The sequence below is a fragment of the Paeniglutamicibacter sp. ZC-3 genome (assembly GCF_025847175.2).
Classification (GTDB): domain Bacteria; phylum Actinomycetota; class Actinomycetes; order Actinomycetales; family Micrococcaceae; genus Paeniglutamicibacter; species Paeniglutamicibacter sulfureus.
Genome location: NZ_JAOYTG010000002.1, coordinates 1 through 56264 on the forward strand (window position 1 = coordinate 1; position 56264 = coordinate 56264).

Sequence of the window (56264 nt, forward strand, 5' to 3'; positions counted from 1 at the left end):
CTGCTCGCGGAGATTGGAAGGCTTTTCGTGAAAACTTTAGTGGCTACAGTTTTCGGCCAAAAGAGGGGAATTGCCCCGGAACCATGCGGTTCCGAGGCAATTCCTTAACGTAACCTCAGCTTAGCTGGTGGTTCGGGTCAAGCAAGCCCGAATGCCTAGACGCCGATCTTGTTGGAGTCGAATTTCATGGCCTGGTTCCTTGCCGCCTTGCTGTGGCGGAGGTGCTGAATGCCGGTGATCACGAGGGTGATGGCCAGCAGTCCATACAGCACCATGGTGACCGGGCTGTCGATGAGGATCGACAGGTCGCCTTCCGAGACAGTCAGCGCGCGGCGCAGTTCCGTTTCGGCCAGGGGCCCGAGGATCACCGCGATCAGTACCGGGGCGAGCGGGAACTTGTAGCGGCGCATCAGGAAGCCCAACAGGCCGATGACCAGCAAGATCCACAGGTCGACGATCGAGGAACTGATCGCGTAGACGCCAAGTACCGAGAGCACCGTAATGCCCGCATAGAGGTAGTGCCGGGGGATGAGCAGAAGCTTGGCCCAGAGCACGGCGAACTGCATGTTCAGGATCAGCAGGACGACCAAGCCAATGAACAGCGACGCGAGCAGCGTCCAGACCATCGGACCGCTGCGTTCGAACAGCAACGGGCCCGGCTGCATTCCATACTGCTGGAAGGCGGCCAACATGATGGCAGCTGTTGCCGAGGTGGGAAGGCCGAGGGCGAGCAGGGCGCCCATGGCGGTGCCGGCCGTGGCATTCGCCGCGGCTTCCGGGGCAGCAACGCCACGGATCGACCCGGTGGTGCCAAAATCGGTGTCACCGTTGCGGGCAGCGAGCCTCTTTTCCAGGCCGTAGGCCATGAACGTGGGAACCTCGGAACCGCCGGCGGGAATAACGCCGAAGGGAACGCCGAATGCGGTGCCACGCAACCATGCAGGCATGGCCCTGCGGATGTCTTTCAGTTCCAGTCGCGGCCGGCCCTTGGATTCAACCCGGACGGCCGTCTCGTCGCGGTGGATACGTGAGGCGATATGCAAGACTTCACCCAGTGCCAGCAGCCCAACGGTGATCACGACGATGGACATGCCGTCGAAGAGCTGCGGCAAGCCCAGGGTGTAGCGGGCAGTTCCGGACGGGCCGTCCACGCCGACCAGGGCAAGGACGAGACCCAGTCCCAAGGACATCAGGCCCTTGACCACTGAATCGGAGACCACGGAGGAAATCGCAAGGAAGGCGAAGACCGCCAGGGCGAAGTATTCGGCGGGGCCGAATGCCGTTGCCATCTTCACCAGCACCGGGGCGAAGAATACGACTACCGTCGTCGCAATGAGGCCACCGATGAAAGCTCCCATGGCCGCAGTGGCCAGTGCCTTCGCGGCCCTGCCATCAAGTGCCATGCGGTGGCCCTCGAAGGTGGAGGCGATGGCAGATGAATTGCCTGGCGTGTTAAGCAGGATCCCGGAGGTTGAATCCCCGAAGAGACCACCAAAGTAGACCCCGGCGAACATGATGAATGCCGCGGTCGGATCAAGCGAAAAGGTAATGGGAAGCAACAACGCGACGGCCATAGCCGAACCGAGTCCGGGCAGCACGCCCACGGCGGTTCCGAGGACCGCGCCGATCAGCACCCACAAAAGATTCATGGGAGTCAGGGCCTGCGAGAAGCCCTCCATCAACAGGGATAAGGATTCCATGTCAGATCAGTCCTTCCAGGAAGCCGGAGGGCAGGTTGAGGCCGAGTCCGGCATTGAAGGCCAGCTGGATGACCGCGGAAAAAAGGATGGAGACGCTGAGGTCGAACAATGGACGTCGGCTTCCCAAAGCGCGGCACACGACCCAGAACAGGCCAGCAGCACTCAGTATCCAGCCCAGGACGGGCAGCGCCAGAATGAACGCAGCCACTGCTCCGATGACCATTCCGAGCGTCTTCCAATCCGAGTAGGCCTTGCGTTTACCTGTGGCCGAAGGCAGCGTGCTTGAGCCATAGATGGATGTGCGCTCGGTGTCGGCCAGATCGCCGAGCATGTCCGTGGAAAAGTCGGGGTTCTGCCCTTCGCTGTCCTCGTGCGGGAAACGCCGAGTGCGCAGGATCTGCACCGTGTGGATGGCGGCCACCGAGAACAGCAGCACACAGACGATGGTGGGGAAGAACTGCGGGCCCGGAACGCTGGTGCCCATCACCTGCATGGTCGCGGTCCCGTAGGAGAGGAAGCCGGCGAGGATGAATACCAATGCCGGGACGATCAGCTCGCTGCGTCCCGACCAGAAGCCGGTGATGCGTATCGGGTAGTCATCTGCCGTCCGCACGGTTGCGGAGGATTCGTCGATCGATTTCACAGTCCCAGTCCTTCCACGATGTCCTTGGTCACTGCGACCTCCGAGTCGATGAACTCCTCGAATTCGTCGCCCGTCATGAAGCTGTCCGTCCAGCTGTTGCGTTCCAACGCTCCCTGCCAGTGCTCGGTCTGGCGATATTCGGAAACGATGTCCACGAATTCCTGCTTTTGCTCCTCGGTGATGCCGGGGGCAGCAGCGACGCCGCGCCAGTTGGCCATCGAGGCGTCGACGCCCTGTTCCTTGAAGGTGGGGATATCGACTCCGGGGAGACGCTCTTCCGAGGAAATTGCCAAGGCGCGCAGGCTGCCGGATTCGATTTGATCGGCTACCTCGTTGTAACCAGACATTCCGCCGACGGTCGTTCCGGAAAGCATCGAGGTCAGCGCCTCGCCGCCGCCGGAGTAGGCGATGTAGTTGGTCTCGATCGGATCGATGCCGACCTTCTGTGCCACCAAGCCGGTCAGCAGGTGGTCGATGGAACCCAACGAACCGCCGGAGATCGAGGTCCCGCCGGGATTCTCCTTCCAGCGCTTGACGAAGTCATCCAGCGTCTTGAACTCCGACTTGGCCGGCACCACCAACACGGCGAAGTCATCTGCAAGCCGGGCAATGGGCACGATGTCGTCGAAGGTGGACTCGGAGTCGGAGAGCTCGATGGCGCCGACCATGACGCCGCCGGTGACCATCAACATGTCGTGGCGACCGTGCATCTGGACGAACTGGCTCAAGCCGATGGTTCCGCCGGCACCTGGCACATTGACGACCTGCGCGTTGTTCACCACGCCACCTGACTTCAGGGCCTGCTGTGACTCGCGGGCGAACCCGTCCCAGCCACCGCCGGGAGCCGCCGGGGCCATGAGGACGAGTTTCGAACGCGCGGTCGCCTCGCCTCCGCTTGCGGCCGCATTGACCAGTGCCAGACCCGCCACGACAGCGACGACGGTGCCGTACAGCGTCTTCTTGATTATGCTCTTGCTCATTTTCATCCGTAATCTCATGGGTGGTGGACCGGGTGTCATTGGCGGGTCCCTCGACCACAAAGGTGCCAGAGAAGTGATCTGAAGCACAGCGAAAATGTGCTTTAGTTCATAAGAACAGTAAAGAAAACAAAGTCAACGAAAAGTGAAAGAGGCCCGAAGCACAGTGCGATCCCTGTCTAGACACCGCCGCCGGGCACAGCTCTTGGCCATGCAGCTGGGAATCGTGCTGGGGTTGATGAGCGCCGTGTCCGTCGTGATCCTGGTCTTCGAGGACCACCGAACCCAGGAAGTCGCCTTTGACCGGGTCCACACCGTGGCTCTCCAGATGGCCGCCAACGAGTCGGTGCGGGAAAGCCTGGATGGCCCCAGGGCCACCGAGGTGATCGCGCCGATTGCCGAGCTCGCGACATCGGTTTCCGGGGTCCAATATGTGACAGTGGCGGATCTGGCGGGCATCCGGGTGGCGCACCCGGAACCGGAACTCATCGGGGAGCCGGTGTCCTCGGATCATGACGCGGTCCGGGAGGGGCAGTCCTTCCGGGGCACCGAGATGGGGCCGCAGGGCGTGACGCTTCGGGCGAAGGAGCCGGTGCGTTTCAACGGGAAAATTGTCGGAACCGTGTCGGTGGGCATCTTGCAGAGTGAGATTCGCGGGGAACTGCTGGAAATCGTGGCTGAGGTGGCTCCCTGGATCCTGGGCGCGGCGGCCTTGGGAACCGTTGCCTCGGCAGTGGTCGCACGGGTAGTCCGCAGGCGGATCTACGGCGTCGAGCCAGAAGCCGTGGCGGGCCTGCTGCAGTCCCAACAGGCATTGCTGTTCAGCGTGCATGACGGCGTCGTCGGCGTGGATTCCGCGGGGCGGCTGACCTTGGTCAACGACGAGGCGCGGCGCCTGCTCGGGCTGACGGGGGAGGTCGTGGGGAAATTGGCCTCCGAGGTGCTCGATCCCACTGTCAGCGCCCAGCTCGGCAGCGAAGACCCGGGGGCCGAGGAAACGCAATACGTCCTGTCGGGGGAGCGCATCCTGGTGGCAACCCGGCGCGAGGCGCTGGCCAACGGCAAGTCGCTGGGCCGGACGCTGACGCTGCAGGACCGCACCGAGCTGGAGGAAACGCTGCGCGAATTGCATGGGCAAAGAAGCCTCGCCGACGCCTTGAGCTCGCAGGCCCACGAGTTCGCGAACCGGCTGCATGTGCTCTCGGGCTACCTGTCCTTTGGCGAGCCGGGGGAGGCCGCCGAGTACCTGCAGCGGATCAGCGGCGCCGCCCTCGGGGCAGACGCCGGGATCCTGAAGGATCCGGCGCTCTCCGGGCTCGTCGGCGCCAATGCGGCAGGTGCGCGCGAAGCCGGGGTGAGGCTGCTGGTGGATCCGGAATCCCGCATCGAACCGGGCTGGCGTGCGGACGAGGACGTCCTGACGGTGGTCGGGAACTTGCTGGGCAACGCGATCGAGGCCGCCGGTGACGGGGGAACGGTGCGGCTGCTGGTGAAGGCCGGGCCCGGGCGCCTGGGCATATGGGTGGAGGACAGCGGACCGGGCATTGACCCGGGCGAGGTGGATCAGATCTTTCGCCGCGGGGTGAGCAGCAAGGCCGACACCGGGCGCGGCATCGGACTGGCCCTGGTGGACCGGGTGATCCGGCGCCGTGCCGGTTCGGTGTCGGTGGATACCGGGGAACTGGGAGGGGCCTTGTTCGCGGTCGAGTGGAATGGGGTGGCGCCGGGGACGGCGCCGGGAAGCCAAACGGAGGAACCGGCATGATCAGGACCTTGGTTGTCGACGACGATCCGGATATCGCACGCCTTCATTCCCGCTACGTGGCAGCGCTCGAAGGGTTCGAGGTGGCCGGCGTGCTGGAGCGCGGCGGACCTGTCCTGGCGTTTCTCGAGGCGGAGCACGTCGACCTGGTATTGCTGGATGTGAACCTGCCGGACATGGACGGCCTCCAGGTGCTGGAGGATCTGCGCGGCAGCGGGCACGACACCGGCGTCATCATGATCACCGCTGCCAGCGAGCGCGACACCGTGCGCTTCGCCGTTGGCCGCGGCATCGACGACTACCTGGTCAAGCCCTTCACCGTGACCGATTTCAACCGCCGGCTCGAGGCTTTCAGGGCTTCGCGGTCAGTGGAGGCGGCGCAGGCCGAACCGTCCCTGGCCCAGGAGGACATCGATTCGATGCTGCGGGCCGGGGTGCCGGAGCGGCGCGGCGACGGACAGGCCGTGCCGGCTGCTGCGGCACATGACGCGCCGCTGCCCAAGGGATTTTCCCGGCCAACCGTCGAGCTGGTGGGCCAGGCGCTGCGCGCTGCGACTGGCGCGGGCGGGACCGGCGACATGTCCGCCGCCGAGATCTCCGAGACCTGCGGAATTTCCCGGGTGAGTGCGCGGCGGTACCTGGAAATGATGGCCGGGCGCGGGCTGGCGGAATTGCGGCCCAAGTACGGCGCGCCCGGCCGCCCGGAACACCGCTACCGCTGGACCGGCCGGTAGCCGCGCCAAGCCCCGCTTCACCGACCAAGGAACGACACCCTCTGGCGCTCTGTGTATATTTGTGTATACACTCGTATCCAGAAGGTTCCGGACGGGGGCCGAAGACAGGGAGGCTCGATCATGGGCAGCATGGAAAACGAAGCAGGCAACGAACTCGCGGCAGACGTCATTGTCGTTGGCGGCGGCAACGCGGCCTTCACCGCGGCGCACGCCGCGAGGGAGCGCGGGCGCAAGGTGCTGCTGCTCGAGAAGGCACCGCGCGAGCTCTTTGGCGGCAACAGCTACTACACCGCCGGTGCCACCCGCATCGCCCACAACGGCATCGAGGACCTGAGTGACTTCATCGAAGCCGACGAACGCCACGCCGTCAGCGAGGTCCCGCCGTACTCCGCAGCCGATTATGCGGCCGATCTCAAGAAGGTCACCGAGGGACGCAACGACCCGGAGCTGACCGAGGTTTTGGTCAACGAGGCCGCACCGGGCTTGCGCTGGCTCCAGAGCCTGGGCCTGAAGTACCGCCTGATGTACGAGCGCCAGGCCTACGAGCGCGAGGACGGCAGCTACCTCTTCTGGGGCGGTCTGCATGTCGGAAACGTCGGCGGCGGAGAGGGCCTGATGCACGACCACGTCGCCGTCGCGGCCAAGCTCGGCACCGAGGTCCGCTACGGGCAGGACGTCTTCGACCTGATCATCGAGGACGGCGCCGTCAAGGGCGTCAAGGTCCGCGCCGAGGACGGCAGCGTGCAGGAGCTGCGCGCCGAATCGGTGGTCCTGGGTGCCGGCGGCTTCGAATCGAACCCTGAACTGCGACGCAAGCACCTGGGCGAAGGCTGGGAGAACGCCAGGATCCGCGGCACCGCCTTCAACCACGGCGAGATGATTACTGCCGGCCTGGCCGCCGGCGCGGCCAAGGGCGGGGACTGGGGAACCTGCCACTCCGTGCAGTGGGATGCAGACCCCGCCATCAACGAATCCAACCGCGAGCTGACCAACCGGCTGACCCGCCAGAGCTACCCGCTGGGCATCATCGTGAACAACCGCGGCGAGCGCTTCCTGGACGAGGGCGCCGACTTCCGCAACCTCACCTACGCCAAGTACGGACGGGTCATCTTGCAGCAGCCGGATTCCGTTGCCTACCAGGTCTTCGATGCCTCGCTGCGCCCAATGCTGCGGGCCGAGGAATACGAGATGCCCGGCATCTCCGAGGTCATCGCCGACACCATCGAGGAACTGGCCGACAAGCTGGGCGTGGACGCCGCGGCGCTGTCCAAGACCGTCAGCGAGTTCAACGACTCCATCGACACCTCGATCGCCTACGACCCGAACGTGCTCGATGGCCGCGCGGCCAAGGTGGCCCCGCCGAAGAGCAACTGGGCCATGCCCCTGGAGACCGGCCCGTTCTATGCCTACCCGGTCACCTGTGGCATCACCTTCACCTTCGGCGGCCTGAAGTCCGACACCCACGGACGGGTGCTGAACGAGGACGGCGAGCACATCGACGGACTGTATGTCTGCGGCGAAATGCTCGGCGGGCTCTTCTCCGCCAACTACCCGGGCGGTTCAGGGCTTGCGGCCGGCGTCGTGTTCGGTCGCCGTGCCGGTACGCTGGCCTAGGCAAGAAATTACGACGGAGCCCCTTTTACGCGGGGCGGAGGTGGGTTGAGATGGTGGCAAAGGTGGATTCGGAGACGATCCATGCCGAACTGCGTGCCGAAATACTGCACGGCTCCCACGCCCCGGGCACCGCGTTCAAGGAAGTTGCCCTGGCAGGCCGCTTCGGCGTCTCGCGCACCCCGGTGCGCGAGGCGCTGGGCCGGCTCCAGCAGGAGGGGTTGCTCGAACGCGGGGTCCGCGGGCTCCAGGTGCGCAACATCGACCCCGAGCAGCTCATGCAGGTCTACGACCTGAGGATCTTGCTGGAGGGGCAGGCCGCCCTGGAAGCAGCCGCCACGCGGACCGAGATGGACTTGATCCGCCTTGAGGGCCTGGTTGATCGGGACAGGGCATTGCCGGATCCGGATGACCAGACGCGTCTGCGCACCAACATCGAGTTCCACTCCGCACTCTGGACGGCGGCGCACAACCCGATCCTGAAGGACCTGCTGGACCGCCTGTCGACCCACCAGATCCACGCGCCCTCCTCGACCCTGTCGGTCGGCGCCAGGTGGGCGGATTCCCTGGACGAGCATGCCGAGATGGTGCGGCTCATCCGGAACCGCGATGGCGCCGAGGCGCAGGAGGCCATGCGCCGGCACATGGGCGAGGCGCGCAGGATCCGGCTCTCGCTCTTTGGGCAGATAGGCCTGCCCAACGGCTGAAACGCCGGCACCGCCCCGCCCGACACGGGCTTGACCGGGCCCCGCCGGTCCGCATGGAATGCCGATGGCCGTGAAGTTGTTGTGATCCACATGACAACCATCGGCATCATCGGTGCAGGAAACATTGGCTCCCAGATCGCACGCAAGGCCGTGCAATTGGGTTACGACGTGGTCATCAGCAACTCGCGAGGCCCCGAAACCCTCGCGGACCTGGTGGCCGAACTGGGACCCCGGGCGCGTGCCGCGACGGCCTCGGAAGCGGGGACCGCGGCGGACTTTGCCGTGCTCACCATCCCGTTGGGGAACTTGGACCGGATTTCGGCGGAATCGCTGGCCGGCAAGGTCGTGATCGACACCATCAACTACTACTGGGAGCGCGACGGCCACATCGAGGCCCTGGATCGCGGGGAGGCCGCGACCTCGGGCATGGTCCAGGAGCACCTGCGGGACTCGCGGGTGGCCAAGGGTTTCAACCATATTCTCGCAGCAGAAATCACCACGACCGGAACCCCGGAAGGGACCGAAAACCGCCGGGCGCTGGCCACTGCCAGCGACCAAGCAGACGCCTCGGCACTCGTGGCCGAGCTCTACGACGAGTTCGGCTTTGACACGGTGGATATCGGCCCGCTCTCCGAGAGCTGGCGGGTGGAGCGCGACCGCCCCGCCTACGTGGTGCGGCAGAATGCGGCAGAGCTGGAGACAAACCTGGCTCGTGCCCCACGGACCGTGTAGAACGCTGCGGCAAGCCGACCCGTGCGCCGTTTCCGGCAGCACACGGCGCACGACCACCGGGAGACGGTGAAAGCTAACGGGCCGACCAGCCGCCGTCCATGGTGTAGCTGGCGCCGGTGACCATCGATGCCTCGTCACCGGCCAGCCAGGCCACCAGCGATGCCACTTCCTCCGGTTCGACCAGGCGCTTGATGGCGCTCTCGGTCAGCATGATCTTGGCCAGCACCTCGGCCTCGGGGATGGAATGGACGCGGGCCTGGTCCGCCAGCTGCTTCTCCACCAGCGGGGTCCGCACGTAGCCGGGGTTGACGCAATTGCTGGTCACCCCGAACTCCCCGCCCTCCAGCGCGGTGACCTTGGACAGGCCCTCGAGCCCGTGCTTGGCCGTCACGTAGGCGGACTTGAACGGGGAGGCGCGCAACCCGTGCACGGAGGAGACGTTGATGATCCGTCCGAATCCCTGCTCGTACATCTTGGGCAGCGCCGCGCGGATCAACAGGAACGGGACCTCCACCATGAGGGTCATGATCCGGCGGAAGTCCGCCGGGTCGAAGTCCTGGATCGGGCTGACGTGCTGGATCCCGGCGTTGTTGACCAGGATGTCCACCCCGTCCAGCGCCTGCGCCAGTTTTTCGTCGGTGACGGCGGCCGGGTCGAGCAAATCCACCGCCCAGGCGGTGCCGCCGACTTCCGCGGCCACCGTCCTGGCTCCCGCCGCGTCCTTGTCAGCGACGACGACGTGGGCGCCGCGGGCGGCCAGCGTGCGCGCCGCGGCCAGGCCGATCCCGCTGGCGCCGCCGGTGACCAGCGCCCGCCTTCCCGAGAGCGGCTGCAGGGCGGACGTGGTCGTCCGTTCGGTTTCCTGGTTCGTCATGTGTTTTCCCTTGGGTAGAACGTGGTGGGTGCGGGGCGCGGGGGCGCTTAGCCGTTGACCCGGGCGGTGTTCAGCCCGTGCTTGCGGGCATCGGCGTCGTCGATGTCGTGGAGCGAGGCGCCACGGGTTTCCTTCAGGGTCACCACCGCGACGGCGGTGACGGCGCAGGCCGCCGCGACGTAGATGGCCACCGGCAGCCAGGAGCCGAAGTCCTTGAGCAAGGCGGTCGCGATGATCGGCGCCATCGAGCCGGCCACGATCGAGGTGACCTGGTAGCCCAGGGAAACCCCGGAGTAGCGCATGCGGGTCGGGAACATCTCGGCCATGATGGCCGGCTGCCCGGCGTACATCAGCGCGTGGAAGCACAGTCCGATGGTGACGGCCAGGATGATGACGACCGGGTTGCGGGTGTCGAACATCGGGAAGGCGAAGAACGCCCAGGTGGCCCCGAGCACCGCTCCGGCCAGGTAGACCGGCTTGCGCCCGAAGGCGTCGGAGAGCCGTCCGACCTGCGGGATCACCAGGAAGTGGATGACGTGGGCGACCAGCAGGGCCAGCAGCAGCTGGCTCGTGTCATAGGCGTGCACTGTCTTCAGGTACACGATGGTGAAGGAGACGATGATGTAGTAGAGGATGTTCTCGGCAAAGCGCAGGCCCATGGCCCCGAAGATGCCCTTGGGGTACTTCTTCACAACTTCAAGCACGCCGTAGCTGGCTGCCTTGTCGGCTTCCACCTGGGCGCGGGCCTCGAGGAAGATCGGCGCCTCGGACACGTGGGTGCGGATGTAGTAGCCGATGACGACGATGACCGCGGACAGCCAGAAGGCCACGCGCCAGCCCCAGGAAAGGAACTGGTCGGACGGAAGGATCCAGCTCATGCCCAGCAGCACCAGAGTGGCCAGCAGGTTGCCCACCGGAACGGCGGCCTGCGGCCAGCTGGACCAGAACGCACGCGACTTGTTCGGGCTGTGCTCGGCCACCAGCAGGACGGCACCGCCCCATTCGCCGCCCACGGCGAAGCCCTGGACGAAGCGCAGGATCACCAGCAGCGCCGGCGCCCAGTAGCCGATGGAGTTGAAGCCAGGCAGGCAGCCCATGAGGAAGGTGGCGACGCCGACCATGATGATGGTGACCTGCAACGTGTGCTTGCGCCCGAGCTTGTCGCCGATCTGGCCGAACACGATGCCGCCCAGCGGCCGGGCGATGAACCCCACCGCGTAGGTCAGGAATGCCGCAATGATGCCGTCCAGCTCGCTGTCGGCGTTGGGGAAGAAGAACTTGCCGAAGACAAGGGAGGCCGCGGTGGCGTAGAGGAAGAACTCGTACCACTCCACCACCGTGCCCACCATCGAGGCGGCGACGATCTTTCTCAGCCCCGAGTCCTCTTTCGTGCCTGCATCCGTTGGCTGGTTGACGCTCATCGGCGCACTCCTTTGTTCTGCCGGTGTCTACGTCGACCTCGGCGTTGCGGGTGGTCCTGTGACCCATCGCACAGGAAGACTCCACCCAGTATGGACACGAACCCGACTCTGCAACAATGACCACTTAGGCAGAGATCGGGTGCAGAATTGCAGATATGAATTCCCCGTCGACCGGCGGCACCGCCGCCAACCCCGATGACCTGCTGATCCTGCTCGCCGTGGCGCGCACCGGGCGCTTCACGACCGCGGCCGAAAGCCTGGGCCTGAACCACACCACCGTCTCGCGCCGGATCGCCGCCCTGGAAAAGGCCCTTGGGGGCCGAACGCTGGCGCGCACCGTGGGCGGGTGGGAGCTGACGGACCTGGGCCGAAGGGCAGTGCGGGCGGCGGAGGACGTGGAAACCGCGGTGGCCACCATCGTGGCGGGCGATGAAGACGCGGACAAGATCGCCGGCGTGGTGCGCATTTCCGCCACCGACGGATTCAGCGCGTTCATCATTGCCCCGGCCGTGGCCCAGCTGCGCCGAAAGCACCCGAAGCTCAGCGTGGAGATCGTCAACGTCACCCGCCGGGCGCTGCAGCACCGCTCCGGGCTGGACCTGGAGGTGGTGGTCGGCGAGCCGCAAGTGCACCGGGCGGAGGCGATCCGGCTCGGCGACTACACGCTGGGGATGTACGCTTCGCGCCGCTACCTGGATGAATTCGGCACGCCCTCCGGTGTGGCCGAACTGGGCGCACACGGGCTGGTGTACTTCGTCGACTCGATGCTGCAGGTCGATGACCTGGATGCCCCGCGCCGGCTGGTTCCCGGGATGTCGGATGCGCTCAGCTCCACCAACGTCTTCGTCCACGTCGAGGCCACGCGTGCCGGGGCCGGGATCGGCTTCCTGCCCTGCTACATGGCCGACCGCCACCCGGATCTGGTGCGGCTGTTGCCCGGGGACTTCGCCGAACGGCTGCCGTACTGGATGGTGCTGCGCCCGGACTCGCTGCGCCAGCCCGCGGTCGCCGCGGTGGCGCAGGCGCTGCGGAACCGCACGGCCGCCGTCCAGGAGGCCCTGCTGGGCGCCGAGGTGCTGGAGTCCTGAGGATTCCCGGGGCACCGCCCGGGCTCAGCCCAGCAGGTTGACCGGCGTCCCCGCCGCCCACGCGGCAATGTCCTTGACCGCGCCGGTGTAAAAGATCCTGAACTGGTCCTCGGTCACGTAGCCCAGGTGCGGGGTGGCGATCACCCCGGGGGTATGGGCCAGGCGGTGGTTGGCGGGCAGGGGCTCGATGTCGAATACGTCGATGGCGGCCAGCGCCGGGGCGCCGAATTCCAATGCAGCCACCAGGGCATCCTCGTCGATGATGGCGCTGCGCGAGGTGTTGACCAGGATCGAGCCGTGCTTCATCAGCGCCAGCTGCCGCGCTCCCACCACGCCGGTGGAACGCTCGGAGAGCTTGAGGTGGATGGTGAGCACGTCGCTGCGCGCAAAGAGCTCATCCTCGCCGACCAGCTCGACCCCGACCTCCGTGGCGCGTTCGGCGGTGAGGTTTTGGCTGTGGGCGATGACCCGCATTCCGAAAGCCTGGCCGATGCGGGCGACCTGGCTTCCCAGCTTGCCCAGGCCGTAGACCCCGAGGGTCTTTCCCGACAGCTCGGTGCCCAGGGTCTGCTGCCACGGTTGGTCGGGTGCCGCCGGGCGTGCGGCGGAGAACAACTCGACATCCAGGCGGCGGGCCGCCGCCATGATCAGCGCCCAGGTGTGTTCGGTAGCCGCCGCAGGGCTGCCGGCGGTGCCGCACACGGTGATGCCCAAGTCACTCGCCGCGTCCAGGTCGATCGAGGCATTGCGCATGCCCGTGGTGACCAGCAGCCGCAACGACGGGAGCCGGCGCAGCCGCTCCGCGGTGAAGGGGGTGCGTTCGCGCATGGCCACGATGACGTCGAAGTCCCGCAGCGCGGCGGCGACCGCGGAATCGTCGTGCCCCAGGAACGCGGTGAAGAAAACGACCTCGCCGGGAAGCGAATCCCAGTCGGCGAGGGAAGAGGCAACGTCTTGGTAGTCATCGAGGACGGCTATGCGCATGGCCCCAGTCTAGAAGCCCCGGGGCGGGTACGGTGCAGACACGGCCGCGGTGCACCGACGCGAACTCGGAAGATGCCGCCCCGGTCGCGCCGCCGAACGAACCGAAAGACGGACAAGTCCATGAACGGGCGGCAGGGCATTCCGTGGCGGATACCCCTGCCGGCCGCTCGCCGCGGACCACTGCCCCCCCCGGCGGTTAGGCCTGTTGGGTGGCCAATTCGCCGGCGGCGGAGCGAACGGCCTGGGCCAGCGTCGTTGCGGGCCTGCCGATCAGGGAGCTCAGGGCGTTGCCCTCGACGAGCAGCTCGCCGCGGGCGATGCCGCTGTCGCTGTCGGCCAGGATCCGCGCAAAGGACTCGGGCACCCCGGCGCCCACGAGCAAGCGCGAGAAATCCTCCTCCGGCAGGTCCTGGTAGGTCACTGTCTGGCCCGTGGCGGTGCTGACCTCGCGGGCCAGATCGTCAAGGGTGAAGGATTCTTCGCCGCCCAGCTCGTAGACCATGCCCGCCTGGTCGTCCGCGAGAAGCACCGCCGCGGCGGCCTGGGCCAGATCGGCCCGGCTGGCGCCGTTGAGCCGGCCTTCGCCCGCGCTGCCGAAGACCGAGCCATGCTGCAGGTATCCTTCCAGCTGGTCGGTGTAGTTTTCCAGGTACCAGCCGTTGCGCAACAGGACGTAGGGGATCCCGGAATCGCGCAGTGCCCGCTCGGTTGCCTGGTGGTCCTCGGCCAGGGCCATGGTGGTGGTGTCGGCGTTGGGGATGCTGGTGTAGGCCAGCAGCTGGACACCTGCCTCCTTGGCGGTCTCGATGACGTCGAGGTGCTGGGCCACGCGCGGACCCGGCTCACTGCCGGATACCAGCAGCAATTTCTCGACACCGGTGAATGCCTCGCGCAGCGATGCGGGGTCGGAGTAGTCCATGGCGCGGACCTGGACCCCGAGTTGGGCGAGGTCGGCGAGCCTCGAAAGGTTCCTGCCCCCTGCCACAATCTGTTCCGCGGGAACGCTTCGCTCCAGGAGCGCTTCAACAACGAGGCGGCCGAGCTTGCCGGTGGCGCCGGTGACGAGAATGGTCATGGGGGAGTCCCTTCAAGGAATAATGACTGTCCCCCATCACAACCGCGGATCCGGAACATTACTTCCCGAAAGTCGGAACGCACTTTAATGCAAGGTGTTTTCACCTCGGCAACCCGGCGCCTCCAACCATTGGATGTTGAGTGCCGCGGCGAGCCGGGATTTGAGTCCGCGCTTGCTGCAGGCGAACAGCACTATCGGTGTTTTGCCTGGTCCGCTCACGGCGTGGTCTCTTGGATCCGGGGTGTATTAGGCGGCGGCTGGAGCGAGGGACTCGATGAGGCCCTCGATTCGGGTCTTGATTTCGTCGCGGATCGGACGGACTGCGACGACGCCCTGGCCGGCGGGGTCCTCGAGGACCCAGTCCTCGTAGCGCTTGCCGGGGAAATACGGGCACTCGTCGCCGCAACCCATGGTGATGACGACGTCGGATTCCTTGACGGCTTCGGTCGTGAGGACCTTGGGGATCTCGGCGGACATGTCGATGCCGAGTTCGGCCATGGCCTCGACGGCAGCCGGGTTGACCGCGTCCGCGGGCTGCGAGCCCGCCGAACGGACCTCGATGGCGCCGCGGGAAAGCGTGGTGAGGAACGCGGCGGCCATCTGGGAGCGGCCCGCGTTGTGCACGCAGACGAAGAGGACGGATGGCTTCTTGGTGGTTTCAGTGCTCACGGGTGTCTCCTGTGTGGGGTCGTGTGGGTGTCGGAACGGATGGGGTTCACGCATTCGTCGGCTCGTCTACGCGGCGTGCAGCCGGGGTGCGAGGCCTTGGACGCGGCGGGCGATATCGAGGTAGGCGTCTTCGAAGGCGGCGCCGGTGTCCAGGCGCAGGGGATCGGGCACGGACCAATGGATGCCGTCCAGCTCGGTCAGTTCCTCGTGGGCGTTGTCGCACACCGTCACGATGAAGTCCCCGTCGCGGGCTACCTGCTCCAAGCTTCGGGGCGCGAGGCCCGTAAGCTCCAGGCCATGGCGAAGGGCAACCTCGGTGGCGCCTTGGGCAATGCGGTCCGCCGGATGCGTCCCGGCCGAAGTCGCCGGAATTTCGCTGACTTGCCGCCAAAGCGCGGTCGCAAGTTGCGAACGGGCGCTGTTGCGCGTGCAGACAAACAGGATGCGGTGGGCACCATGCTCGGTGCCCGGGACCAGCCCGTCCAGTGCGCCGGTGGCCAGCCGGAAATAGCTACGGCGCTTGTCGGCCTCGGAGCGTTGGCGCATGATGAGGCCGGCCCCTTCCAACGCGCGCAGGTGGTGGGAAAGCAGGTTCGAGGGCATTCCGAGCTCGGCCTGCAGCTCCTTGGGGGAAAGGTCGCCCAGGGTCAGCATGTCCACGATGCGCAGTCGCGCAGGATCCGCGAGGGCGGCATGCCTTGCGGCACGCTCCCTCAGGGAATCCGTTAGCTCAATATTCATTGGTTCAACTTTGACTGAGATAAATTATTCTGTCAAGCTGATTTCCATGACTTCACACCAGCCGCCATTGTGGCGCCGCGCCATCGCCGAAGTGCTTGGAACCGGCTTGCTTGTGGCCATCGTCGTCGGTTCGGGGATTGCCGCCCAGCAGCTTTCCCCGAACGACATCGGCCTGCAGCTGCTCCAGAACAGCACCGCAACCGTGCTGGGCCTGACGGTGTTGATCCTCGTGTTGGGACCGGTCAGCGGCGCACACTTTAATCCCGTGGTTTCCCTGGTCGACTCGATCCTGGGCAGGCGCAGCGGCACCGGGCTGAGCGTGCCCGAGCTTGGAACCTACGTGGTGGCGCAGACGGTGGGTGGCATCGGCGGCAGCGTCTTGGCGAACGCCATGTTCGAGGTGGGCACCTCAATTTCCACCAAGGACCGGGCCACCCCGGGGCATTTGCTGGCCGAGGTGGTTGCCACCGCCGGGCTCGTCCTGCTGATCTTCGCACTGGCCGCCACCAACAGGGGCGTGTTGGCCGCGCCGGCGGTTGGTGCCTACATCGGGGCGGCGTACTGGTTCACCTCCTCGACATCGTTCGCGAACCCGGCTGTGACCGTGGGACGTATCTTCAGCGACACGTTTGCCGGCATCGCCCCCGCATCGACCCCCGGCTTCATCGTGGCGCAGCTGATTGGTGCGGCGGTGGGCCTGGGCCTGCTCCTTGTCCTTTTTCCGTTCGCGGGACGCTCCGCGGACGACGTGGTGCTCCCGCACGGCGCCGAGAGCCCCAACCCCTAGCAGTTGTCACCGACGGCCTGCGGACGCCCGGACATGAACCACAAACGCCGGGCCCCTGACGATTCAGCTGAATCGTTAGGGGCCCGGCGTTTTGTGTGTGGCAGGAAGCCTATTTGGCGTCCTGCGCCTCATATTCGGCAAGGACTGCCTTGCCGATCTTGAAAGCGGTGTTGGCCGCAGGTACCGAGCAGTAGATGGCCGACTGCAGGAAGACTTCCTTGATCTCGTCCGGGGTCATGCCGTTGCGCAATGCGGCGTGCACGTGCATTTCCAGTTCTTCCCAGTAGCCGCCGGCGATCAGCGCGGTCAGCGTGATGGCGCTGCGTGTGGTGCGCGGAAGCCCGTCGCGGGTCCAGATGGTGCCCCAGGCGTAGCGGGTGATCATTTCCTGGAACTCGTCGGTGAAGTTGGTCGAGTTGGCCGTGGCGCGCTCGACGTGTTCGGTGCCCAGGACCTGCTTGCGGACCTCGAGCCCGGCGTCGTAGGTGTCGCCCGGCAGGCGGGAAGAATCGGTCATGCCTTGGTCTCCTGTGTGACGGAAGCAAAGAACTCGACCAACAGTGCGGCGGTCGCCTTCGGGTCCTCGGCCGGGGCCAGGTGCGCGACGGTGTCGATGGTGGCAGCCTGGGCGTTGGGTGCGTGCTCGGCGATGAACTGCGCGTCGGCCGGCGGGCAGACGACATCGTGGGCACCGGCGATGGCCAGGATCGGGTCCTGCATGGAGGGAAGCGCCTCGCGCAGGTCGAAGCCGGCCAGGGCGCCGCAGACGTGCGCGTAGGCGAAGCGGTCCGCATCCTGCAGGTTGTGCAAAAGGTCGGTGGACACCACCGGGTTGGCCTCGATGAAGCCGGGGGCGAACCAGCGCTCGGCCGAACCGGAGAGAACCACCGGGGTGCCGGCCTTGGCCACGAGCTCGGCGCGTTCCGTCCAGCCCTCCGGGGTGCCGATCTTGGCCGCGGAGCAGATGACCGAGAGCCCGGCGAAGGCACCGGGGAAGTCGTTGGCCAACTGCAGGGCAATGGCCCCGCCCACGGAAACGCCGGCGTAGTACAGCGGGGCCGACGCGGTGATGGCCTTGTCGGTCTCCAATGCCTCGATCATCTTGATGACACCGGCGGCCAGCTCGGCCATGGAGAATTCCTCGGTGGAGGGAGCGGATTCGCCGTGGCCGGGCAGATCCCAGGCCACCAGCTGGAAGTGCTCCTTGAGGAACGGCACGGCCGGTCCCCACAGGGCCAGCGAGCCGGTGCCCAGCGAGGGGCCCAGCACCAGGGTGGGGAGGTCGGCTGCCGAATGCAGCAGGGACGGGGTCAGGGCGGGAATGCTCATGAGTCCTTCCAATCTGTGAAGTCTTCGCGGATACGGGTAATGAAATCGGTGGCCGAACCCAGGTAGCCGGCCGGGTCCAGCAGGTCATCGAGGAACAACTGGTTGTCCATGTCCGAGGGCAGCGCCCCCTGCAACAGGGTACGCAACGGGGTGCCGGTGCGCAGGGAATCAAGGACCAGTTCCTGCACCGCGGCCTTGCCGCCCGCAACCAGGGGTGCTGCGACGGTGGCGATGCGTTCGGAAACCAGCAGGTCCCCGGACAGGGCCATGTTCCGCGACATGGCCTCGGGGTGCACGCCCAGCCCGGTGGCCAGGACTGCCGCATGGTGCGCGGCGCCCCCGGCCAGGCGGACTAGCTCGCGCACCGAAGCCCACTCGGCGTGCCAGCCGCCGTCGGGGCGTTCGTCCACCGCCGTGCCGGCGGCGGTGTAGAGCGCGGCAACGTGGGCGGGGGCGGAGAGTGCCGCGTTGCGCAGCAGCACCGAGTGCACGGGGTTCTGCTTTTGCGGCATGGCCGAGGACCCGCCCTTGCCCGCCTCGCGCGGTTCGGACAGCTCGCCGATTTCCGGGCGCGAGGCGGTGAGCACGTCGGCGCCGAAGGTGCCCGCGGCGGCGATGACGGATCCCAGCGCGGAGCCGAGCCCCAGCACGGGCTGGCGCACGGTGTGCCACGGGGCGATCGGTGCGACCAGGCCGAGTTCTGCCGCCAGCGCGGCGGTGAGCTCGTGGGCGCGTTCGGCCAGGCGCTTTTCGGACTTGTACGGCAGCGCGGAACCCAGGCGCTGGTGCAGCGAGGCCAGGGTGCCCACGGCACCGCCCCATTGCAGCGGCAGGGAGGCGGCGACGGCGTCCAGTTGGCGCCCGGCGGCGGTGAGGGATGAAAGCCAATTGGCGGCGCGCAGCCCGAAGACCGTGGGCAGTGCATGTTGGGTGAGCGAGCGCGCCACGCACAGCGTCGAGGCATGGGCCGCACTGATCTCGGACAGGGCGCCGGCTGCGGTGAGCAGGTCGGTGCGGATGGCCGCGATGGAGCGGGAGGCAACGAGCATCAGGGCGGAATCGATGATGTCCTGGCTGGTGGCCCCGCGGTGCAGGGCGGTCGCGGCGGTGGCCGGTGCCCCCGTGTCAGCGAGTTGCTTGCGCATCATGCCCAGCAGCGGGATCAGCGCGTTGGCGCCGTCCGGGCCCGCGGAGGCGAGTGCGGCCAGGTCGTAGAGTTCGACCTTGGCGATCTGCTCCACGGCCTGCGCATCCGCGGAGCTGCACAGCCCGGCTTCGGCCTGGACCTTGACCCAGGCGGCCTCGACATCGAGCATTCCCTGGGCGAAGGCGGCGTCCGAGGCGGTTTGCGCCACGGGCGTCGCCGCCCATGCCGGGGTCAACAATCCGTAATCGGCCGGGTACATGGGCGGTGCTTCTCCTGTGGGTCTGTGGTTCGGGGGGTGTTGCAGGCGGTGGGGGCGTGAACCCCACAAAACCCCCGCAGCGCGGGAACCCGCCTTTTCCATCATCCCGGTTTGGGAGGGGATCGGCGAGTTCCGTGGCGCACGGGGGTCACATGCGGGATGCGGCGTTGGCTAGCTCTCGCGCGGGTAGGAGAGGAACACCGTTTCGTCCTCGCCCTGGAGCGAAATGTCGAAGCGCAGCGAACCGTCCTCCTCGCGGGTGGCGATCAGCGTCTTGCGCTGTGCGTCGTCCAGCGAGGAGAGCAGCGGATCGCTGGCCAGTGCCGCTGTGTCCTCCGGCAGGTAGATGCGGGTGAACAGGCGGTTGAGCAGGCCGCGGGCGAACACCGTGAGCATGATGAACGGTGCCTTGCCGGCCTCGGTGGCCCCGGGGTTCAGCGTGGTGAAGGTGTAGTGCCCGACGTTGTCCACGGCGGTGCGGCCCCAGCCGGTGAAGGTGTAGCCGTCGCGCACCAGCGAGCCGTCCTTGGAGACGATGTTGCCGTGCTCATCGGCCTGCCAGATTTCCAGCAGGGCGTCGGGGATCACGGTGCCGGCACCGTCGGTGACCACGCCGTGCAGGCGCACCGAAGCAGGGTGGGCCTGGTTGACCAGCTCGTTGTCCTTCTCGAAGGGCAGCGCGTAGCCGTAGAACGGGCCGATGGTCTGGCCCGGCGTGGCGGCGAGCTTGAGCGCGGGGGCCTGGGTGTTTGGTGACTGTGCCATGTTAGTGATCTCCCTCTTCGTCTTCCATCCAGGTCCGGTTGCTGCCGGTGAGCACGATGTCCCAGTTGTAGCCCGTGGCCCATTCGTGGGAGGTGATCGAGTGGTCGTAGGTGGCGACCAGGCGGTCGCGGGCGTCCTTGTCCGTGATGGCCTGGTAGATCGGGTCCAGGCTGAACAGCGGATCGCCCGGGAAGTACATCTGGGTGATCATGCGCTGGGTGAAGTCGGTGCCGAAGAGCGAGAAGTGGATGTGCGCCGGGCGCCAGGCGTTGTGGTGGTTCTTCCACGGGTATGGTGCCGGCTTGATGGCGGTGAAGGAGTATTCGCCGTAGGGTCCGGTGATCGCGCGGCCCACGCCGGTGAAGTTCGGATCGATCGGGGCGGGGTGCTGGTCGCGCTTGTGGATGTAGCGTCCGGCGGCGTTGGCCTGCCAGATTTCCACCAGCTGGCCGGCGACCGGGCGACCGTCTCCATCGAGCACGCGGCCCGCGACCACGATGCGCTCGCCGATGGGCTCGCCGTTGTGCTGGATGGTCAAATCCGATTCCAGGGCGTGCACGTCGCGCTCGCCGAAGGCGGGGGAGTGCAGCTCGATGGTCTCGGGGTCCGCGTGGTGCAGATTCTTGGTGGGGTGGCGCAGCAGCGAGGAACGGTAGGGGGCGAAGTCGATGCGCGGCTGCGTCTCGGCCTTCTTCCCGTCCACGACCGACTGGCGGTAGGCCGCGTGGATGTCGGTGATTTCCTTGCTGATGGATTCCTGCGAGACGGTCGTGGCGGCGGGGTCCAGGACGTGCGAATCGTTGAACGTCTCGTTCGCGGTGGTTTGGGTGCTCACTGCGTGCTCCTTTCGGTGGGGCGTGCGGATGTGGTGAAGGGGGTGAACGGGGGCGGGGCTAGGCGTGCGGCCAGCCGGTGTAGGACTCGGCCAGGTATTGCTGTCCGTAGCGCGAGGAGGTGACGGTGTCGAGCTCGCCCAGGGCGCGCTTGGCCATGAACGGGTCGGCGTCCACCGGGGTGTGCAGCATCGAGGTCATCCAGTAGGAGAAGTTCTGCGCCTTCCACACGCGTTTGAGAGCCTTGTCCGAGTAGCCGTGCAGCAAGGACTCGTTCCGGGTGGCGTAGAAGGAGTCGAGGGCCTCGAAGAGCACCTTGACGTCGGCGAACGCGAGGTTCAGGCCTTTGGCGCCGGTGGGCGGGACGGTGTGCCCGGCATCGCCGATGAGGAACATCCGGCCGTGGGAGAGCGGTTCGCGCACGAACGAGCGGAACTTCAGCACGGTCTTGTCGAAGATGTTCCCGGTCTTCAGGGTGAAGCCGTCGGGTCCGTCGACGCGGCGCTGCAGCTCGTTCCAGATGCGGTCCTGCGACCAGTCATCGACGTTCTCGTTCGGGTCGCACTGGAAGTACATGCGCTGGACGGTCTCGGACCGCTGGGAGATCAGCGCGAAGCCGTGCGGGGAGTTGGCGTAGATGAGTTCGGGGGCGGACTTGGGTGCCTCGGTGAGGATCCCGAACCAGGCGAAGGGGTACTCGACCTTGAAGTCCTTGCGGTTGGTGTCGGGCATCTGCCGACGGCAGAAGGAGCGCGAGCCGTCCGCGCCGACCAGCACGTCGCAGTGCACCTCGAACTCGGCACCCGTCTCGTCGGTGAAGCGGAACTTGGGGGTGTCGGTTTCCAGGTCCAACAGCTCGGTGACCTCACTGGAGTAGCGCACGTCCCCTGCATCGCGCTTGCGTGCGGCGGCGAGGTCGACGAAGACCTCGTTCTGCGCGTAGAGGGTGACGGTGGCGTCGACCAGGTCGCGGAAGTTCAGCGGGTGGGATTCGCCGTTGAAGCGCAGGTCGATCCCGGCGTGCTCGTCCCCGTGGGTGAGCACGCGTCCCTCGACACCGGAGTCCACCAGCATCTTCACGGCCTGGGACTCCAGGATCCCGGCGCGGTGGGTGTTGCGGATGGTCTCGTGGTCCCGGGCCTCCACGACGATGTTCTCGATGCCGGTCTTGGCGAGCAGGTGCGAAAGCATCAGGCCGGCGGGGCCGCCGCCGACGATGCCGACCTGGGTCTTGAGAATGGTGCGCGCTGTTGCCATGGGGGGATCGCGTTCCTTTGGTGCGGCGGATCGGCGGGTGGCAGCGGCACGTCGTCGTGTGGTGTGCGCCCGGCAGCGATCTGGGTTTGTGGGGTATCTGCATCCAGTCTGTGGGCGCGGACACCAAACGGCCACGACCATCTCATTGAATGAGAATTATCTGCCGCGTCTCCCGGCGTCCCCGCAAAGACGGAAAGGCAGATCAGGCCGCGTAAATGGTGACGGCGGTGGCCTTGAGCACGAAGTAGGCGAGGGTTCCGGGCACCAGCCCCAGGTCCGCCAGCGCCGCCGGGGTGATGTCGGCGGCCAGGTCACCCGCGCGCACCCGGATGGCGTCGCCGTGCGGCTCCAGGTCCGTCACGGTTGCCTCGAGCATGTTGCGCGGGCTTCCGTGTGGCGGATCCAGGTACACCGAGACGGCGGAGGCGGGGAATGCCGCGGCCGCCGTCTCGCCGGGGATCAGCTCGGTTTCACGGGTGCCGAAGATCCGCCCGAAGGCCGTGTCGATTCCATCCCCGTGGGCGGTGCCGGTGACAAGGTTCAGCCCGGCGAGCCCGGCGGCGAAGCGGGATCGCGGCCTTCCCAGTACGTCCCGGGTTGGACCGCTTTCGGTGATCCGTCCGTTCTCCAAGATGACGACCTTGTCCGCCAGCATCAGCGCATCGAGGATGTCGTGGGTGATGATGATGGCACTGCGCTCGGCGAGGACGTGTTTGAGCAACCGGCGCATCAGGGGCGCGGCGTGGATGTCCAGGGCCGCCATGGGCTCGTCGAGCAACAGCAGGTCGGGTCCCGCTGCCAGCGCCCGGGCGACAGCGACCCGCTGCGCCTGCCCGCCGGACAGTTCGCCGGGCTTCCGTGCGGCCAGGGTCTGAGTGTCCGTGGCTTCGAGCCACCGACGGGCCGCCACCCTGGATTTGGCCGCTCCGGTGCCCTTGCTCCGCGGACCGAACGCGACGTTCTCGAGAACGCTCAGGTGCGGAAAGAGCAGGGGTTCCTGCGCAAGCAACGCGGTGCCCCTCGCGTGCGGCGCCAACCATTGCGGGCGCGCGGAATCGAGGTCAAAGAGCGTGCGCTCGCCGATGGACGCCGTTCCGGAATCCGGGCGCAGCAACCCGGCCATGATCGAGAGCAACGTCGACTTGCCGGCCCCGTTCGGTCCCAAGACCGCCAGGGTCTCGCCCCGGGCCAGATCCAGGGAGACGTCGAAATGCCGTGCGGTGAGCGTGGCTTCAAAACGGATCGTCACCGTGCCGCCCCCGGCATGGCCTTCTTCGTGCGGTGCCCGCCATAGGACAGGGCCACCACGATGACGGCCACTGCAACCAGGACCAGGGACAGGGCCACTGCCGCATCGGCATCGGTCTCGCGCTGCAGGTAGATCTCCAGGGGCAGGGTCCGCGTGACACCCTGCAGGGAACCGGCAAAGGTCAACGTTGCCCCGAACTCGCCGAGGCTGCGTGCAAAGGAGAGGACCGCCCCGGAGGTCAAGCCGGGCAGCACCAGCGGCAGGCTCACCCGACGCAGCACCGTGGTCGGCCGTGCGCCCAGAGTTGCTGCAACGGCTTCGTACTTTCCCCCGGCGGTGCGCAGCGCGCCCTCGAGGCTGACGACCAGGAACGGCAGGGCAACAAAGGTCTGGGCCAGAATGACCGCTGTAGTGGAGAACGCGATCTGGATTCCCGCAATCTCAAGACTGCGGCCCAGCAGGCCCTGGCGCCCGAAGGTGTAGAGCAGGGCGATGCCGCCCACCACCGGCGGCAGCACCAGTGGCAGGAGCACGAAGGCCCGCAGCACGCGCTGGCCCGGGAAGCTTCCACGGGCCAGGACCAGCGCCAGCGGAACGCCCAAGAGGATGCACAGCATGGTGCTGGCCGCCGAGGTGCGCAGGCTCAACCCCAGCGCGCTCAGCGAGGATTCGGAGGTGATGAGGGGAATGAACTGGGGCCAATCAACCCTGGCGAGCATCGCCAGCAGCGGGAGCAGCACAAACAATGCTCCCGCACAGGCGAGGACGTAAATCCACGGGGGAACGGCGGAGTACCCGGTGCCGCTGCGGCGAAACACCGGGGCCCTACGGCTTTCCGAAGCCGGCATCGGCCAGGACCTTCCTGCCCTCGGGGCCGGTCACGGCGGAGATGAACGAGTTGGCCAGATCCTTGTTGGCGCTGGTGGCGACACCGGCTATCGGGTAGGCGTTGACCGCCGTTTTGGATTCGGGGAACTTGATTCCCTTGACCTTGTCGCCGGCCGCCAAGACGTCAGTGACATAGACCAGCCCGGCATCCGCCTCACCGCTGGTCACCTTGCCCAATACGTCGGTGACGGAGGATTCCTCACTGACCGGAGTGAGCGTTGTCATTGCGGCATCCTCGACGCTCTTGGTTGCTGCACCGCACGGCACCTGCGGCGCACAGATGACGACCTTCACCCCCGGAGTTGCAAGGTCGGAAAACGTGGCGATCGAGGCCGGGTTGTCCGGTGGGACCGCGATGGCCAGGGTATTGGTGGCGAAGGTTGTGGGCGCGCCGTCGACGAGACCCGCCGCGGAAAGCTTGTCCATGTTGCTTGGGTCGGCCGACGCGAACACATCGGCGGGTGCCCCTGCGGTGATTTGGGTGACCAGGTCGGAGGACCCGGCGAAGTTCAGCCCGATCGCCGTGCCCGGGTGTTTCGCCTCGAATCCTTCCGCGATCTCGGTAAACGGGGCCTTCAGCGAGGCCGCGGCAAATACGGTGATTTCCCCGCTCGGGCCCGCGCCGGCCGGTGGTGGCTGGGCGGGGGATGCGCATCCGGCCAGTCCCAGGACCCATGCCAAGGCGAGGACGATTGCAGCGCCGATCCTGCGGCGGACGCTCATGTCGCCGTCTTTCCCTGCGGGGATTCGATGATGACGGTGGTCGCCTTGACCACTGCCGTGGCGATCGATCCCAGCTCGAGTCCCAGTTCGCGGGCGGCTTCGCTGCTCATCAGGGACACGACGCGAAACGGGCCGCATTGCAGCTCGACCTGGGCCATGACGGTATCCATGGTGATGCCGGTGACCAATCCGACGAACCTATTGCGGGCCGAGGACCCAACCAGCGACTGGTCATCGGGGAGCTGGGCCTGGCTGCGTGCCAGTTGGGCAAGCTCGAGTCCGTCCACGGCCACGCGACCGGAATCGTCCTTATGCGCGGTAAGGGTTCCGTTGTCGGTCCAGCGGCGAATGGTGTCGTCGCTGACACCGAGGAAGCGGGCTGCTTCGGAGACTCGAATTTTCGGCATGGTTCAATAATGCCTCATATGCGGTGATCCGAGGTTGATATCGTCGCAAATTCCAAATCCGAAGGAGGCTGTCGAGACCAAACGGTGCTGCGGAGGGGCGGGTGGTTCCTTCGTTGCGCAGTGGTGCGGGGCAACGCGGGCGTTGCCGGGGGACTCGGTCTAATCACGGAAGGCAATGCGCGAGAGCAGTTCGCGCAGGGTCTCTTGTTCGGGCTTGCTCAGCATCGCCATGGCAATGGCTTCACCTTCGGCCGTGGCCGTCCGTGCCTTCTTGTAAAGCTGCTCGCCGGCCTTCGTCCCGGTGATGACCTTCGAGCGGCGGTCGTTGGGGTCGGCGGTCCGCTCGACCAGCCCCTCGCCCTCCAACGCGTCCACCAGCGGCACGATCTGGCTCGGATCCAGCGAAAGGAATTCCGCCAGTTCGCGCTGCGTGGGTGCCAGCCCGCTGCAGGCCAGCGAGAGCACCGAGTAGGAGCGGACCTTTAGCCCCAGTGGGGCCAGGAGCCTGTTGGCGCGTGCCGATCCCAGTGAGCGGGTGCGGGCGGTGAGGAACTCGATGTCTCCCGCCAGTTCGCTGGCCAGGAATCGGTCAATGGTGTTCATGGTGGTGCCCGGCTTGGTCGCCATGCTGCTGCCCCTCGGGATTGATAAGAAACTTAATCGTTGACTTTATCAAGAGTTTAAGTTGTTATGTATATAGCAAGGTTCCCACGACAGGGTCGGCGGGGGCAATAACTACCCTTGAAGGAGCAGACATGTCACTGGCTGGAAAAGTTGCAATCGTCACCGGCAGCGGCCGCGGACTCGGCCTGAGCTACGCACAGGAACTGGCCCGCCAGGGTGCCGCAGTGGTCATCAACGACGTCGATGCAGATGTGGCCACCGAGGCCGTAGCCTCGATCAACGCGGCGGGCGGCAAGGCCGTCTCCGTGGTGGCGCCGGTCGGGTCCACCGAAACCGCCAAGGCGCTCGTGGCCTCCGCCGTGGAAAACTTCGGACGCCTGGACATCCTGGTGACCAATGCCGGCGTGCTGCGCGACAAGTCGATCCTGAAGATGACCGACGAGGACTTCGATACGGTCATCAACGTGCACCTGCGCGGCACCTTCACCTGCGTCCGCGAGACCTACGGCTACTTCAAGGAAAACAACATCGCCGGTCGCATCATCACCATCGGCTCGCCCACCGGCCAGCGCGGGAACTTCGGCCAGACCAACTACGCCGCCGCCAAGGCCGGCATCGTGGGCATGGTCCGCACCTGGGCCATGGAAATGAAGCGCGCCGGGGTCACCGTCAACGCCGTCATCCCGGTGGCCGCCACCGCCATGACCAAGACCGTTCCGTTCTTCGCCAAGGCCGTGGAGGCCGACGAGCGCGGCGAAGCCATGCCGGACTTCTTCCGCAAGGAACTGGGCTTCGGCACCGCCGACGACGTTGCCGGTCTCATCGCCTTCCTGGCTTCCGAGGAAGCCGGACAGATCACCGGACAGGCCATCGGCGCCGGCGGAGACCGCCTGCAGCTGTGGAGCCACCCCGAGGCCATCGCCTCGGAATTCAACGACGGCGGCTGGGATTACGCCGCCTTGCGCGAACGCTTCCCGTTCTCCGATAACCTGCAGTCGGTCGGCGAGACGTTCCCCGAGCTGCCGGCCGAGCTGCAGCCCGAACCGGCCGCCAAGTAGAAAGCACCCGCACCACGATGAGCGTTCGCTACGAATCCAGGATCGACCTTGAGGCGATCACCGCAATCGACATGCATGTGCATCTCGAGGTCGACGATTGCGGGCACAAGGCCATGCCGGAGGACCTCTTCGAGGCCTCGGCCGCGTACTTCAAGTCCGAGGAACGCACCCCTTCGGTGGATCGCATCGCGCAGGTGTACCGCGAGGCGAAGATGGCGGCGGTGCTGTTCACCGTCGACGCGCGCACCGCGCTGGGCCACGAGCCGAACTCCATTGACGACCTGGTGGCCGGGGCCGCGCGCAACAACGACGTGCTGATCCCCTTCGGCTCCGTCGACCCGCTCACCGGCCCGGCCGCGATCACCGAGGCGCGCCGCCAGGCGGACGAGCTCGGGGTGCGCGGCTTCAAGTTCCATCCCTCGCTGCAGGGATTTGACCCCTCCTCCCAGGAGTTCTACCCGCTGTGGGAGGTGCTCCAGGAACTGGGGCTGCCGTGCATCTTCCACACCGGTCAGAACGGCATGGGCGCCGGGCTTCCCGGCGGGCGAGGCATCAAGCTGCGCTACTCCAACCCGCTGCTGCTCGACGACGTGGCCGCGGACTTCCCGGGGCTGACCATCATCATGGCCCACCCCTCGGTGCCGTGGCAGGACGAGGCAAACTCGATCGCCACGCACAAGGCGAACGTGTTCATCGACCTTTCGGGCTGGAGCCCGAAGTACTTCCCGGCATCGCTGGTGAAGATGAGCAACAACGTGCTTTCGACCAAGGTGCTCTTCGGCACCGACTACCCGCTGATCACCCCGGCGAAGTGGCTCGGAGCCTTCGCCGAGCTGCCGTTGAAGGAGGAGGTGCGCCCGCTGATCTTGAAGGAGAACGCGGTGCGGGTGCTGGGACTGGGCAAGTCATGACCGATTTCTACCCCAGCGACCAGTACGGCTTCGCCCGGCTGCTGTCCGACGCCGAACGCGCGGCGCTGCTGCGCCTGCGGGCCGTGCTCGATACGCACGTGCGTCCGGTGCTCGCCGATCATTGGGAGCGCGGGGAATTCCCCGAATCCATCGTCGCCCCGCTGATCGAGCTGGACATGATGCGCCCGGCCGAGGTGCTGGCCGCCGGCGAACAGGTTCGCGGCCTCTTCGGGGGCTTTAGGAACTTCGAGCTGGCCCGGGTGGACGCCTCGGTGGTCACCTTCTACAACGCCCAGTCCGGGCTGTTCCGCACCACGGTGAACCTGGGCGGCAGTCCGGAGCAGGCCGCGGAGCTGGATCCGCGCATCGCCTCCTACGAATACAAGGGCGTCTTCGCGCTCACCGAACCGGACCACGGATCGGATATCGCCGGGGGCCTGGCCACCACCGCCACATTCACCGACGACGGCCGGGGAGGGCACTGGGTGATCAACGGAGCCAAGCGCTGGATCGGCGGAGCGGCCCAGGCGGACGTGCTGGCCGTCTTCGCCCGCGACACCGCGGACGGAAAGGTCAAGTGCTTCCTGGTTCCCACCGACGCGCCGGGCGTGAAGCTGAGCAAGATCGAGCGCAAGACCAGCCTGCGGATCATGCAGAACGCCGACATCGAGTTGGTTGACGTCACGGTTCCGGAGACGGCGCGGCTGGCGAACATCAACTCCTTCGCCGACGTCGCGGCCTGCCTGCGCAACATGCGCTCGGACGTCGCCTGGATCGCCGCAGGCGCGGCGGCCGGCGCCTACGAGGCGGCGCTGAAGTACGTCACCGAACGCCACCAGTTCGGCAAGCCGCTGGCGTCCTTCCAATTGATCCAGGAAAAGCTTGCCACGATGCTCACCAACGTGACAGCCTCCCTGGCCATGGTCACCAGCCTGACCCAGGCCCAGGACGAAGGCATCTACAAGGACGAGAACTCGGCCATGGCCAAGATGTTCACCGCGCGCATGCTGCGCGAGACCGCCGCTCTGGCGCGGGAGGTCTGCGGGGGCAACGGCATCGTGCTGGACTACGATGTCGCCCGCTTCCACGCCGACGCCGAGGCCATCTATTCCTACGAGGGCACCGACGATATTAACGCGTTGATCCTCGGCCGGGCCATCACCGGCATCGGGGCCTTCCGCTAAGGAAGGTCCCGGCACCACCAGGTCTTTTTCCAAACACGTCAATACCAACCACATCATTAAGAGGAGTACCTATCATGGGCCAGACAGTTCTTTCGTACGAGCAGCTCGCAACCGCGGCCGGCACCGACCTGGGCTACAGCGACTTCCGCACCGTCACCCAGGACCAGGTCAACACGTTCGCCGACGCGACCGATGACCACCAGTGGATCCACACCGACCCGAAAAAGGCCAAGGACGGACCCTTCGGCGGACCGATCGCCCACGGTTACCTGTCCCTGAGCCTGCAGATCGCCTTCTGGTCCGAGCTCTTCGACGTCACCGGGGTCTCCACCCGCGTGAACTACGGCCTGGACAAGGTCCGCTTCCCCTCGCCGGTGCCCGTCGGTGCACAGATCCGCATGAAGGCTCAGATTTCCGAGGTTGAAGAGGTCAAGGGCGGCTACCAGATCGCCGTCGACCAGGTCGTCGAGGTCGAGGGCGCCCCGAAGCCGGCCGTGGTGTCCCGCGGCATCTACCGCTTCTACGCATAACCGTCGTTCCGGGCACGCCGCGCGGCGGCTGGCCCGGTGCGGCTGACCCAGGTGGGCGTGGGAAGCCCCGCGCCCACCTGGGGCGCCGTCCCCCCTTGTGCCCGAAATTGCACAGCCCCCACACTTGAACACACCTCGGCAGCGCCATCGAAACAGCGGTGGATGGAAGGAGAAACGCTCATGTTGAACCAAGGACTTGGAAGCTGGATCCACAAACGCCGCGTGAAGTCGCACGGACAAGCGGCCGTCATTGACGGCGCGGTGACGCTGCGCTACGAAGAGCTGGCCGAGCGCATCGACAGGCTGGCCAACGCGCTCGCGGGTGCGGGGATCGGGCGCGGGGACCGCGTGGCCTACCTGGGCAACAACCATCCCGCCTTCCTCGAGACGCTCTTTGCCTGCGGCAGCCTCGGCGCGATATTTGTTCCGGTCAACACCAGGCTGGCACCGCGCGAGGTGGCCTTTGCCCTGCAGGATTCCGGAACCAGCCTGCTGGTCAACGCCCGCCAGTTGGAGTCCCTGGCCGTGGCGGCCACCGAGATCGCCCCCGTCGCCGCGCGGCTCGTCGTGGAGGAGAACCCCGAGGCCGTGGGGTCCTACGAGGCGGCCATCCGCTCGGCTTCGGCGGAACACCGGGACGAGCCGGTCTCGCTTGAGGACACCGCCATCATCCTCTACACCTCCGGCACCACCGGGAACCCCAAGGGCGCGATCCTGACCCACGGGAACATGACGTGGAATTCGCTGAACGTGCTGGTCGACTACGACGTCACCAGTACCCAGGTGGCGTTGATGATCGCACCGATGTTCCACGTCGCTTCCCTGGGGATGGGCGCGCTGCCCACCCTGCTCAAGGGCGGAACCCTGGTCCTGCAGGACCGCTTCGAGCCCTCGGCGGTGCTGGCGGCCATCGAGCGCCACGGCGTCACCGCGCTCTCCGGGGTGCCGACCACCTACCAAATGCTCGCCGAGCACCCCGCGTGGGAAGCCACCGACCTTTCCTCGATCTGCATGCTCACCTGCGGCGGATCCGCCGTCCCGATGCGGGTGCTTGAGGCCTACGAGGCCCGCGGGTTGTCCTTTTCCGGGGGCTACGGCATGACCGAAACAGCCCCGGGCGCCACGTCGCTGCAACCCGAGTACTCCCGCGAAAAGGCCGGATCGGCCGGGCTTGCGCACTTCTTCACCGGCATCCGCGTCGTCGACGCCCTGGGGGAGGACCTTCCAGCCCACGAGGTCGGGGAAATCCTGATCGAGGGCCCCAACGTGATCCCCGGCTACTGGAACCGGGAGGACGCCACGGCGTCCTCCTTCCAGGACGGGATGTGGTTCAAGTCCGGCGACATGGGGTACCTGGACGACCAGGGTTTCCTCTTCATCGCGGACCGTCTGAAGGACATGATCATTTCCGGCGGGGAAAACGTCTACCCGGCCCAGGTCGAGCAGGCCATCATGGAATTGCCCGCGGTGGCCTCCGTGGCGGTGATCGGCGTTCCGGACGAGAAATGGGGCGAGGCCGTGCATGCGGTCATCGTTCCCGTGGAGGGACAGCACGTCACGCGCGAGGACATCGCCGCCCACCTCGACGGGAAGCTGGCCCGTTACAAGATCCCGCGCACCATCGAGGTCGTTGCGGACCTGCCGCGCACGGCCAGCGGAAAGATCCGCAAGACCGACCTGCGCGAGAACCACCGCAAGAGCACCCTGGCCTGAGCCCGGGGCAAGACTACGGAGGCGGGGGAAGACACAAGCGTGTCTTCCCCCGCCTCCGGCGTTTCCCGGCTGCGGGGTGAACGGCCACCTGCCTTCCTGCCCGCTGGCACTGGTCCCGCAGCCCATGTGCCAAGGCCGACCAGAGCATTCAATGAACAATTATTGATTTCCTCAATGGTTTGGTTTAGGTTGTAGATATGGCCTGTGGCGAGGGTCACACATCGCAAATGAAGCCGGGGTTTCTTGGCCCCCGGACTAGCAAGGAGAACTCATGAAGAAGCGTCTTTCCACGCTCATCGCAGGCGCATCGATTGCCGCGCTGGCGCTGACCGGTTGCGGCCAGGGCTCGCTTTCCGGCTCGGCCGCGTCCGACAGCGAGTCGGCGGGCGCCTCGGGCGACGGCGCGTTGACGAAGGTGGTCGTCGGGGTCTTGCCCATCGCTCCGTCCGTGGCGGTGAAGTACGGAATCGACAAGGGGATTTTCGAAAAGCACGGGCTGGACGTGGAATTCACGACCAGTTCGGCCGGTGCCGCGATGCTGCCCGCTGTCTCCACCGGGGACCTGAACTTTGCCGTCGGCAACCCGCTCTCCGTGCTGACCGCCGTGGACAAGGGCCTGGACATGAAAATCGTCTCCGGCTACTCGGATTCCAAGGCCGAGGGCGATGACATCAACGGCGTGGTCGTGCGCGCCGACTCGGGGATCAAGGACTTTGCCGGCCTGGCAGGCAAGACCACCTCGGTTAATGCACTGAAGACGCAAGGGGACCTGACCATCATGGAATCAGCCACGATCGACGGCGGGGACGCGGGCGCCCTGAAATTCTCGGAGATGCCGTTCCCGGACATGGAAGCCCAGCTCGACCGCGGCAATATGGACGCCGTCTGGCTCCCGGAGCCGTTCCTGTCCAAGGCCCTGGCCAACCCGGACAACGAACTGCTTGGCTACCCGAACCAGAAGGCCATCCCGGGCTTGCCGACCATGGTCAGCTTCACCAGCGGCAAGTACGCCCAGGAAAACCCCGAGGTCGTCGCCGACTTCAAGGCCGCAATGACCGAAACCTTGGCAGCGGCCGAGGACGACCAGGCCGGCGCCAAGGCCATGTTGCCGGAATTCATGAAGATGGACGCCAAGGTGGCCGAAAACCTGAAGATGGAAACCTGGGACGGCGTCGTGCCCAGCGATCAGCTGGCCAAGCTCGCCGAACTCGCAGCCAAGCTCGAATTCCTCTCCAAGGCCCCGGACGTCGAGGCCATGACCATCAAGTAGCGGCCGCGCCCCGGGGCGCGGCATGCAGCAACCAGCGTGCGGCGCGGAGGGCACTCCCGCGCCGCACGCCCAACGATCCATGGCGGGGCATCCCGCCGCACCCACCGTCAAGGCACGATGAGGATTCATGAGAAACAAACTTACACTCGCAATGGCCGCACTGGGGATCCTGGCCCTGGGCGCCTGCGGTTCGGGGTCGCCCAGCGGCCAGACCGCCTCCACGGCCGCGGATGGCGGAGCCGGCCTGGAGAAAATCACCGTCGGAGTCATCCCGATCGTGGACACCGCGCCGATCTTCTTGGGTGACTCCAAGGGCTTCTTCGAAGCCGAGGGCCTGGACCTGGACATCCAGACCGCCACCGGCGGCTCGGCCATCGTGCCGGGGATACAATCCGGAAGTTATGACTTCGCCTTCTCCAACTACGTCTCGCTCATGGTCGCCAACGACAAGGGCCTGAGCATGAAGGTCGTTGCCAACGGCGTGACCACTTCCGGGAACGAGGACGGGGACTTCGGTGCCGTGGTGGTCCCGAAGGACTCGCCCATCAAGAGTCCGAAGGACCTGGCAGGCAAGAAGGTCTCGGTGAACAACCTTTCCAACATCGGAGACATCACCGTTTCGCAGGTCGTCAAGGACGACGGCGGGGACCCGAGCACCGTTGACTTCGTCGAGGTTCCGTTCCCCGAGGCCCCGGCGGCCCTGGAAAACGGCATCGTGGATGCCGCCTGGATCCTCGATCCCTTCCTGGTCCAGGCCAAGGGCGACGGCGCGCGGGTCGTGAGCAACAACTTCTCCGACTTCGATCCGGAACTGGACATCGCCGGCTACTTCACCTCCACGGACAAGGTCGCCGCCGAACCCGAGCTGACGGCCAAATTCCAGCGCGCCATGAACAAGTCGCTGGAATACGCGAACGAGAACCCGCAGGAGGTCCGCGACATCGTGGGCACCTACACCAAGATCGACGAGGAAACCCGCGCCAAGCTGGTGCTGCCGCGCTACCGCGTGGACATCAACAAGGACGCAGCACAGAAGCTCGGCGATGCGACCCGGGAATTCGGGGCCATTTCCAAGCCCGTTGACCTCGAGACCCTGTTGCCATGACCCAAACGACCGAACCATCGACGCGCGCCGCGGTGAAGGCCAAGGCCTCCCGCGTGCCGTCCAAGGGTCTGCCGAAGTGGGTGTTGGGTCTGGTGGGCATCGTGGTGTTCCTGGGGTTCTGGGAGTTGATGCCGGCCCTGGGAGTGGTGCAGGCGAAGTACCTGCCGCCGGCTTCCGAGGTCATTGCGGCGCTGGTGACGGACCTGGGTTTGACGGCGTTCTGGGTGGCCGTGGGTGACACCATGGCCGCCTGGGCGATCGGGTTGGCGATTGCGGTGGTGGCCGCGCTGGTGTTGGGCTTGGTGATCGGGATGTCCCCGTTTTTGCGGCGCTTCACCAACTCGAGCATCGAGTTTTTGCGTCCGATCCCGTCGGTGGCGCTGATCCCGCTGGCGGTGTTGCTCTTTGGCATCAAGATCGAGTCCTCGCTGCTGTTGATCGTCTATGCCTGCTTCTGGCAGGTGCTGATCCAGGTGCTTTACGGGGTGGCGGACGTGGACAACGTGGCCATGCAGACCGCGCGGTCCTACGGCTTCTCCTACGCGCAGCGGGTGCGGGACGTTGTGTTCCCCACGATGCTGCCGTACCTGATGACGGGTATCCGGTTGGCCGCCTCGGTGGCGCTGATCCTGGCGATCACCGCGGAGTTGCTGATCGGGTCCCCGGGTCTGGGCAAGGAGATTGCCTTGGCCCAGTCCGGCGGCGCGATTTCCGGGATGTATGCGTTGATCCTGGCCACCGGGTTCCTGGGAGTGGGCATCAACGCGGTGACGCGTGTGGTGGAGAAGCGGGTCCTGTCCTGGCACCCGTCGGTTCGCGGGGAGGCGACGGTATGAAAACCCTGAAATCCTTCGGCTACCTGTTGGGGTTGCCGCTGATCCTGTTGGCCTGGTGGTGGCTGGCCACCTCCGGGGAGCCGAACTTCTTCGTGCCCACCCCGGCGAAGCTTCTGACGACGTTCGTGGAGACCTGGTTCGGGGAGCGGATGCTCACCGACGTGCTGCCCAGCATCATGCGCCTTCTCGTCGGCGTGCTGGCCGCGATCGTGCTGGGCATTGTGCTGGGGCTGGCCGTGGGCCTGAACCGCACGCTGCGTGCGGTGACCGAGCCGGTGTTCGAGTTTTTCCGGGCGCTGCCGCCGCCGGTGCTGGTGCCGGTGCTGATGCTGCTGGTGGGCATCAACGACGGGATGAAGATCGCCGTGATCATCTCCGGCTGCGTCTGGCCGGTGCTGTTGAACACCATCGAGGGCGTGCGTTCCATCGACCCGGTGCAGAACGAGACCTCGCGGTCCTACGGGATCACCGGGTTCTCCCGGATCCGCTACCAGATCCTGCCTTCGGCGACCCCGACCATCATGGCCGGGGTGCGCCAGGCGCTGTCCATTGGGTTGATCCTGATGGTCATCTCCGAGATGTTTGCCTCGTCCTCCGGGCTGGGCTTCACCATCGTGCAGTTCCAGCGGTCCTTCGCGGTCCCGGAAATGTGGTCCGGCATCGTGGTGCTGGGACTGATCGGCGTGGCCCTGTCCTTCATATTCCAATGGGTCCAGCGGCGCGTGCTGCGCTGGTACCACGGCCTGAAAGAGGTTGAAAATGCTGTCTAACAATCCCACGTCCCACCAAGGCGGGCGGACCCTGCCCGAGGGGCAGGCACTGCTGTCGGTCCGCGGACTGAAGAAGGTCTACCACACCGATGCCGGGGACATCGAGGCGGTGCGGAACCTGACCTTTGATTTGGGCCGCGGCGAGCTGGTCTGCCTGGTCGGTCCCTCGGGCTCGGGCAAGACGACGCTGCTCAAGTGCATCGCCGGGCTGTTGGGCACCACCGCCGGGGAGGTGCTCCTGGACGGGCAAAAGGTCACCGGGCCGCCGAAGAAGATGGCGGTCGTGTTCCAGGAATACGGGCGCTCCCTGTTCCCGTGGCTGCGCGTCGCGGAGAACGTCGAGCTGCCGCTGAAGAACGCCGGTGTTCCCCGGGAGGAGCGCAAGCGCCTGGTGGCAGAGGCGCTGGAGGCGGTGGGCCTGGCGCACGTGCCCAAGTCCTACCCGTGGCAGCTCTCCGGCGGCATGCAGCAGCGCGTGGCGATCGCCCGCGCCGTGGCCTACCAGCCCGAGGTGCTGTTGATGGACGAGCCCTTCGCCGCGGTGGACGCGCAGACCCGTGCGGACCTGGAGGACCTGATCCGCAGTGTCTGGAAGAAGCTGGGCGTCACGGTCCTGTTCGTCACCCACGACATCGACGAGTCGATCTACCTGGGGGAGCGTGTGATCATCCTGTCCTCCTCCCCGACGATCGTGCAGGAGGACATCGTGATCGACCTTCCGGCCGAGCGGGACCAGCTGGAGACCCGGTCGCTGCCGCGCTTCACCGAGCTGCGCCACCACGTGTATGCGGAGATCCAGAAGGCCAAGGCGGGGCACCGCCCCGAGGAAGCCATCACCATGACCGCCAAGTAGCGCCTTGGTCGACCAACGACGCAGGGCCGCCGACTCCCGAGGGAGCCGGCGGCCCTGCGTCCGTAACCGGCCTACTTCCCGTAGGAGGTGCGCCATCCGCCCTGGTATTCGGCCCGGGCCACGTTCGAGTACGGCACCGGGCTGACCACCACGCGGGCCTCGAACTGGCGGTGCTCCTCGACGGTGGTCTTCTTCGTCCCGCCGTCGGGCTCGCCCCAGACCACCCGCAGCTCGGTGCCCTCCGGAACATCCGGATCGACCACGGCCAGGGACAGGCCGCGGCGCTCATTGGAGCTGTAGCCGGTGAACATGGACAGGCCCACGGTCTTGCCGTCGGCATCGATGACGCGGTCGTAGTTCGAGGATCCGTAGTTGGCCAGCGGCAGGTCGAAGTACTTGTAGGGGAGGGCGTCCGGGTCGAGCATGGAGGTCAGGATGGCGCCCAGGTCCTCCGCGTTCCAGGCCAGGGTGACCTTCTTGCGCTGGGTGGCCGGATCGATCTTCTCCAGTGCCTCGCGGCCGATGAAGTCGTGGTCGAATTTCACGAAGGACCCGTATCCGAGCTCCCAGGGCGTGTGGTAATAGTCCTCGATATTCGGTGAAACGAAGCTGCCCGCCACGGCATTGAGCGCCTCGTAGCTGTCCGCGCCCAACCATTCGCGGTAGCCGCGCAGCTCCTCGCCGGTGTAGATCCCCGGCAGCGGGGAAGGAATCCAACCGGATTCCAGGGTGTTGGAGGGATACGCCCGGGCTCCGACGGGAACCATTCCGAATTCGGCCCCCGCATCCAAGACGGCCTCGCGGATCACATCGTAGGAATCGTACGGACCCCAGATTTCCAACCCGGGTGCCCCTGCCATGCCGTGGCGCAGGGTGCGCACCTGCTGTCCGGCGATGGACATCGTGCCCATGGTAAAGAAGCGCTGTTGTTCCAGCGGCTCCCCATTCAGTTTTTCGATGATGTTCCAGGCCTGCGGCCCCTGGATCTGGAAACGCCAGTACTTGCGTTGCACCGGCTTGCCCATGGGGCGCGAGGGGGAGCGGCGGTCCACCTCGATCTGCACGTCGTACCCGCCGGTTTCCGCCTGGAAGAGCAGCCAGTTGGCGGCCGGCGCCCGGCCCACATAGACGTAGTCGTCCTGCGCCTCGTGGAAGAGGATGCCGTCGCCGATGACGTGTCCGGAGGGGGTCGTGGGCACGTATTGCTTGGCCCGGTTGACCGGGAAGGAGGCGACGCTGTTGATCGCGGTGTCCGAGATGAGCTTCAGGGCGTCCGGGCCCTTGATGAAGAGGTTGTCCATGTGGTGCGTCTGGTCGTAGAGCACTGCGGACTCCCGCCACGCGCGCTGTTCACTGCGCCAGTTGGAGAATTCCGGGGCCACGACCGGGTAGACGTAGGCACCGAGCTGGGAATTGCGCAACAGCTCGACGGTGTTTCCGGCGGCATCCATGACGTCTTGTAGGTTCTTGGGTGACATGCGAGAAGGCTTCCTTTCCTTGGGGGAGCGGTGCCCGCAACGACGGGGTCCGCCCTGGAACTCGAAGGCGCAGCCTACCGGCCGCTACCCTGACCCTAAGCCACCCAACTCACTAAGTCGATAGCTATTCACGCGAAAATCAGGCCGCGCCCGCCCGACGGTGATCGAGGTGAGGGTCCACAAGTTGGCGAGGAGCAAAAGATTAGTTCCAAACTCTCCCCAAATCACTATCAAAATAGGTAGTATGCGACGTACATCACTCGTCGTTCGGGGAGACCCCCGAGAATCCTGGAGACCAGCATGAACAAGATCAAGGGGGCCCTGGCCCTGCTTGCGGCATTGAGCCTGGCCGCCTGCGGCAGCGGATCGCCGTCGAGCGGCCCGGCCGAATCGTCCACGGGGGCGGCGACCGTCAGTGGTGCGGCCACCGCGCTGGAACAGATCGAGGTTGGCGTGATCCCGATCGTCGACGTTGCCCCGATCTATCTTGGCGTCAAGGAGGGGCTCTTTGAAAAGGAAGGCCTAGACGTCAAGCTGACCCTGGCCCAAGGCGGAGCGGCCATCGTCCCGGCCATCACGAGCAAGCAGATGGACTTCGGCTTCTCGAACGTCACCTCCATGATCGTGGCCCGTTCAAAGAACCTGCCGCTGAAGATGGTGGCACCCGGGGGCAGCTCCACCGGCGACACCAAGGCGGACTTTGCCGCGGTGATGACCAAGCCGGACAGCGGCATCAAGGACATCAAGGACCTGGTGGGAAAGAAGGTCGCCGTGAACACCCTGAACAACATTTCCGACTCCACCATCAGCGAGGCCGTGAAGCTGGCCGGCGGAGACTACACGAAGGTTCAATTCGTGGAGATGGGCTTCCCCGACATGGCGGCACAGCTCGCTGCCGGCAACGTCGATGCGATGGCGGCGGTCGAACCCTTCGTGACCATCTCCGAGGCCGACGGAAACGTTCCGGTCTTCTCCAACTACGCCGAGCCGGTCGATGACCTGACCGTCGCCGTCTACTTCACCTCGGATGAGTACATCGAGGAGAATCCCGAAACGGCGGCCAAGTTTGCCCGGGCCATGATTGCCTCGCAGAAGTTCGCCGATGAGAACCCGGATAAGGCCAAGGCGGTTCTTCCCGACTACACCTCGCTGGAACCGGACGTGATTGAGAAGCTCACGATGCCCCGCTTCTACACCGAGGTGAATGAGGCTTCCATTGAGAAGATTGCCGAGATCTCGCTGGACCGCGGGCTCATCGAGCAGGTCCCGGATCTTGTGGCACTGCTGCCTGCCAAGTAGCACGCAGATGACATGACGGCGGTGGCCCGCCGGGAATGGGATTTCCCGGCGGGCCACCGTTGTCGCATGTTGTTGGGCGTCAGCGATGTGCGGCGACCCAGTCCGCGGTCGTCTCGATGCCGCCGAAGGTGTAGAAATGCAGCTTGACCTCACCGTGGACTCCCGAATTATAGTGCCGTGCCAGATCGGCGATAAAGCGCTCGGGACCGGCGGTCCCGAGCAGATTGCCCAACGAAAACCCGTAGCGCTTGGCGACCCCGGCGGAGGAGACCACCCCGAACCTTCGTGCGTAGCCCAGCAGACGCTTGATTCCCGCGGGGCCCGGGACTCCGATGCGCGCCGGCAGCGTGATTCCACGGCCACGCAGCTCAGTGAGCCAGTCCAGCACCGGAACGGTGTCGAATCCGAACTGGGTGATGATTTCCCCCTGCAGGCCCTGCTCTCGCAACGCTGCGTTCTTGGCCTCGAGTGCGGACCAAAGGGATTTGGCCTCGATGTCAGCGTGGCCATCGGGATAGCCGGCGATCGACACCTTTTCCACGCCGAATGCCTCGAGCCGGCCGGAGGTGATCAGCGACAGGGAATCGGGAAAGGGGCCGAGGGGCTCGGCCGGATCGCCTCCCACAACAAAGACGTGGCTTGCCGCCTCGACTTGCCCCAGCGCCTTGAGGAAACCGTCAAGTTCAGCGTGGGATGAAAGCCTGCGGGCCGAAATGTGCGGCACGGGATGAAGTCCGGCCTTCTTGACGGCCGCGGCTGCCGCCACCCGCATCTCCAAGTCCTCGTTGCCTAGAAAGGTGACGTTGACCGGGGTTCTGGGCGGCAGTGCGGGTGACGCAGCTTCGAGTGCCGGGATGTCCTTGCCCGTCATTTCCAGGGAAAATCCGGCTAGCAGGTCGCCGACCGTGATGCTGGAATGGTCCGTTGCCATCGGTGTAGCCCCTTCCGCGCCCCGTGGGGCAGATCGACGTCATTGCCTATGCCCATAGGTATATCCCGGATGCCGGCCACTGTCCATGGCCCGAGATGGTGCGGCGGCACGGCGCAGTGCTCGAGGTTGACATCCGGCTACGGGCTCTGGCCGTCATCAAGGGCATGCGATGTTAGTCCGCTGGGGGCAAGGGGAGTCACTGCTCGCTGTTGAGCCGATCGACGAGCTTGAGTCCGCGCCGCGCCCAGGCGATCTCGGCTTCGGCCTGAGTGATGAGTCCCTCGTAGGTGAATGTCTTGTAGGCCTTGGTTTTCGCGCGGTCCGCATCTGAAGTCTTGGACAGGCGCCGGTTGAGCATGGCGCTGGTGCCGTCTTCTATCTCCGTGATCTTCTCCCGCCACTGTTCCAGCAGTCCGGTGTGGTGCTCGATGTGGACGCGCAGTTGTTCCTTGGCTGCTTCCGGGTCCGCCCATTCCAAGTAGGCGGCCTTCAGGTGCGCGGGGTCGCGGGTGCGCGCGTATTCCAGAGGGGTGTTCATCCAGGTCCTGAATGCCGCCTTGCCCGCCTCGGTGACATGGTACTGGCGTTTCTTGCCGCGCGGGCCCCAGGGGATTTCCTCGCCCTCGAGCAACCCCTCGGATTCCATGCGCTTGAGTTCCGGATAGATCTGGGAGTCGGGGGCATGCCACACATGTCCGACCGAGGACTCGAACTGCTTGTGCAGGTCGTATCCGGTCATCGGTTCGACGACGAGCAGGGCAAACAATGCGTTACGGAGACTCATGGCAACTTTCCTCGGACGCGGGTGTTGCAAATCACTATATCCGCAGTTAGTCTATGACCACCGCCACTAACTATGTCGATAGGTAGTTAGCTACCGTATCGAAAGGAAAATCCCATGACCGTCGTCTCCGCCACCAGCTCCACCACCAACAAGGTCCTGCCACACCCGCTGAACGCGTGGTACGTGGCCGGCTGGGACCACGAGGTCACGCGCAAGCCGATGTCCCGTCGCATTGCCAATCGCCCGGTGGCGCTTTACCGCACCGAGGACGGGAAGGCCGTTGCGCTGGCCGATGCCTGCTGGCACCGACTGGCCCCGCTGTCGAAGGGCAAGACCGTGGGCAAGGACGGGATCCAGTGCCCGTACCATGGGATCGTCTACAACTCGGCCGGCCGCTGCGTCTCGATGCCCGCCCAGGAAACCATCAACCCCTCGGCCACCGTTCCCTCCTTCCCGGTCGTGGAGCGCTACCGCTACGTGTGGGTTTGGCTGGGAGATCCGACCCTGGCCGACCCGGACCTGGTACCCGACATGCACCAGATGTCCAGCGACGAGTGGGCGGGGGACGGGCTCACCATCCACGCGGCCTGCAACTTCCAGCTGGTGCTGGACAACCTCATGGACCTCACCCACGAGGAATTCGTGCACTCCTCCACGATCGGGCAAGAGGAGCTGAGTGAATCGGACTTCGTCACCGTCCGCGAGGGCAACAAGGTCACGGTCACCCGCTGGATGCGCAATATCGACGCCCCGCCGTTCTGGGCGAAGAACATGCGCGACAAGTTCCCCGACTTCGAAGGCAAGGTCGACCGCTGGCAAATCATCAACTTCGAGGCCCCCTCCACCATCAACATTGACGTGGGCGTGGCCAAGGCCGGCACCGGAGCCCCGGAGGGCGACCGCAGCCAGGGCGTCAACGGATTCGTCATGAACACCATCACGCCGGAGACCGACCGCTCCTCCCACTACTTCTGGGCCTTCATGCGCAATTACCGCCTGGACAGCCAGCTGATCACCACCCAGCTGCGCGACGGCGTCCACGGGGTATTCGGCGAGGACGAGGAAATGCTCATGGCCCAGCAGGCAGCCATCGACGCCAACCCGGACTACGAGTTCTACAACCTGAACATCGATTCGGGCGGCATGTGGGTGCGCCGCATCCTCGAGGCGATGCTGGCCGCCGAGGGACGCCTGGCCGTCTCCGCCTAGGGGTGGACGGACTGCGAAGGGATACGGACAAGGACCATGGCAGCAACAAACATTGAAACCTGGCAATCGGCCACCGTCGAACAGGTGGTTCCGGTCGCCGACGGCATTGCACGCATCGTGCTCATACCCTCCCTGCCGCTGAAGGCCGAGCCGGGCTCGCACGTGGACCTGATGGTTCAGGTCAACGGGGAGGCGGCCAAGCGCTCCTACTCGGTGGTCGAATCCAGCGACGACGGCACCCGTCTGGTGATCAGCGTGATGAAGGCCCCGCTCTCGCGCGGCGGCTCGATCTTCATGCACTCGCTGGTTCCCGGGCAGCAACTGGAAATCACCCAGCCGCTGCAGAACTTCCCGCTGCGCGTCGGCGCGCGGCGCTACATCCTGCTCGCCGGTGGCATCGGCATCACCGCGATCGCCAACATGGCCGCGGTGCTCAGGCGGCTGAAGGCCGACTACACCGTGGTGTACGTGGGCCGAACCCGCAGCGCGATGGCCTACCTGGCCGAATTGTCCGAACTGCACGGGGAACGGCTGCAGCTGCACGTCGACGACGAGGGCAGCCCGCTGAGGGTCCCCGAGCTGGTGGGCCGCGCCGATGCGGACACCGAACTGTACATGTGCGGGCCCATCCGGCTGATGGATGCGGTGCGCCGCAACTGGGCCGAGCGCGAACTGGATTTGCCGAACCTGCGCTACGAGACCTTCGGCAACAGCGGCTGGTACGACCCCGAGGAATTCATTGTGCGCGTCCCCAAGCTTGACCTGGAGGTCGTGGTCCCGCAGGGCCGCTCGATGCTCGAGGCCCTCGAGGACGCCGGGGCGGAAATGATGTACGACTGCCGCAAGGGCGAATGCGGACTTTGCGAGGTGCGCATCACCGCGCTCTCCGGGGCCATCGACCACCGCGACGTGTTCTACTCCGAACGCCAGCAGCGGCTCTCCACCAAGATGAATTGCTGCGTCTCGCGCGCCGTCACCTCCGCCACCGGCGCCAAAGCCGACGCGGCCCACGCGGGCCCGGCAATCATCACCATCGAGCCGAACTAGGCGCGAACACCACCGCAAAGCACCCTCCGGCCCTGGCGAGCGGAATGGAGGGTGCTTTGTCGACTTGGGAAGGAACCAGCCGGCCGGATCCCGTTGCCGCCGGCCATCTGGCAGCTACCGTGCGGCCGGGCCCGTGCCGGGCAACGGGGTGAAGTGCCGTCGGATGAGCTCTAGGATGATGTCTTGGGCCGGCGTGTTCACCGCGGCCCGACGGCGTAGTATGCCCACGGGTGGCTGGACGGCAGGCACTACCGGCACCATAGTGATCCCCGGCAGGTGCGGCGCGGCCGTGGCGGAAAAGAAAGAGGTTCCCAACCCGGCGGCGACAAGCCGGGCCGTGGTGAACAGTTGCTTGGACTCCAGCAGGATGTTGGGTTCAATCCCGACGGCCGCGAAACGCGCCAGGATGATCTCCCGGATCAGGGACGACGAATCCATGAGGACGAGCGGTTCGGCTTCCAACTGGCTGAAATGCACGGATTCGAGCTGGGCGAAAGGATGGGACGGGGCCACGCCGAGGTTCACCGTGACGAAACCCAAAGGATTGAATTCGAACCGGGCGTCGAAGGTACCGCGAACCACCAGACCAAGATCCAGTTCCTGGGCCAGGATCTTTTCAGCGATCGCCACCGAACCGGTTTCAACGATCGAGACGTCGAAAGTGGTTTCGGACCGATCCAGCATCATCAATTCCGGAATCACCTCCGGACCCATCATCGGGGGGACGCCGATGCGGATATTCTCCATTGCCGGGGAAAGATGGGCACGCATGGCCGTTTGCGTCTGCTCCACCTCGGCGAGGATCCGCTGCGCCCGATCCTGGAAGAGCCGGCCCGCATCGCTGAGGTTCACCCCGGTTGAGGTTCTCTCAAGGAGCCGGACCCCCAACTCGGACTCGAGCCGGCGCACGGCGTGTGACACCGCAGGTTGGGATACAAAAAGCTCGCCTGCTGCATCGGTGAAGCTTCGGGTCCGCGCGACGGCAAGAAAATACTCGACCTGACGTAGGTCCACGGGCGAACTCCCCTCGGATGGTTGCATGGAATACGCATGCGTGCCCATGGGAACGGGCACGCTTGCGTATTCTATGCGGTTCACCCGGGGTTGGGCCTAACCGGTGGCGGACATGCGCTCCAGGCGGCGCTGTCGCTGGAGCCTGGGGTCGGGAACGGGCGCGGAGGCAACCAGGTTACGCGTGTAGGGATGGGTGGGCGAATCGCACAGCGATCTGCTCTCGCCGGTCTCGACAATCCTTCCCTGCTGCAGCACCGCGGTGCGGTCGGCAAAATCCCGGACGACGGCAAGGTCGTGTGAGATGAACAGGTACGCGACGCCAATGGACTCGCGCAGTTCGGTCATGAGTTCCAGAATCCTTGACTGGGTCGTTACATCCAGCGCACTTGTTGGTTCGTCACAGATGATGACCGCCGGTTCGAGTGCCAGGGCGCGCGCGATGGCGACGCGCTGCCGTTGCCCGCCGCTGAACTGGGCGGGGTAGCGCTCCGAGGCGTCACCGGGAAGATTTACGCGCTCCAGCAGGGTCGAGATCCGAGATTGGGCCTCGTGGGCGGAAAACGCGCCGGAGGCCAAGAGCGGTTCGGCCAGGATTTGGCCGATGGTCAATGCAGGATTGAGTGAACCGTACGGGTTCTGGAAGATCACCTGCAGCTTGGTCGCCAACGCCCGCCGCCCCTTGGGTGGGAGGTTGTGGATGGGCAGGCCCTCGAGGTGGACGGAGCCGGCCGCAACCGGCTCCAAGCCGAGAATCGCCTTGCCGATGGTGCTTTTTCCGGACCCGGACTCTCCCACGAGTGCCAGGGTCTCGCCCGGGGCGATGGTGAAGGAGACATCGTGGACGATGCGGACCATGCCGCGTCGTCGCTTCGTCCGGTAGTCGACACACAGGTTGTCGACGGCGAGGATTGGCTGGACAGGTTGGTCATGCATCATGGACTGCCGTTCCTAGAAGGCTGGGTGTGCTCCGAATCAGCTCCGCGGTGTAGTCGGAGGTTGGCGCGTGGAAAATGGTGTCGACGTCTCCGTGTTCTACGATCCGGCCGTCGGCCATCACCACGACCTGGTCGCACAGATCGGCAACGACGCCCAGGTCGTGGGTGACAATGAGGATCGCCGTGCCGGTCTCCTCCCGGAGCATCCTGAACAGGTCCAGGATGCTGGCCTGCACAGTGACATCCAATGCGGTGGTTGGTTCGTCGGCCAGCAACACCCGCGGCGAGCCGGCCAGGGCCATAGCGATCACGACACGTTGGGCCATGCCGCCCGAAAGCTCGTGCGGGTACTTGCCCAGGACGTCCTTTGCGCGGGGTATCCGGGTCTGCTCGAGTAGTTCCAGGGCGCGCTTTCGGTATTTCCGGGGGCGCCCGCCGTGCTGTGCGGCCAGGATCTCGGTCAGCTGCGAGCCGACGTTGAAAACCGGGTCCAGTGCAACCATCGGTTCCTGGGAGATCAGTCCGATTCCGGTGCCGCGAAGTGCACGCATGTCCGCGTTGGACAGTTGCGTGAGTTCGCGCCCGTCAAGCCGGGCGGATCCCGAGGTGACCTCGACGTTGTTGGGCAGAAGACGCAGCAAGGACAGCGCCGTCATGGTCTTGCCGCTTCCGGACTCCCCGACAAGACCCACGACCTCGCCGCGTCGCACCGAGAACCCGATCCGGTCCACGATGGCCTGTCCGCCCCGGACGCCGACTGAGTAGTCCTTGACCACCAGCACGTCGTCCTCTGAGTCGGGGCGCGGGGTCGTCTGCGGGCGGTTCTCCGCGACAGCCCTCGGCTGGTGGGTGGCGCCCGGCTGGCGCCGCGAATCCATCACCACGTCGCGCAGGCCGTCACCCAGCAACCCGAAGGAAAGGGTCAGCAGCGCAATCATTCCGCCGGTGATGTAGAGCATGGTGGGCTGTTGCTGCATGATTTCTGCTGCCTCGCCGACCAGGGCGCCCCAGGTTGGCACCGGGGGCCGGCTGGCCAGTCCCAGGTAGCCCAAGCCGGTCTGGACGGTGAGCGCGACACCTGCGAAGAGTGAAAGCTGGATCAGGATCGGCCCGAAGAGCGCGGGCAGGATGTGGCGGGTCATGATCCGGATTGGATCCAGGCCCGATACGACCGCCGCGGATACGTAGAGTTCCTGGCGGATCTCGATGCACGCCGCACGGACAATGCGGATAAGCTTGCCCGAGGCCATCAGGCCAAGGGTGAACATCGCCAGGCTCAGGTTCTGGCTGAAGACGGCCAGCACCACCAGCACCACGATGACGCCGGGCAGTGCCATGAGGATGTCAACAACCCAACCGATGACACGGTCGGTCTTGCGGCCCAGGTAGCCTGCGGCCACGCCCAACGTCGATCCGACCAGTGCGTAGGTGAGCACAGCGACCAGGGTGCCGGTCAAGGCGGGGCGGCCGCCGAAGGCGAGCCGGCTGAGGATATCGCGGCCGAGGCTGTCTGTACCAAGAAGGAACTCACCGGAAGGCGGCTCCATGCCGCGGGTGAGGTTCTGCTGCAGGGGATCGGCCAGCGGCAGCAAATCGGCGAAGAGGACAACGAACGAGACCAGACCGATGACGGCGATGGACGTCCACAGCAGCGGACGGGAGACGATGCGCGGAAGCAGGCTTCCCGTGCGGATCTTTGGCTTGATGGTGCTCATGGATTCATGGCCTTTGGATTGAAGAGCCCGTAGGTGAGATCGACGAGCAGGTTGACGGCAACGGCGATCAACGTATAGACGAGAACAATGCCCTGAACGACGACGATGTCCGCCTGGTTGGTGGCGGCCACGATCAACGAACCCAGCCCCGGAAGGCCGAAAACGCTCTCGATGACCACCGTCGCCGAAAGGGTGTTGATGAAGGTGATGCCGGTGATCGTGGAGACGGACATCCCGGAATTCTTGAGTGCATGGCGGAACACCAGCGACTTTTCGGGGATGCCGCCGGCACGCAGGGTCCGAATGAAGTCCTTGGACAAGTTGTTCATCATGTTGTCGCGGGTGACCTTGGCGATCGAGGCGATACCGGTGAGCGAGAGCGCCACAACAGGCAGCGCCAGCGTGCTGATCCAGCCGCCGACGGATTCGGTCGGTCGGACGTAGCCGGTGGCCGGCACCAGGTTGAGGCTGATCGCGAAGATCGCCACGAGGACAAGTGCCACCCAGAAGTTGGGCAGGGCCGCACCGACCAGCGAAACCACATCCACGAGACGACGCAGGAACCGAGGCCCGATCGAGCTGAATATACCCAGGACGACACCGGCGAGGGCCGCCACCAGCGTCGCACCGACCAGGAGTGACAAGGTGACAGGCAGCCGGTCGGCGATGCTGTCCGAAACGGACACGCCCGTGAAGACCGAATTTCCCATGTCTCCCTGCACGAGCTTGCTCATGTACAGCCAGTATTGGACCGGAAGGGGCTCATCGAGGTTGAGTTCCGACCTTAAGGCGTCCAGCTGGTCCGGGGTCGCGTGAACGCCGAGCCTGGCCTGGGCCTGGTCTCCCGGGAGAAACGATTGCAGGACGAACGTGATCACCGAGACGACCACGAGGACCGGAATCGAGATGAGGAGACGATGAATTACGAGTTTCAACATGGTGTCGTGTGGCTATTCCCCGGCCGGTGACCAGTTGGTGACGGGGGAGATGTCCGGGGCGTCGCCCAGGAACCCGATGCCTTCCAGGCCTGCGTCGTGGATGTAGATGAAGTCCACTTGCACCACGGGCAGGGCGACCGCGTCTTCCGTCAGGGTGCGCAGCAGTTCCGTGGCCGTGGATGCCTGGTTTTCCGGGGTCGCCGACTGGAGCTTCCGGAAGCCCGACTCGATCTCCGCGTCCGCGACGCCGTAGGGATTCATGACCGCACGCTCGGTGAAACCGAACTGGGCATCGAGGAATAGCGGCCTGGCGTGCGTCCCGTGGCTCACGGCCTCGTAGTTCTTGCCGTTGAGTTCCCCGATCCATTCCTGCATGCTCGAGGTCGGCTTCAGGTTCAGGGTGACGCCGATTTCGCCGAGTTGGGCGGAGAGGATCTCGACCATGCGCGTTGCCGCGGGGTCGAAGGACTTGTACAGGGCGTCCATGGCGAATCCGTCGGCGTAGCCGGCCTCCTCGAGCAGCGCCTTGGCCTTCGCCTGATCGTAGGAGTAGGTTTCCTCGAGCGCCGGATCGTAGCCGGAAGTCGGGCCGCCGGGAACGATGGGCACCGAGGTCGGCTTGCCATAGCCGGAGTATGCAGCGGCAACGATGCCCTCGCGGTCGATGGCGTAGTTCAATGCCTGTCGCACCTGCTTTGAGGCAAGCGCCGGAACCTGCACGCCTTCGCGGTCCGTCAGGTAGAACCCGTTCCACATGCCGGGCCGGTTGACGACGGTGAGGGCGTCGTCGGTTTCCGCAGAGGGGGCAACCGATGCCGATCCCTCCATGACGTCGACCTGGCCCGACTTCAGGGCCTGCAGTTGGGACTTCTTGTCGGCGATGACCCGGACAACGACCTTCTCGAAGTTCACGTCCTGGGGCGAGTAGTAGTTCTCGTTCGGGACGTAGACGTAGGTGTCCCCGGGAACCGTCTCGTTCTGGTCCAGCTTGTAGGGTCCGGCTCCGAACGTCGTGGTTTCGATGGCATCGGGCTTCTCGAGACCTGCGGGACTGATGATCAAACCCATCATGTACTTGGGGGTGAAAAGCAGCGGCATCAACGGGTTGGGCTCCTCCGAGGTGACGCGAATGGTGAGATCGTCAATTGCGGTGAACTCCATGCCCCGGAAATACGCGACCACGGGACCCTGGTTGTGGTCCAGGAAGCGCCGCATGGAAGCGACGGCTTCCTTGGCGGTGAGTGCGGAGCCATCGGCAAACTTCAGGCCTTCCCGGAGCGTCAGGCTGAAGTCCGTGTTTCCTTCGCCCTCGTAGCCCCACTTTTCGGCCAGCCCGGCCGCAGGGTTGCCGTCGGCGTCGAGGGTGAGCAGCGCTGCATATGCGGGGTCGATGCTCCACCGGTTGACGTCCCCGTTGGGTGAGGAGGCTGGATCCAGGCCGGTGGGAGGGGAAGAGATGGCGATGTCCAAGGTGGTGTCGGGTGCAGCGCCGGCGGCGTTGCCGCCACCGCCGCAGCCGGTCAGGGCGAGTGCTACCGCCATGGCGGTGGCACCGAGTGCCAGGGACTTCTTGCGGGTTGGCATTAACAGCATGTCAACTGACCTTTCCTGTTTTAAGGTGGGCGATGGTGTGGTGGGTGAGCTCTTCGGCTCTTCCCGCGTAGTTCCGTGTGGAAAGCAGGTGCTCCAGGTCTATGCGGTCGACATGCTCGGATACCCGCGCATCCTCCATGAGGACATCGACGAGAGCGCGGTTGCCGGCGACGGAGTCGGTCACTGCCGCATGGACGATGGAGTGGGCCTTGTGCCGGCCAACGTGGTTGGCCAGTCGCATCATGACGGATTCGGAGGAAGACGCGGAACCCGCCGTTTCCAGGTTTCGTTCAAGCTGGTGAACGTCGACCACCAGCCGGGGGAGAAGATCGATGAGTCCCTCCAGAGCCTCGTGCGTTGAGATGTAGCAGCGTTCCAGGGCCTCGCCCTCGAACATGAGGTTGCCGGCGTCGCGGTCGCCGTCGGGAGCCGGCATGCGAAGCAGGTCGCTGGCCGCCGACAACGCAGTTTGGGCCGTGGCCGAGATCTTCATGGTGGCAAATGGATTTCGCTTGTGCGGCATGGTGCTGCTGCCGATCTGCCCTTCGGCGTGCGCTTCGTGGATCTCGGCCACTTCCGAACGCTGCATGTGAAACAGGCCATCTGCGACATTCCGGATCGACTGGGCGAGGATGCCGGTGGCCGTGCCAAGCTCCACCATGGCGTCGCGGGACGCATGCCAGTTGACCGGGGGCAGTTCCAAGCCCAACGATTCGGCCAGGCCGCGTTGGACGGCCGGACCGTGTTCGCCCAGCGAGGCCAACGTTCCGGACGCCCCGTAGAACTGTCCCAGGTGGCTTCGGCGATGGACGCAGCGAAGACGTTCTTCTGCGCGGGCCAGCTCGGCCGCCCAGCGCGCGAAACGAAGGCCAAGCGTCCCCGGAAGTGCATACTGGCCGTTGGTCCTGGTGGCCATGTAGGTGGCCGCGTGCTTCGTAGCCAGTTCGCTCAGGCCATCGATCAATCGGTCCAGATCCCTGAGCATCAACTCGCCGGCCTTCTGCAGTTGCAGGACCAACGCGGTGTCCATGATGTCTTGGCTGGTTGCTCCCCAGTGGAAGTAGCGTTCGGCCGGTTCGCCGCATGCGCGGACGAAAACGTTGATGAATGCGACCAGTGGGTGCCCGACACGCTCGTGTTCGCGTTCCCAGGCCTCGACGTCGACCCAATCGGACCGCGCGGTGTTGGCGATCGACTCTGCGGTGGCACGGGGGATCAATCCAAGGTCGGCCTCCACCCGAGCCAGGACGGTCTCGACATGGGCCCAGCTGCGAAGGACTTCCGCCTGTTCGAAGTGCCTTGACATGGGGTGATTCATTTATCCAACCAATCGTTGACTTTATCAATAATTCAACCCTAGGCGAGACCTGCGTCACTGGAACAGTGAAACTTATTGATGCGCGGATAAAGAAAATTCATGTGCCAGGAACCGCGCAGGCAGAGCGGTACGAGATGGTGGCGCAAGCCTCGAAGTGAGTCGGTGGCAACATGTCGAGCACGTATAGTGGGGGAAATTTCCCTGGACTTCCGAAAGGACCCTCCGTGACCCAGACCCCAACCCCGCCCGTACTCGACTTCGTGGCTACCATCGACGTCGAGGTCTCCCCGACCATCGACATCGGCACCACCGCCCAGGGCATCCGCCGGGTGGCCCCGATCCGCGGCGGGACGGTGGCCGGCCCGGGCCTGTCCGGGAAGGTGCTCGATGCCGGGGCCGACTTCCAGCGCTACCCGGCGCCCGACCTCGCGTTCCTGGAAGCCAACTACGTCCTGGAACTGGACGACGGCCAGCGGATCCTGGTGGAAAACCGGGCTATGCGCACTGCGGACCCCGCCGACCTGGAACGCATGATGGCAGGCGAAACCGTCGATCCCTCCCGCGTCTACTTCCGCTGCGTGCCCGGCCTCTCGGCCGACGACTCCGGGCCGCACGCCTGGATGAACCGCACGCTGTTCCTGGGCGTCGGCGAGCGCCTGGCGACCGGCGTGCGCATCGACGTATTCCGCGTGCGGTAGCCGGTCCCCGCCGGCGGCGGAGTCCGGGCGGTGTGCCTCCGCTACCCTTGAACAAAGCCCGAAGCCCGAGGAGAACCGCCGTGTCCTGCTGCCACCCCGCCGACCGTCCGCGTCCTGCCACCGCGGGAGCCGCTGCCCCCGCCGCGGACCCGGCCGTGCCCTCCGGCATGCTCGACGACGGCCCGCGGACGGTGCAGGAGGTGGCGCTGGCCGGCGGGCGCTTTGCCATGGGGGATGCCTTCGACGAGGGCTACGCGCAGGACGGCGAGGTCCCGGTGCATGCCGTTCGGCTTTCCCCCTTCGCGATTGATGCCACCACGGTGACCAACACCGAGTTCGCCCGGTTCGTGGAGGCCACCGGGTACCGCACCGAGTCGGAGGTTTACGGGTACTCCGCGGTGTTCCACCTGCTGGTCAGGGCGCCGAAGCGGGATATCGTGGGCAGCGCCGAGGGTGCCGGCTGGTGGCTCACGGTGCGCGGGGCCGACTGGGCCCATCCGCACGGGGCCGAATCCAGCTGGCGGGACGCCGCCGACCATCCGGTGGTCCAGGTCTCGTGGAACGACGCCCAGGCCTACTGCGCCTGGGCGGGCCGTTCCCTGCCCACCGAGGCCCAATGGGAATACGCTGCCCGCGGCGGTCTCGAATCCCGGCGCTACCCGTGGGGCGACGAGCTGCACGGTCCGGACGGGGAACACCTGTGCAACATCTGGCAAGGCGAATTCCCCACGCGCAACACGCTCGGTGACGGTTTCCTGGGCACCGCCCCTGTCACGTCCTTTCCGCCCAACGGCTTCGGGCTGCACGAGGTCAGCGGCAACGTGTGGGAATGGTGCGCCGACTGGTTCCTGCCCAAGTACTACCGCAATTCGCCCGACGCCGACCCGGCCGGGCCCAGCATCGGGCGCGGGCGGGTCATGCGCGGCGGGTCCTTCCTCTGCCACGACTCCTATTGCAACCGCTACCGGCTTTCGGCGCGCACCTCCAACAGCGCGGACTCGGCCAGCAGCAACACCGGCTTCCGCACCGTCGCCCGCGCGGGCTGACGGGCGGAAGCCGGCCGGCTATTCGAAGACCCGGGCCATCTCCCGGTCCAGTTCCAGCACCTGCTCGGGGTTGTAGTCGGCCTTGGCGCCCGGGGTGTAGTGCACCCGGTGCAGGGTCCCGGTGTAGCGGAAGGCGCCGTGGCGCCGGGACAGCTCCCAGTCCACGGGGCCCCCGCGATCCAGCCCCACGCTGATCCCGGCGAACGGCGCCATCCCGGTCAGCTGCAGCAGGTTCTCCAGCCGCGCCGTTTCCACCCCGTCCACGAGCAGCCGCACATCCCACTTGATCCCGGGCCGCGCGATGAAATCGAGGGTGACCAGGTGGCTGCCGGGCTCCAGCGGTGCGCCGGTGCGAAGCATCTTCCCGTACTGGTTGTAGGCCAGGGTCAGGTTCCCGTCCTCGGTGTACAGCACGTAGCCGCCGCCCTGGTCGCCGTGGGCGACGAGCACGCCGGCGGCTCCCGGGGCGTGGTCGATGGCCACGTCGACGGTGAAGGAACGCAGCCGGATCAGCTTGGCGGAGCGGAAGCGCTCCAGCGTGGGGGCGCCGGGGTACAGGGTCACCGGTGCCTCGAGCAGCAGCTCGGTGGCGGGGCGGTTCCGGTTGAAGGAGCCGTCGTCGTTCAGCGGGAACACCTGGTTGTGCCAGGCGGCGGCCCGCCAGCGTTCGGCCAGCTCGCGCACCTTCTGCGGGTGGGCGGCTGCCACGTCGACGGTCTCGGTCGGGTCGGCTGCCAGGTCGTAGAGCTCCCAGGTGCCCTGCTCCCAGCCGGGACCGTTGGCTTCGGGGGCCACGGCCTTCCAGTTGCCGTCCAGGAGGGCGCGCCGGCCGTTGAGCTCGGTGTACTGCTCGGTGTGTGCCGAGTCCAGGGTCGGCTCGCGCAGCCACCTATCGAAGGGGATCCCGTCGGTTTCCTGGGCAGGGACCCCGTGGCGCTGCTCCAGCGGGGAGACACCGGCGAGGTTCAGCAGGGTCGCGCCGACGTCCGTGGCGTAGGCGTACTGGTGGCGGATCCCGTCATCGCCCGCGGCCTTCGGCAACCCGGCCGGCCAGGACAGCAGCATCGGCACGCGCGTGCCGCCGCCGTAGGTGTGCATCTTGTAGAGCCTAAACGGGGTGTTGGAGGCGTAGGCCCATCCGCGCGGGTAGTGCACGTAGGCCCGCGGCCCGCCGATCAGTTCCGGGTCGCGGGCCACGTCGGCGTCCCAGTCCTCGGGCAGGCCGAAGCGCGGGGCGCCGAAGCGGCTGAAGTAGCTGCGCGTGCCGGTGTCCCCGCCCTCGGCGGTGGCCCCGTTGTCGGAGGTGAACACGATGATGGTGTTCTCGTATTCGCCGGTGGCCTTCAGGTGGTCGGTGATCCGCTTGAGGTTCTGGTCCACGTTGTCCACGGCCGCCGCGTAGGCCTCCATGTAGCGGGCGAAGAGTTGGCGCTGTTCCGCCTCCAGCTCGTCCCAGGGCACCACCTCGGCGCCCGGCTCGGTGTTGCGCGGCGCGCAGGCGGTGCCCTCGGGGAAGAGCCCGGCGGCGATCTGGCGGGCGAAGCGCGCCGAGCGGATATGGTCCCACCCGGATTCGTAGCGTCCGCGGTATTTTTCCAGGTCCGCGGCCTTGGCCTGCAGCGGGCCGTGCACGGCCTGGTGGGTGAAGTAGAGGAAAAAGGGCTTGGCCGGGTCGTTGGCGCGCAGCTCGCCGATCATGCCCAGCGCCTTGTCCGTCAGGTCGTCGGTGAGGTAGTAGTCCGCGGGGTATTCGTCGATGACCACCTGGCTGTTGTCCGAGATGATCCGGTGCGGGTGGAAGAGCGAGGTGAACCCGTCCATGCAGCCGTAGTAGCGCTCGAAGCCGCGGGCCAGTGGCCAGCTGTCCTTCGCCGCCCCGTCGTGCATCTTCGATTCCACGGTCAGGTGCCACTTGCCGACCATGAAGGTCGCGTATCCGCCGGCCCGGAAGTTCTCCGCCAGCGTCGGGGCATCGGCGGGAAGTTCCATGGCGGTGTTGGGGAACCCGGGATCCATGTGCGGGACGTAGGCGAAGCCGGCGCGGTGCGGGTTCATCCCCGTGAGCAGCGCCGCCCGGGCCGGGGCGCACATCGGCGGGGTCTGGTAGTTGCCCAGCCGGTAACCGTCCTCGGCAATCTCGGCCAGCGTGGGGGTGTCGATCTCGCCGCCGAAGGGCGAGATGTCGCTGTATCCCATGTCGTCCATGAGCATCACGATCACGTTCGGCGCCCCCCGCGGTGCGTGCACCGGCGGCTTCCAGGCCGGGACCGAGTCCCTGGCCTTTTCGGAGACCGCCCCGGTGAAGGAGCCGTACCCGCGCACGGGGAAGGGGCCGGAATTTATCTGGGCGGACATCGTGGGACTTCTCTTTCGCTGGATTTCGTGGGACAACGTGCCGGCACCCCGGCCACCGCGGTGCTGCGGTGGCCGGGGTGGCCGGTCGGCTGTTAGGAGAGGCTGGTCTTCGAGCTTTCGCGGGTCAGCAGCACCGCGACCAGGCCGATGGCCATCACGACCATCCAGAACCCGGCGACCAGGCCGAATCCTCCGCCGGCGGCGATGACAAGCCCGGAGGCGATCATCGGGGTGAACCCGGCGCCGACCACCGAGGCGCCCTGGTAGGCCAGCGAGGCACCGGTGTAGCGGACGTGGGTGGGGAACTGTTCGGCGACAAAGGCGCCGATCGGGCCGTAGAGCAGGCCCTGGACCAGTCCGTTGCCCACAACGATCGCGACAGCGAAGCCCCACATGGTGCCGTTGTTCAGCAGCGCCATCAGCGGGTAGGCCAGCACGATGCCGATGATGCCGGCGAAGACCAGCATGCGGCGGCGGCCCACGCGGTCGCTCATCCGGGCCGCCCAGAAGGTGACGACGAGGGTCAGCACCGCGCCGGCGGCCTTCCAGTTCAGCACGCCGGAGCGCTCAACTCCGTTGGACACCGCGATCGAGACGCCCCAGACGGTCAGCAGGCCCTGGCAGCAGTAGAAGCTGACGGTGGCCAGCAGGGCCAGCACCACGGCGCGCGGGTGGTTGCGCAGCACGTCCGGCAGCGGCATCTTGCGCTTTTCGCTGGCCTCGGCGAGCTTGTTGAACATCGGCGTTTCGGCGACCTTGAGCCGGATGACCATGCCGACGGCGATCAATGCAGCGCTGAGCAGGAACGGGATGCGCCAGCCCCAGGTCAGGAACTGGTCCCCGGTGGCGGCGGACACGGCGGAGACCACCAGGGTCGCCATGATCGCACCGGCCGGGCCGCCGGCGTTGGCGAAGGACGTGGCAAACCCGCGCTTGGACTGCGGGGCGTGCTCCAGGGCCATGAGCGCGGCCCCTCCCCATTCGCCGCCGACCGCGATGCCCTGCACCACGCGCAGCAGCACCAGCGCCGTCGGGGCGAGGATGCCGATCTGCGCCGTGGTGGGCAGCAGGCCGATCATCGTGGTGGCCACACCCATCATCAGCATCGAGAGGACCAGCATCTTCTTGCGGCCGATGCGGTCGCCGAAGTGGCCGAAGACGATGCCGCCCAGCGGCCGGGCCACGTAGCCCGCGGCCAGCGTGGCGAAGGAGGCGAACAGTCCGAACGAGGGGCTGAGGTCCGAGAAGAACACCTTGCCGAACACGATCGAGGCGGCCGTGGCGTACAGGATGAAGTCGTAGTACTCGATGGCGCTGCCGACGAAGCTGGAGGCCAGGATGCGGCGCATGTCCTTGGTGTTCAGCGAATCGTGGGGAGCATGGCGTGGCGGCGTCTTTGCCGTCCCGATGGTCTTGTTGCTCATGGGAGTTCCCTCGGTAGGTCGAATGATGATTGGCTTGCATCCAGTGTGCTCCACGCCACATGATATAGATAATCAATTGATTCAATGAGATTCATCAGGAGAACTTATGGGCGAGCTAACGCTGCGCCAGCTGCAGTATTTCGTGGCGGTCGTGGACCACGGGTCGGTCACCGCTGCTGCCGAAGCCTGCCATGTTTCCCAGGCGGCGGCCTCCATGGCGATTGCGCAGCTGGAAAAATCACTGGGGGTGGACCTGCTGATCCG

At 66.0% G+C, this 56264-nt stretch carries 54 protein-coding genes (1 of these 54 running past the window's edge); 23 read left to right on the forward strand and 31 right to left on the reverse strand.

Translation table 11 applies throughout. The annotated features are described in order from the left end of the window. Positions 1-155 precede the first annotated feature (155 nt). The 3 genes from OIU93_RS03145 to OIU93_RS03155 are packed head-to-tail and all read right to left on the reverse strand — an operon-like array spanning position 156 to position 3323. Positions 156-1700, reverse strand: coding sequence for a tripartite tricarboxylate transporter permease (locus OIU93_RS03145; protein ID WP_264268625.1), 1545 nt, complete (start codon positions 1698-1700; stop codon positions 156-158). A 1-nt stretch (position 1701) separates the two neighbouring features. Then, entirely contained in the window at positions 1702-2343 is a 642-nt protein-coding gene (locus tag OIU93_RS03150) for a tripartite tricarboxylate transporter TctB family protein (RefSeq protein WP_264268626.1), read from the reverse strand. Beyond that, positions 2340-3323, reverse strand: coding sequence for a tripartite tricarboxylate transporter substrate binding protein (locus OIU93_RS03155; RefSeq protein ID WP_264268627.1), 984 nt, complete (start codon positions 3321-3323; stop codon positions 2340-2342). The genes OIU93_RS03150 and OIU93_RS03155 overlap by 4 nt, the downstream gene beginning before the upstream one ends. Before the next feature lie 208 nt (positions 3324-3531). On the opposite strand from OIU93_RS03155, the gene OIU93_RS03160 reads away from it, so the two are divergent. The 5 genes from OIU93_RS03160 to OIU93_RS03180 all read left to right on the forward strand — a co-directional run bounded on the left by OIU93_RS03160 (position 3532) and on the right by OIU93_RS03180 (position 8866). Further along, entirely contained in the window at positions 3532-5085 is a 1554-nt protein-coding gene (locus OIU93_RS03160) for an ATP-binding protein (RefSeq protein ID WP_264268628.1), read from the forward strand. Further along, positions 5082-5816, forward strand: coding sequence for a response regulator (locus OIU93_RS03165; protein WP_264268629.1), 735 nt, complete (start codon positions 5082-5084; stop codon positions 5814-5816). The genes OIU93_RS03160 and OIU93_RS03165 overlap by 4 nt, the downstream gene beginning before the upstream one ends. Before the next feature lie 129 nt (positions 5817-5945). Beyond that, positions 5946-7430: an FAD-dependent tricarballylate dehydrogenase TcuA gene (gene tcuA / locus OIU93_RS03170; protein ID WP_264268630.1), complete on the forward strand. Its 1485-nt coding sequence runs from the start codon at positions 5946-5948 to the stop codon at positions 7428-7430. Positions 7431-7480: 50 nt separating this feature from the next. Beyond that, positions 7481-8134 carry a GntR family transcriptional regulator gene (locus OIU93_RS03175; RefSeq protein ID WP_264268631.1) on the forward strand — a complete coding sequence of 218 codons (654 nt, stop codon included), beginning with the start codon at positions 7481-7483 and terminating at the stop codon, positions 8132-8134. A gap of 30 nt (positions 8135-8164) precedes the next feature. After that, positions 8165-8866, forward strand: coding sequence for an NADPH-dependent F420 reductase (locus tag OIU93_RS03180; RefSeq protein ID WP_264268632.1), 702 nt, complete (start codon positions 8165-8167; stop codon positions 8864-8866). A 73-nt stretch (positions 8867-8939) separates the two neighbouring features. On the opposite strand, the gene OIU93_RS03185 is transcribed toward OIU93_RS03180, so the two are convergent. Next, positions 8940-9740: a 3-hydroxybutyrate dehydrogenase gene (locus tag OIU93_RS03185; RefSeq protein ID WP_264268633.1), complete on the reverse strand. Its 801-nt coding sequence runs from the start codon at positions 9738-9740 to the stop codon at positions 8940-8942. Between the two features lie 47 nt (positions 9741-9787). Next, positions 9788-11161 (reverse strand): MFS transporter, encoded by a 1374-nt coding sequence (locus OIU93_RS03190; protein ID WP_264268634.1) that lies wholly within the window; start codon positions 11159-11161, stop codon positions 9788-9790. Between the two features lie 155 nt (positions 11162-11316). Here OIU93_RS03190 and OIU93_RS03195 point away from each other — a divergent pair, with 155 nt between their 5' ends. After that, a complete protein-coding gene (locus OIU93_RS03195; RefSeq protein WP_264268635.1) occupies positions 11317-12249 on the forward strand; it encodes a LysR family transcriptional regulator in 933 nt (310 codons plus the stop codon). A 24-nt stretch (positions 12250-12273) separates the two neighbouring features. On the opposite strand, the gene OIU93_RS03200 is transcribed toward OIU93_RS03195, so the two are convergent. The 4 genes from OIU93_RS03200 to OIU93_RS03215 form a co-directional block, all read right to left on the reverse strand. After that, the gene (locus tag OIU93_RS03200; RefSeq protein WP_264268636.1) at positions 12274-13233 is read right to left on the reverse strand and encodes a D-2-hydroxyacid dehydrogenase family protein; all 960 of its coding nucleotides are present in this window, start codon (positions 13231-13233) and stop codon (positions 12274-12276) included. Between the two features lie 196 nt (positions 13234-13429). Continuing rightward, on the reverse strand, positions 13430-14308 hold the full coding sequence (locus OIU93_RS03205) for an SDR family oxidoreductase (RefSeq protein WP_264268637.1): 879 nt from the start codon (positions 14306-14308) through the stop codon (positions 13430-13432). Positions 14309-14554: 246 nt separating this feature from the next. Next, on the reverse strand, positions 14555-14977 hold the full coding sequence (locus OIU93_RS03210; RefSeq protein ID WP_264268638.1) for an arsenate reductase ArsC: 423 nt from the start codon (positions 14975-14977) through the stop codon (positions 14555-14557). Between the two features lie 66 nt (positions 14978-15043). Further along, entirely contained in the window at positions 15044-15718 is a 675-nt protein-coding gene (locus OIU93_RS03215) for a metalloregulator ArsR/SmtB family transcription factor (RefSeq protein WP_264268639.1), read from the reverse strand. A 46-nt stretch (positions 15719-15764) separates the two neighbouring features. Here OIU93_RS03215 and OIU93_RS03220 point away from each other — a divergent pair, with 46 nt between their 5' ends. Beyond that, a complete protein-coding gene (locus OIU93_RS03220) occupies positions 15765-16505 on the forward strand; it encodes an MIP/aquaporin family protein (RefSeq protein ID WP_264268640.1) in 741 nt (246 codons plus the stop codon). 109 nt (positions 16506-16614) lie between these two features. On the opposite strand, the gene pcaC is transcribed toward OIU93_RS03220, so the two are convergent. The 11 genes from pcaC to OIU93_RS03275 form a co-directional block, all read right to left on the reverse strand. Further along, the gene (pcaC, locus tag OIU93_RS03225) at positions 16615-17022 is read right to left on the reverse strand and encodes a 4-carboxymuconolactone decarboxylase (protein ID WP_264268641.1); all 408 of its coding nucleotides are present in this window, start codon (positions 17020-17022) and stop codon (positions 16615-16617) included. Continuing rightward, positions 17019-17834 (reverse strand): alpha/beta fold hydrolase, encoded by an 816-nt coding sequence (locus tag OIU93_RS03230; protein ID WP_264268642.1) that lies wholly within the window; start codon positions 17832-17834, stop codon positions 17019-17021. Before OIU93_RS03230 ends, pcaC begins: the two co-directional genes overlap by 4 nt. Further along, positions 17831-19240 (reverse strand): lyase family protein, encoded by a 1410-nt coding sequence (locus OIU93_RS03235; protein ID WP_264268643.1) that lies wholly within the window; start codon positions 19238-19240, stop codon positions 17831-17833. The genes OIU93_RS03230 and OIU93_RS03235 overlap by 4 nt, the downstream gene beginning before the upstream one ends. A gap of 171 nt (positions 19241-19411) precedes the next feature. Next, positions 19412-20005: a protocatechuate 3,4-dioxygenase subunit alpha gene (gene pcaG, locus OIU93_RS03240; protein WP_264268644.1), complete on the reverse strand. Its 594-nt coding sequence runs from the start codon at positions 20003-20005 to the stop codon at positions 19412-19414. 1 nt (position 20006) lies between these two features. Then, on the reverse strand, positions 20007-20840 hold the full coding sequence (gene pcaH, locus OIU93_RS03245; protein WP_264268645.1) for a protocatechuate 3,4-dioxygenase subunit beta: 834 nt from the start codon (positions 20838-20840) through the stop codon (positions 20007-20009). A 58-nt stretch (positions 20841-20898) separates the two neighbouring features. Beyond that, positions 20899-22095 (reverse strand): 4-hydroxybenzoate 3-monooxygenase, encoded by a 1197-nt coding sequence (locus OIU93_RS03250; protein ID WP_264268646.1) that lies wholly within the window; start codon positions 22093-22095, stop codon positions 20899-20901. Between the two features lie 202 nt (positions 22096-22297). Continuing rightward, a complete protein-coding gene (locus OIU93_RS03255) occupies positions 22298-23344 on the reverse strand; it encodes a sulfate/molybdate ABC transporter ATP-binding protein (RefSeq protein WP_264268647.1) in 1047 nt (348 codons plus the stop codon). Further along, the gene (locus OIU93_RS03260; protein WP_264268648.1) at positions 23341-24192 is read right to left on the reverse strand and encodes an ABC transporter permease; all 852 of its coding nucleotides are present in this window, start codon (positions 24190-24192) and stop codon (positions 23341-23343) included. The genes OIU93_RS03255 and OIU93_RS03260 overlap by 4 nt, the downstream gene beginning before the upstream one ends. Continuing rightward, positions 24170-24955 (reverse strand): molybdate ABC transporter substrate-binding protein, encoded by a 786-nt coding sequence (modA, locus tag OIU93_RS03265; protein ID WP_264268649.1) that lies wholly within the window; start codon positions 24953-24955, stop codon positions 24170-24172. Before modA ends, OIU93_RS03260 begins: the two co-directional genes overlap by 23 nt. Continuing rightward, a complete protein-coding gene (locus OIU93_RS03270; protein WP_264268650.1) occupies positions 24952-25362 on the reverse strand; it encodes a molybdopterin-binding protein in 411 nt (136 codons plus the stop codon). The genes modA and OIU93_RS03270 overlap by 4 nt, the downstream gene beginning before the upstream one ends. 159 nt (positions 25363-25521) lie before the next feature. Next, the gene (locus OIU93_RS03275) at positions 25522-25989 is read right to left on the reverse strand and encodes a MarR family winged helix-turn-helix transcriptional regulator (RefSeq protein ID WP_264268651.1); all 468 of its coding nucleotides are present in this window, start codon (positions 25987-25989) and stop codon (positions 25522-25524) included. 128 nt (positions 25990-26117) lie between these two features. Between OIU93_RS03275 and OIU93_RS03280 the strand changes: the two genes are divergently transcribed. The 10 genes from OIU93_RS03280 to OIU93_RS03325 all read left to right on the forward strand — a co-directional run bounded on the left by OIU93_RS03280 (position 26118) and on the right by OIU93_RS03325 (position 36216). Next, positions 26118-27044: an SDR family NAD(P)-dependent oxidoreductase gene (locus OIU93_RS03280; RefSeq protein WP_264268652.1), complete on the forward strand. Its 927-nt coding sequence runs from the start codon at positions 26118-26120 to the stop codon at positions 27042-27044. Positions 27045-27061: 17 nt separating this feature from the next. Further along, entirely contained in the window at positions 27062-27955 is an 894-nt protein-coding gene (locus OIU93_RS03285) for an amidohydrolase family protein (RefSeq protein WP_264268653.1), read from the forward strand. Then, the gene (locus OIU93_RS03290; protein WP_264268654.1) at positions 27952-29139 is read left to right on the forward strand and encodes an acyl-CoA dehydrogenase family protein; all 1188 of its coding nucleotides are present in this window, start codon (positions 27952-27954) and stop codon (positions 29137-29139) included. Before OIU93_RS03285 ends, OIU93_RS03290 begins: the two co-directional genes overlap by 4 nt. Positions 29140-29213: 74 nt before the next feature. After that, a complete protein-coding gene (locus tag OIU93_RS03295) occupies positions 29214-29669 on the forward strand; it encodes a MaoC family dehydratase (protein ID WP_264268655.1) in 456 nt (151 codons plus the stop codon). A gap of 180 nt (positions 29670-29849) precedes the next feature. Then, the gene (locus tag OIU93_RS03300; RefSeq protein WP_264268656.1) at positions 29850-31382 is read left to right on the forward strand and encodes a long-chain fatty acid--CoA ligase; all 1533 of its coding nucleotides are present in this window, start codon (positions 29850-29852) and stop codon (positions 31380-31382) included. Positions 31383-31653: 271 nt separating this feature from the next. Continuing rightward, positions 31654-32652: an ABC transporter substrate-binding protein gene (locus tag OIU93_RS03305; RefSeq protein WP_264268657.1), complete on the forward strand. Its 999-nt coding sequence runs from the start codon at positions 31654-31656 to the stop codon at positions 32650-32652. Between the two features lie 127 nt (positions 32653-32779). Next, positions 32780-33757: an ABC transporter substrate-binding protein gene (locus OIU93_RS03310; protein ID WP_264268658.1), complete on the forward strand. Its 978-nt coding sequence runs from the start codon at positions 32780-32782 to the stop codon at positions 33755-33757. Beyond that, positions 33754-34593 carry an ABC transporter permease gene (locus OIU93_RS03315; protein WP_264268659.1) on the forward strand — a complete coding sequence of 280 codons (840 nt, stop codon included), beginning with the start codon at positions 33754-33756 and terminating at the stop codon, positions 34591-34593. The genes OIU93_RS03310 and OIU93_RS03315 overlap by 4 nt, the downstream gene beginning before the upstream one ends. Further along, positions 34590-35363: an ABC transporter permease gene (locus tag OIU93_RS03320; protein WP_264268660.1), complete on the forward strand. Its 774-nt coding sequence runs from the start codon at positions 34590-34592 to the stop codon at positions 35361-35363. The genes OIU93_RS03315 and OIU93_RS03320 overlap by 4 nt, the downstream gene beginning before the upstream one ends. Beyond that, on the forward strand, positions 35353-36216 hold the full coding sequence (locus OIU93_RS03325; protein WP_264268661.1) for an ABC transporter ATP-binding protein: 864 nt from the start codon (positions 35353-35355) through the stop codon (positions 36214-36216). Before OIU93_RS03320 ends, OIU93_RS03325 begins: the two co-directional genes overlap by 11 nt. A gap of 71 nt (positions 36217-36287) precedes the next feature. Here the strand turns inward: OIU93_RS03325 and OIU93_RS03330 are convergent, their stop codons facing one another. Beyond that, on the reverse strand, positions 36288-37694 hold the full coding sequence (locus OIU93_RS03330; RefSeq protein ID WP_264268662.1) for an aminomethyl transferase family protein: 1407 nt from the start codon (positions 37692-37694) through the stop codon (positions 36288-36290). A gap of 300 nt (positions 37695-37994) precedes the next feature. Here OIU93_RS03330 and OIU93_RS03335 point away from each other — a divergent pair, with 300 nt between their 5' ends. Further along, a complete protein-coding gene (locus tag OIU93_RS03335) occupies positions 37995-38993 on the forward strand; it encodes an ABC transporter substrate-binding protein (RefSeq protein WP_264268663.1) in 999 nt (332 codons plus the stop codon). Between the two features lie 79 nt (positions 38994-39072). Here the strand turns inward: OIU93_RS03335 and OIU93_RS03340 are convergent, their stop codons facing one another. Together OIU93_RS03340 and OIU93_RS03345 are read right to left on the reverse strand one after the other, a co-directional pair. Next, on the reverse strand, positions 39073-39924 hold the full coding sequence (locus OIU93_RS03340; protein WP_264268664.1) for a methylenetetrahydrofolate reductase: 852 nt from the start codon (positions 39922-39924) through the stop codon (positions 39073-39075). Between the two features lie 196 nt (positions 39925-40120). Continuing rightward, positions 40121-40708: a PadR family transcriptional regulator gene (locus OIU93_RS03345; RefSeq protein ID WP_264268665.1), complete on the reverse strand. Its 588-nt coding sequence runs from the start codon at positions 40706-40708 to the stop codon at positions 40121-40123. 114 nt (positions 40709-40822) lie between these two features. Here OIU93_RS03345 and OIU93_RS03350 point away from each other — a divergent pair, with 114 nt between their 5' ends. Both OIU93_RS03350 and OIU93_RS03355 read left to right on the forward strand, forming a co-directional pair. After that, positions 40823-41917 (forward strand): Rieske 2Fe-2S domain-containing protein, encoded by a 1095-nt coding sequence (locus OIU93_RS03350; RefSeq protein ID WP_264268666.1) that lies wholly within the window; start codon positions 40823-40825, stop codon positions 41915-41917. Positions 41918-41953: 36 nt separating this feature from the next. After that, the gene (locus OIU93_RS03355; RefSeq protein ID WP_264268667.1) at positions 41954-42964 is read left to right on the forward strand and encodes a PDR/VanB family oxidoreductase; all 1011 of its coding nucleotides are present in this window, start codon (positions 41954-41956) and stop codon (positions 42962-42964) included. Between the two features lie 114 nt (positions 42965-43078). On the opposite strand, the gene OIU93_RS03360 is transcribed toward OIU93_RS03355, so the two are convergent. The 6 genes from OIU93_RS03360 to OIU93_RS03385 all read right to left on the reverse strand — a co-directional run bounded on the left by OIU93_RS03360 (position 43079) and on the right by OIU93_RS03385 (position 50465). After that, positions 43079-43978, reverse strand: coding sequence for a LysR family transcriptional regulator (locus tag OIU93_RS03360; protein WP_264268668.1), 900 nt, complete (start codon positions 43976-43978; stop codon positions 43079-43081). Positions 43979-44074: 96 nt separating this feature from the next. Beyond that, complete coding sequence (locus OIU93_RS03365; protein ID WP_372342861.1) at positions 44075-44914, reverse strand: ABC transporter ATP-binding protein; 840 nt, start codon at positions 44912-44914, stop codon at positions 44075-44077. Further along, positions 44904-46628 (reverse strand): dipeptide/oligopeptide/nickel ABC transporter permease/ATP-binding protein, encoded by a 1725-nt coding sequence (locus OIU93_RS03370; protein WP_264268669.1) that lies wholly within the window; start codon positions 46626-46628, stop codon positions 44904-44906. Before OIU93_RS03370 ends, OIU93_RS03365 begins: the two co-directional genes overlap by 11 nt. Next, positions 46625-47566, reverse strand: coding sequence for an ABC transporter permease (locus tag OIU93_RS03375; RefSeq protein ID WP_264268670.1), 942 nt, complete (start codon positions 47564-47566; stop codon positions 46625-46627). Before OIU93_RS03375 ends, OIU93_RS03370 begins: the two co-directional genes overlap by 4 nt. Before the next feature lie 12 nt (positions 47567-47578). Then, positions 47579-49159 (reverse strand): ABC transporter substrate-binding protein, encoded by a 1581-nt coding sequence (locus tag OIU93_RS03380; protein ID WP_264268671.1) that lies wholly within the window; start codon positions 49157-49159, stop codon positions 47579-47581. A gap of 1 nt (position 49160) precedes the next feature. Beyond that, positions 49161-50465, reverse strand: coding sequence for a lyase family protein (locus OIU93_RS03385; protein ID WP_264268672.1), 1305 nt, complete (start codon positions 50463-50465; stop codon positions 49161-49163). Between the two features lie 236 nt (positions 50466-50701). Here OIU93_RS03385 and OIU93_RS03390 point away from each other — a divergent pair, with 236 nt between their 5' ends. Both OIU93_RS03390 and OIU93_RS03395 read left to right on the forward strand, forming a co-directional pair. Beyond that, entirely contained in the window at positions 50702-51175 is a 474-nt protein-coding gene (locus OIU93_RS03390; RefSeq protein WP_264268673.1) for a DUF3237 family protein, read from the forward strand. 167 nt (positions 51176-51342) lie between these two features. After that, the gene (locus OIU93_RS03395) at positions 51343-52221 is read left to right on the forward strand and encodes a formylglycine-generating enzyme family protein (protein WP_264268907.1); all 879 of its coding nucleotides are present in this window, start codon (positions 51343-51345) and stop codon (positions 52219-52221) included. A gap of 18 nt (positions 52222-52239) precedes the next feature. Here OIU93_RS03395 and OIU93_RS03400 read toward each other — a convergent pair whose 3' ends face one another. After that, positions 52240-54576 carry an arylsulfatase gene (locus tag OIU93_RS03400; RefSeq protein ID WP_264268674.1) on the reverse strand — a complete coding sequence of 779 codons (2337 nt, stop codon included), beginning with the start codon at positions 54574-54576 and terminating at the stop codon, positions 52240-52242. Between the two features lie 92 nt (positions 54577-54668). Beyond that, positions 54669-56000, reverse strand: a complete 1332-nt coding sequence (locus OIU93_RS03405; protein WP_264268675.1) for an MFS transporter — start codon at positions 55998-56000, stop codon at positions 54669-54671. A gap of 106 nt (positions 56001-56106) precedes the next feature. Here OIU93_RS03405 and OIU93_RS03410 point away from each other — a divergent pair, with 106 nt between their 5' ends. Further along, positions 56107-56264, forward strand: the start of a protein-coding gene (locus tag OIU93_RS03410) for a LysR family transcriptional regulator (RefSeq protein WP_264268676.1). The gene runs 748 nt beyond the window's last position; only the first 158 of its 906 coding nucleotides appear in the window; the start codon lies at positions 56107-56109; its stop codon lies off the right edge, out of view.

Coding starts and splice junctions, on each gene's coding strand:
- OIU93_RS03145 (WP_264268625.1), bottom strand. CDS start 1,700: ATGGAATCCTTATCCCTGTTGATGGAGGGCTTCTCGCAGGCCCTGACT.
- OIU93_RS03155 (WP_264268627.1), bottom strand. CDS start 3,323: ATGAGCAAGAGCATAATCAAGAAGACGCTGTACGGCACCGTCGTCGCT.
- OIU93_RS03160 (WP_264268628.1), top strand. CDS start 3,532: ATGCAGCTGGGAATCGTGCTGGGGTTGATGAGCGCCGTGTCCGTCGTG.
- OIU93_RS03165 (WP_264268629.1), top strand. CDS start 5,082: ATGATCAGGACCTTGGTTGTCGACGACGATCCGGATATCGCACGCCTT.
- tcuA (WP_264268630.1), top strand. CDS start 5,946: ATGGAAAACGAAGCAGGCAACGAACTCGCGGCAGACGTCATTGTCGTT.
- OIU93_RS03175 (WP_264268631.1), top strand. CDS start 7,481: ATGGTGGCAAAGGTGGATTCGGAGACGATCCATGCCGAACTGCGTGCC.
- OIU93_RS03185 (WP_264268633.1), bottom strand. CDS start 9,740: ATGACGAACCAGGAAACCGAACGGACGACCACGTCCGCCCTGCAGCCG.
- OIU93_RS03190 (WP_264268634.1), bottom strand. CDS start 11,161: ATGAGCGTCAACCAGCCAACGGATGCAGGCACGAAAGAGGACTCGGGG.
- OIU93_RS03195 (WP_264268635.1), top strand. CDS start 11,317: ATGAATTCCCCGTCGACCGGCGGCACCGCCGCCAACCCCGATGACCTG.
- OIU93_RS03200 (WP_264268636.1), bottom strand. CDS start 13,233: ATGCGCATAGCCGTCCTCGATGACTACCAAGACGTTGCCTCTTCCCTC.
- OIU93_RS03205 (WP_264268637.1), bottom strand. CDS start 14,308: ATGACCATTCTCGTCACCGGCGCCACCGGCAAGCTCGGCCGCCTCGTT.
- OIU93_RS03215 (WP_264268639.1), bottom strand. CDS start 15,718: ATGAATATTGAGCTAACGGATTCCCTGAGGGAGCGTGCCGCAAGGCAT.
- OIU93_RS03220 (WP_264268640.1), top strand. CDS start 15,765: ATGACTTCACACCAGCCGCCATTGTGGCGCCGCGCCATCGCCGAAGTG.
- pcaC (WP_264268641.1), bottom strand. CDS start 17,022: ATGACCGATTCTTCCCGCCTGCCGGGCGACACCTACGACGCCGGGCTC.
- OIU93_RS03230 (WP_264268642.1), bottom strand. CDS start 17,834: ATGAGCATTCCCGCCCTGACCCCGTCCCTGCTGCATTCGGCAGCCGAC.
- OIU93_RS03235 (WP_264268643.1), bottom strand. CDS start 19,240: ATGTACCCGGCCGATTACGGATTGTTGACCCCGGCATGGGCGGCGACG.
- pcaG (WP_264268644.1), bottom strand. CDS start 20,005: ATGGCACAGTCACCAAACACCCAGGCCCCCGCGCTCAAGCTCGCCGCC.
- OIU93_RS03250 (WP_264268646.1), bottom strand. CDS start 22,095: ATGGCAACAGCGCGCACCATTCTCAAGACCCAGGTCGGCATCGTCGGC.
- OIU93_RS03260 (WP_264268648.1), bottom strand. CDS start 24,192: ATGCCGGCTTCGGAAAGCCGTAGGGCCCCGGTGTTTCGCCGCAGCGGC.
- modA (WP_264268649.1), bottom strand. CDS start 24,955: ATGAGCGTCCGCCGCAGGATCGGCGCTGCAATCGTCCTCGCCTTGGCA.
- OIU93_RS03270 (WP_264268650.1), bottom strand. CDS start 25,362: ATGCCGAAAATTCGAGTCTCCGAAGCAGCCCGCTTCCTCGGTGTCAGC.
- OIU93_RS03275 (WP_264268651.1), bottom strand. CDS start 25,989: ATGGCGACCAAGCCGGGCACCACCATGAACACCATTGACCGATTCCTG.
- OIU93_RS03280 (WP_264268652.1), top strand. CDS start 26,118: ATGTCACTGGCTGGAAAAGTTGCAATCGTCACCGGCAGCGGCCGCGGA.
- OIU93_RS03285 (WP_264268653.1), top strand. CDS start 27,062: ATGAGCGTTCGCTACGAATCCAGGATCGACCTTGAGGCGATCACCGCA.
- OIU93_RS03290 (WP_264268654.1), top strand. CDS start 27,952: ATGACCGATTTCTACCCCAGCGACCAGTACGGCTTCGCCCGGCTGCTG.
- OIU93_RS03295 (WP_264268655.1), top strand. CDS start 29,214: ATGGGCCAGACAGTTCTTTCGTACGAGCAGCTCGCAACCGCGGCCGGC.
- OIU93_RS03300 (WP_264268656.1), top strand. CDS start 29,850: ATGTTGAACCAAGGACTTGGAAGCTGGATCCACAAACGCCGCGTGAAG.
- OIU93_RS03305 (WP_264268657.1), top strand. CDS start 31,654: ATGAAGAAGCGTCTTTCCACGCTCATCGCAGGCGCATCGATTGCCGCG.
- OIU93_RS03310 (WP_264268658.1), top strand. CDS start 32,780: ATGAGAAACAAACTTACACTCGCAATGGCCGCACTGGGGATCCTGGCC.
- OIU93_RS03315 (WP_264268659.1), top strand. CDS start 33,754: ATGACCCAAACGACCGAACCATCGACGCGCGCCGCGGTGAAGGCCAAG.
- OIU93_RS03320 (WP_264268660.1), top strand. CDS start 34,590: ATGAAAACCCTGAAATCCTTCGGCTACCTGTTGGGGTTGCCGCTGATC.
- OIU93_RS03325 (WP_264268661.1), top strand. CDS start 35,353: ATGCTGTCTAACAATCCCACGTCCCACCAAGGCGGGCGGACCCTGCCC.
- OIU93_RS03330 (WP_264268662.1), bottom strand. CDS start 37,694: ATGTCACCCAAGAACCTACAAGACGTCATGGATGCCGCCGGAAACACC.
- OIU93_RS03335 (WP_264268663.1), top strand. CDS start 37,995: ATGAACAAGATCAAGGGGGCCCTGGCCCTGCTTGCGGCATTGAGCCTG.
- OIU93_RS03340 (WP_264268664.1), bottom strand. CDS start 39,924: ATGGCAACGGACCATTCCAGCATCACGGTCGGCGACCTGCTAGCCGGA.
- OIU93_RS03345 (WP_264268665.1), bottom strand. CDS start 40,708: ATGAGTCTCCGTAACGCATTGTTTGCCCTGCTCGTCGTCGAACCGATG.
- OIU93_RS03350 (WP_264268666.1), top strand. CDS start 40,823: ATGACCGTCGTCTCCGCCACCAGCTCCACCACCAACAAGGTCCTGCCA.
- OIU93_RS03355 (WP_264268667.1), top strand. CDS start 41,954: ATGGCAGCAACAAACATTGAAACCTGGCAATCGGCCACCGTCGAACAG.
- OIU93_RS03365 (WP_372342861.1), bottom strand. CDS start 44,914: ATGATGCATGACCAACCTGTCCAGCCAATCCTCGCCGTCGACAACCTG.
- OIU93_RS03370 (WP_264268669.1), bottom strand. CDS start 46,628: ATGAGCACCATCAAGCCAAAGATCCGCACGGGAAGCCTGCTTCCGCGC.
- OIU93_RS03375 (WP_264268670.1), bottom strand. CDS start 47,566: ATGTTGAAACTCGTAATTCATCGTCTCCTCATCTCGATTCCGGTCCTC.
- OIU93_RS03380 (WP_264268671.1), bottom strand. CDS start 49,159: ATGCTGTTAATGCCAACCCGCAAGAAGTCCCTGGCACTCGGTGCCACC.
- OIU93_RS03385 (WP_264268672.1), bottom strand. CDS start 50,465: ATGTCAAGGCACTTCGAACAGGCGGAAGTCCTTCGCAGCTGGGCCCAT.
- OIU93_RS03395 (WP_264268907.1), top strand. CDS start 51,343: ATGCTCGACGACGGCCCGCGGACGGTGCAGGAGGTGGCGCTGGCCGGC.
- OIU93_RS03400 (WP_264268674.1), bottom strand. CDS start 54,576: ATGTCCGCCCAGATAAATTCCGGCCCCTTCCCCGTGCGCGGGTACGGC.
- OIU93_RS03405 (WP_264268675.1), bottom strand. CDS start 56,000: ATGAGCAACAAGACCATCGGGACGGCAAAGACGCCGCCACGCCATGCT.